This window comes from Amycolatopsis sp. NPDC031561, from assembly GCF_055580625.1.
This window is the reverse complement of record NZ_JBVILA010000007.1, coordinates 103,872-161,542: the sequence shown is the minus strand read 5'-3', so window position 1 is coordinate 161,542 and position 57,671 is coordinate 103,872. Positions and strand designations below refer to the sequence as shown.

Here is a 57,671-nt window from a genome sequence, read left to right as displayed (position 1 = left end):
TGCGCAAGGTGATCGTCGACCAGTCGGTACACCACCTCACGGCCGCGTCGCTCACCCTGTACTACGCCCGCCGTCTTGAGCACCCGGAGGTGCTGGCTGATCAGCGGCTGCGCGACATCGAGCGTGTCCACAAGTTCGTGTACGCACCTGTCCGCGTTACGCAGCTGCAGGACGATGGCGATGCGCACGGGCGCGGCGAGCGCCCTGAGCAGGTCGCCGGCGTCCGCGAGGGCGGCGGCCGAGGCCGACGCCGCGGGCTCGGCGGGGGGACGGGCCGTCGAATGCGGGCCGGGGTCTTCCGTGAAGCCCGGGGCGGCAGAGTCCGGGGTCACCGTAGCCATGGCCGCCTCCAAGTTCATCATGATTTCCGAAGTCATTGCCAGTAACAGTCCAGCCCATCTTAGTGTTCCCGTCCCGCGTGGTCTGTTCGCCGAGCGGAGGACCACTTGGCGGCGTCGTTACTGCTCCGTTCGGGTGACTTCGCGAAGAAATGACCATTCCACTTCGCATGTGGTCGCTAACGGTGCAAGGTTGTCGCGAGGGTCAGAGGAGGCAGTGGGGAGACATGACTCGTTTCGTGACGAAGCTGGCCGCCGCGACGGCGGCCGTCGCCTTGGCGTCGGTTCCGGGGCCGGCCTCGGCACAGACGACGCAGGCCGTCGATGAGAAGACCGGCCCCGTGTCGTTCGCGAACGTGGCGTCAGTGCGCATCGGGAACCCGGGATCGCTGATCACCGAGACCCAGCGCTCGCCGCTGTCGCCCGGACAGTCGAAACTCTCCCCGGACCGCACCGTCGTCCCCCGTGACGATGGAGAGCGGAACACCTTCGGCGACAAATGGGACATCAACCTGGGCCGCTACGGCGCGCAGAGCCCGTACCCGGCCGGTATCGCCAGCCGCGACCACAACGTCCTCGCCGCCTTGCAGCAGACCACCGTCCCGACCGCGAGCGCGGAGAGCAACTACGCGCTGATCGACAACGGGCACGGTGGCGCGACTCCCGCCGAGAACACGGTGCTGGTGCTCGAAGGCGCGAAGAGCGCGGTCAACTGCGCCGCGCCGGGCAAAACGACGTCGTCGACCAGTGTGGGCAAAATCTGGGTACGGAACGAAGTCGGTGTGCTGAAGCAGTCCGGCGCTTCGGGTGTCGACGTCAAGGGACTCAAGCTCGGGCCGCCGTCGTTCGTCAAGAACGAGAACCTCAGCAAGGACAAGACGACCTCCGACCTGACCGTGTCCCGGGTGACCGCCTTCGACCAGCTCATCCGGCAGAGCGGCTGGCGCGACGGCGACGTGACCGCGGTGGCGGGCTGGAAACTGGACATCGTCACGCACGTGCGTGACGCGGCGGGCAAGGACCTGCGCGAGGCCCGTACGTCGATCGTCCTCGGCGGCGTGAGCTGCGCGATCCCGAAGAACTTCGTGGCGAAGCCCGCCGGTGGCACCGGGCCGGGCGCGGCCCCCGAACAGCCCGCGGTGCCGGGGACGGTGCCCGCGGGCGGTATCCCGCCGCAGGCCGACGGCTCGACGCGGACCGTGGTCGGGCTCGGGCTGCTGGGCGGCGGCATCCTGATCGGCGCCGCGGCCATGCTGCTCCACCGCCGTCGCAAGCCCGTCCCGGCGCGGGAGAAGTAGCGGGTCCCGTGCGGACCTGGCTGGCGGGGCTCTCCGCTGTCGTCTCCGCGCTCGCCATTTCGGCGGGCGTCGTCGTGCTGACCTGGATCCCGCCGGAACCGGCGGTCCCGGTCGCGGAACCCGCGGTCATGCCAGGGGAAGACGGCGCCCCCTTGGTGCTGCCCGCCGACACCTCGAAACGCGGGCAGCGGCCCGGCACCATCCGCCTGCCCGAAGGCGGCTCGGCGAAGCTCGTCCGCTCCGAGGTCAACGCCGACGGCGTCCTCCCGATCCCGCGCGGTCTCGGCGACGCGGCGTGGTGGGGCGCCCGGCTCGGCGCCGAAGCCGGTACGGCGCTGATCTCCGGGCACGTCAACTGGAGCGGCGCCAAAGGCCCGTTCGACGAGCTGTGGCGGATGCGGGAAGGCCAGGAAGTGGCCGTCAGCGACGCGGCTGGTGGGATCTGGGTCTATCGCGTGCGCGAAGTCGTCACGGTGCACAAGAACGATCTGCCCGCGCAGGCGGCGAAACTATTCGCCCAGAGCGGGCCGCACCGGCTGGTGCTGGTCACCTGCGGCGGCGACTACCTCGGCGGGACCGACGGCTACCGGGACAACCGGGTCATCGTCGCGACCCCCGTTTCCGGGCCGCCCGCCTGAAGTCGATGCAACCCGCGTCGGCTCGCGTCGCGTGTCTAGCGATACCGGCCGCTCCGGCGGCTTGACGCGAGCAAGGAGTAATACCCGATGGTGGGACAGTTCGACGACGGCGCGGCGGGCGAGGAGCAGCCGAAGAAACGCCCCGGCCTGCGATGGATCCTCGCCGGCGCCGCGGTTTTCGTGGTGGCGGCCGTGATCGCGGTGCTCGTGTTCACTGGGCTCGGGTTCACTGGAAAGAGTGATCCGGTCGTCGCGGCGGCCCAGGACCAGGCGAACACGTCGGCGGTGCAGACGGCCGAGGTCGCCGCGGATACGGGACAGGCACCCGGAACGGTCAAACTGCCCGGTGGCGGCACGGCGAAACTGATCCGCAAGGAACTGACCGCAGACGGGACCCTCCCCATCCCCGAGGGTCTCGACGAAGCCACCTGGTGGGGCTCGAAACTGGGGGCCGAGCAGGGCGCGTCCCTGCTTTCCGGGCACGTGAACTGGAAGGGCAAGAAGGGCCCGTTCGACGAACTGTGGCGGCTCAAGACCGGGCAAGAGGTCAACGTCGTCGACACCGACGGCGGCAAGTGGGTCTACAAGATCGGCGAGGTCGTCACCGTGCACAAGACGAAGCTGGCCGAGCAGTCGGAGAAGTTGTTCGGGCCGGACGGTCCGCACCGGCTGGTGCTGGTCACGTGCGGTGGCGAGTACGTCGGCGGGACCGACGGCTACGAGGACAACCGCATCGTCACCGCCTCGTTGGTCAGCCGGCCCTGAGCCGTTCCAACCTCGCCGGAGGTCGTGCGGGGTCCTGCGGTTAGTCTTGTCGTTCCAAGTCCTAACCGTCCCCGCATGCTTCGGAGCGTGGAGTGCCCGCGAACACCATTGAGACCGTCGTCAGCCTGTGTAAGCGTCGAGGCTTCGTTTTCCCGTGTGGAGAGATCTACGGCGGTACCAAGTCGGCGTGGGACTACGGTCCGCTCGGGGTCGAACTCAAGGACAACATCAAGCGCCAGTGGTGGAAGACCGTCGTGCAGAGCCGGGACGACGTCGTCGGCCTCGACTCCTCGGTGATCCTGCCCCGCCAGGTCTGGAGCGCGTCGGGTCACCTCGACGTCTTCACCGACCCGCTGATCGAATGTCTCTCCTGTCACAAGCGTTTCCGCGCCGACCAGCTGGCGGAGGACTTCTCCGCGCGTACGGGCAAGGAGGTGACCGAGGACGACCTGTCCGAGGTCCCGTGCCCGAACTGCGGAAACCGGGGCGAGTACACCGCGCCGCGTGACTTCAACATGATGCTGAAGACCTACCTCGGCCCGGTCGAGTCCGAGGAGGGCGTGCACTACCTCCGTCCGGAGACCGCGCAGGGCATCTTCATCAACTTCCTCAACGTGCAGACCACCGCGCGGAAGAAGCCGCCGTTCGGCATCGGCCAGATCGGCAAGTCGTTCCGGAACGAGATCACCCCGGGCAACTTCATCTTCCGCACGCGTGAGTTCGAGCAGATGGAGATGGAGTTCTTCGTCGAGCCGGGTGAGGACGAGACCTGGCACCAGTACTGGATCGACGCGCGCACCGACTGGTACAAGGACCTCGGCATCAAGCCGGAGAACCTGCGCCTTTACGAGCACCCGAAGGAAAAGCTCTCCCACTACTCGAAGCGCACCGTCGACATCGAGTACCGGTTCGCGTTCAACGCGGGCCAGGAGTGGGGCGAGCTCGAGGGCATCGCGAACCGCACCGACTACGACCTGACGACGCACTCGAACCACTCCGGTGTCGACCTGTCGTTCTTCGACCAGGCTTCGAAGCAGCGGTTCCGCCCGTTCGTCATCGAACCCGCGGCCGGTGTCGGCCGTTCGATGATGGCTTTCCTGGTCGACGCGTACCACGAGGACGAGGTCCCCAACGCCAAGGGCGGCGTCGACAAGCGCGCCGTGCTGAAGCTGGACTACCGGCTCGCGCCCTACAAGGTCGCCGTGCTTCCGTTGTCCCGCAACGCCGATCTCACGCCCAAGGCGCGCGACGTCGCGGCGATGCTGCGCAAGCACTGGAACGCCGACTTCGACGACGCCGGCTCGATCGGCAAGCGCTACCGGCGCCAGGAAGAGATCGGGACGCCGTTCTGCGTCACCGTCGACTTCGACACGCTCGACGACCTCGCGGTGACCGTGCGGGAGCGCGACACCATGGCGCAGGAGCGGGTCGCGATCGACAAGCTCGAGTCCTACCTGGCGGCCCGGCTGATCGGCTGCTGACGGCCCGGGGTTGGTCGTGTAAGTGTCAGGAAAGGGGCTTTCAGGACGTTTTTCGTCCTGAAAGCCCCTTTCCTGACGTCTGGGATGGTCGTGAGGCGATTCGGGTTAGAGCCAAAGGGTCGTAGGTATCTACTGCTTGTGGCTGGAGTTGGACTACGCGATCGCTCTCCGCAGCCTCAGCGACACCGCCGCCCCAGAAGTTACGGGCGGCGGCGCGTGAAGGGCCCCTTCTTTCGGCTCAGCCGAGGAAACGCGACCTTCACACCTTCCCCGAGTACATGAAGGCCCCCTTCCTGTACTTAGGCGCAAGGAAGGGGGCCTTCATGTACCGCGGGGCCGCGCCGGCCAGCCCGAGTGTCGCGAAAGCCACTTTCGCGACACGTCCGCTGGGCATCGCGAACTTGCGAACACCCGCACGGAGAATCCAGTAGGTACCTCAGGCGCCCTTGGCTAGAACCCGAAACGCCACTCACGACCAACCCGACCCACCACACTCCGGCACCCTTGCCGCCTGAAGTACGTGAAGGCCCCCTTCCCTCGGCTCAGCCGAGGGAAGGGGGCCTTCACGCGCCGCCGCCGCACCTCGCGCGACCAAACGCCAGGAAAGGCCCGTTACTTGCAAAATTTGCAAGTAACGGGCCTTTCCTAGCGTCCCTGGACGGCGCACACAGCGCGCCACCCCTGACAACTGTCACCCCCAGGTCGTGACGCGCGGCCCACGGACGGAACGCCTGAGCGCGACAAGCTCTAGGCATGCGAGAACAAGACATCACCGCGGGGGCGGCGGTACGGCTTTCCGGCCTGCGTAAGCACTATGGCGACGTCCACGCCGTCGACGGCGTGGACCTCACGATCGCGCCGGGCGAGGTGGTCGCGCTCCTCGGCCCCAACGGCGCGGGCAAGTCCACCACGGTCGACATGATCCTGGGCCTCACCGTGCCCGACAGCGGCACCGTGAGCGTCTTCGGGCGCGAGCCGGGTGACGCGGTCGGCGACGGGATGATCGGCGCGATGCTGCAGGGCGGCGCGCTCGTCGAGGATCTGACGGTCGCCGAGACCGTCGGCATGGTCGCCGCGTTGCACCGCAAGCCGATGCCCGTGCGCGAGGCGTTGCGCCGTGCCGGGATCGAGGATATCGCGAACCGGCGGTCCACCAGGCTTTCCGGTGGGCAGAAGCAGCGCGTGCGGTTCGCGGTCGCGCTGGTCAGCGATCCCGACCTGCTGATCCTCGACGAGCCGACCGCCGCGATGGACGTCGGCACGCGCCGCGAGTTCTGGAAGTCCATGTACGAGTACACGAACTCCGGTCGCACGGTCCTGTTCGCGACCCATTATCTCGAAGAGGCCGAAGAGTTCGCCGACCGTGTCGTGCTGATGCGGTCGGGACGGGTCGTCGCGGACGGTTCGGTCGCGCAGGTCCGTGCGCTGGCAGGGGGACGCACGGTCCGCGCGGTGGTCCCCGCGGCAGCGGAGCCGGTGATCGCGGGGCTCCCCGCGATCACCGGTTTCGAGCTCCGCGGTGGCCGCGCCGCCATCTCCACTTCCGATTCCGACGCGACGCTGCGGGCGCTGCTGACCCGCGTGCCCGAAGCGCACGACATCGAGATCAGCGCCATCGGCCTCGAAGGCGCCTTCCTTTCCCTGACGACCGACTCGACCGACTCGACCGACAAGACCGAGGAACCCGTCCGATGAACCCGACCTTTCTCAAGACCGAGATCGTCCGCACCTTCCGGTCGACGCGGTTCGTGCTCTTCGCCGTCGCCTTCCCGGTGCTGATGTTCCTGTTGCAGGCCAACGTCTTCGGCTCCGCCGACGTGAACATCTCCGGGGTGATCATGGTCAACATGATGGCCTTCGGCACCTTCTCCGCCGCGATGACGAGCGGTGCGAAACTGGCCATCGAGCGGTCCACGGGCTGGCAGCGCCAGCTGCGGCTGACCCCGCTGACCGGCACCGGCTACCTCGGCGGCAAGGCGCTGTCGGCGATGCTCGTCGCGCTTCCGTCCTTGCTTCTCGTTCCGCTGGTCGGCGTCCTGGTCCAGGGCGTCCACCTCGACGCCGGCGGCTGGCTGCGGCTGGTGCTGGGCATCTGGCTCGGCGCGATCCCGCTGGTCCTGCTCGGGCTGCTGCTCGGCCAGTTCGGCACGCCGGAGTCGATGCAGCCGATGAACATGATCGTGATGATGGGCATGGGGTTCCTCGGCGGACTGTGGATCCCGATCGACGGGATGCCGTCCTGGATGGCCGACCTCGCCCAGGTGACGCCCACCTACTGGCTGATCCAGCTGGTCCGCCCGGTCGTCACCGACCATCTCACGGTGAGCCCCACGGCGGCGCTCGGTGTGCTGGCGGCGTGGACCTTGGTCCTCGGGGCGCTGGTGATCAGGCGTTACCGTAAGGACAGTGCGCGGGTCTGAGAAAAGGGTGAATCGGTGAGCGACTACCCGGGCAGGGTGAAGACGGGCTTGAACAACCGCGAGAACTGGTGGTCGGACATGCCGCCGAGGACCGGGAGGGGGCCCCGGCCGGGGCGGTGGGCGATCCTCGGCATCGCCTTCATCCTGCCGAGTTTCGTCCCGGCCGCGGTCGAGCTGTGCACCGACGGGGCGACCGGGAAAGAGCTGGTGATCATCGCTCTCCTGCTCGTGTACGGCGCCTGCTACGTGCTGTTCCCGCTCAGCCTGCGGCCTTCCCTGCGGAAGACCACCTACACCTTCTCGGTGCTGATGCTGCTCATCGGCCTGGTCCTGGTCTTCCTGCACGACAACAACCCGTACATCCTGATCTACGCGACGGCGGTGCTGTCCTTCACCTTGCCGCCGGCGTGGGCGGTGATCCTGGACGGTGGCGCCCTGCTGGTGGTGCTGGGCGTCCACCTGGCCATCGGGAAGGACGACTTCGGCGATCTGGTGGCGGTCACCTCGATCACCGCGGCGATGTTCTTCATGGCGAACCTGGTCCGCGCGGTGCGGAAGCTGGAGGCGGCGAACCGGGAGATCGCGACACTCGCGGTGGCGGGCGAACGGGAGCGCCTGGCCCGGGACCTGCACGACATCCTCGGCCACAGCCTCACCACCATCACGGTCAAGGCCGGGCTCGCCCGCCGGATCATGGAGAGCGGCAAGGACGACAGCCGCGCGCTGCAGGAGATCAGCGAGGTCGAGAGCCTGACCCGCAGCGCGCTCTCGGACATCCGCGCCACGGTCTCCGAGTATCGCGAGGTGTCGCTGTCGGCGGAGATCGCCGGGGCGCGGGCGGCGTTGAGGGCGGCCGAGATCGACGCGGATCTGCCGCACGCGGTGGACAACGTCGATCCCGCCCTGCAGCGGACCTTCGGCTACGTGCTGCGGGAGGCGGTCACCAACGTGCTCCGGCATTCCGGGGCGAAGCGGGTGAAGGTCCGCTTCGGCAAGACTTGGCTGGAAGTCGAGGACGACGGCGACGGCGGCGAGGTGACGGCGGGGAACGGCCTGCGCGGGCTCACCGAAAGGCTGGCCGCGGTCGGTGGGACCTTGACCGCGACAGCGCCTTCTGCGGGAGGATGGCTCGTCCGCGCGGAGGTACCGGAATCCGCCGTGCGGAGCGGTGCGCGTGCGCCGCTCACCGAACCCGCTGGAGGCTGCGCGTGATCCGGGTCCTGCTCGCCGACGACCAGGCCATGGTGCGAGGGGCACTGGCCACCGTCCTCGGTCTCGAATCCGACATCGAGGTGGTCGCACAGATCGGCTCGGGGGACGAAGTGCTCGCCAAGGCGAAGGAAACGACGCCGGACGTCGCGCTGCTCGACGTCCAGATGCCGGGAAAGGACGGCCTCGAAGCCGCCTCCGAGCTGCACGGCGCGCTGCCGTCGTGCCGGATCATCATCTGCACCACCTTCGGCAGACCCGGTTACCTCGCGCGGGCGATGGCGGCGGGCGCCGCGGGATTCGTGGTCAAGGACGCCCCGCCGGAGCAGCTCGTCGACGCCGTCCGCAGGGTCCACAGTGGACTCAAAGTGGTCGATCCGGCGCTCGCCGCCGAGTCGCTCGCCACCGGCGCGAGCCCGCTCACCGGACGCGAGCGCGACGTCCTCAAAGCGGCCGAGGACGGCAGCACGGTGGCCGACATCGCCCGGGCGCTGCACCTTTCCGAAGGCACCGTGCGCAACCATCTTTCGGCCGCGATGGGCAAGACCGGGGCGAGGACGAGGGCCGAAGCGGTGCGTCTCGCGGAAGAGCACGGCTGGCTCTGAGATCGTCTCGCCGCTCTGCGAGAATCACCCCCGTGAGTACCGCCGAACGGACCAAGCCCACTCGCGCGAACTGGGTGCGCCGGACCGTGGCGGGGTTCCTGCTGATCGTCGTCGCGGTCATCGGCGGGACCGCGTTCCGGGTCTGGCAGGTCGCGCGGGAGGACGTGCGCGATCAGGCCGACGTCATCGTGGTGCTCGGCGCGGCCCAGTACAACGGCAGGCCGTCGGGGATCTTCGAGTCCCGGCTGGCCAAGGCGAAGACGCTGTACGACCAGGGCGTCGCCAAGACGATCGTCACCGCGGGCGGCAAGAAGGCCGACGACAACTACACCGAGGCACAGGCCGGCGCGCAGTGGCTGCGCAAACGTGGCGTGCCCGTCTCCGCGACGCTGCCGGTCGGTGAGGGCAGCGACACCCTGCGCAGCCTGCGCGCCGTCGCCGAGCAGGTGCAGAAGCGGGGCTGGAAGACCGCGGTGCTGGTCAGCGACCCGTGGCACTCCTTCCGCGCCCGGATCATGGCCGACGACGTCGGCCTGGAGACCTGGACCTCGCCCACCCATCGCGGCCCGGTGGTGCAGACCCGCGAGACGCAGGCGCGCTACATCGTCCGCGAGACGGGTGCGCTCCTCTATTACCGCCTCACGAAGTCCCCGGCGGACACTCTGTTCGGTACCGGCGAGGTCTGACGCGGCGATAAGTGTCGGTGATCACGCCTAAGCTGGACGGGTGAGTGACACCTACACCGAGGCCGACAGGGCGCGCCTGCTGCCCGAGCGGCCCAAGGGCGCGGCGCTGGAGGGCGCCGAGGACGGGCGGAGCGCCTTCGCCCGTGATCGCGCGCGGGTGCTGCACTCGGCGGCCCTGCGGCGGCTGGCAGGCAAGACCCAGGTGGTCGGCCCCGGTGAAGGTGCCGAGGTCAGCGGGGTGCCGCGCACCCGGCTGACGCATTCGCTGGAGGTCGCGCAGATCGGCAGGGGGATCGCGGACGAACTGGGCGCGGACCCGGATCTGGTGGACACCGCCGGGCTCGCGCACGACATCGGGCACCCGCCGTTCGGGCACAACGGCGAGCGCGCGCTGAACGAGGTCTCGCAGCCGTGCGGCGGCTTCGAAGGCAACGCGCAGACGTTGCGGATCCTGACCAGGCTGGAGCCCAAGGTCCTGCTCGAAGGCGGGGCGGTCGGCGGGCTGAACCTCACCCGCGCCTGCCTCGACGCGTCGACGAAGTACCCGTGGCAGCGTGAAGAGGGCAATCCGAAGTACGGCGTCTACGCCGACGACGCCGAGGTCTTCGCATGGGTTCGCGAGGGCGTGCCGGACCGCCGGACCTGTCTGGAAGCGCAGATCATGGACTGGTCCGACGATGTCGCGTACTCCGTGCACGACGTCGAGGACGGCGTGCTGGCAGGCCGGATTTCGTTGCGGGTACTGGCCGACGCCGAGGAACGCGCGGCGGTGGCCGAGGCGGCGCGCCGGTTCTCGCACCAGTCGCAGTCCACTTTGGAGGGTGCGGCGAAGGAACTGCTCGACCTGCCCGTGGTCGCGGAGCTCACCGAGCCGGGCCTCGACGGATCACTGAAGGCACAGGTCGCGCTGAAGCGGCTGACGAGCGAACTGGTCGGCCGGTTCGCGACGGCGGTCGTCGGCGCGACGCGCAAGGTGTACGGCGAGGGGCCGTTGCGCCGCTATGCCGCGCAACTGGTCATCCCGGAGCAGGTCGCGGCCGAGGTCGCGTTGTTCAAGGCGCTCGCGCTGAGGTACGTGATGAGCGACAGGCGGCGCCTCGCGATGCAGGACGGCCAGCGCCAGACGCTCGCCGAACTGGTCGACGCGCTGTGCCGCCGCGCCCCGGACGCGCTGGACGGCCTGTTCCTGCCCGCGTGGGAGGCCGCCGCGGACGACGCGGCCCGCCTGCGGGTGGTCGTCGACCAGGTGGCCTCGCTCACGGACGCGCAGGCCTACGCGTGGCACGCGTGGCACACGGGCCGCCACGGTTGAGGGAATAGGAACTTTCGGACAGGAGACGGACAGGCCCGTGCACGGTACGGTCTGCGGCATGGGCGCTGTCGAAAGCCACCTCCGGTTTGGTCTGGACCTCTATCGGGTACTGGCGAGCCGCGCGGAGAACGCGTGCTTCTCGCCGTACTCGATCGCGAGCGCGCTCGGCCTGGTGACGCAGGCCGCCAAGGGGAAGACCAGAGAAGAACTGATCGCGCTGCTCGGCGACCCGGACGAGCTCGCCGACCTGCTGGGCAAGGCCTCGTCGCTGCTCGACGACGGCCCCGAACTCGCGGTCGCGAACACGCTCTGGGCCTGGGACGGACTCCCGATCGAGGACTCTTTCCGTGCCGAACTGGCCGCCTGGCCGGGCGGCAAGGTGGCGAGCGCCCCGTTCGGCGACGATCCGGAAGCCGCGCGGCGGCTGATCAACGCCGACGTCGCCGAGGCCACCCGCGAGCTGATCCCCGAACTGCTGAAGCCGGGGACCGTCGCGCCGGACACCGTCGCCGCGATCGTCAACGCGCTGTATCTCAAAACCGCTTGGACCAATCCGTTCTCGCGTGACAACACCGCGCCCGCGGACTTCCACGCGCCGTCCGGCACCCGTACGGTGCCGACGATGTGGCTCGAAAAACAGCTCGACCACACCCACGAGGACGGCTGGCAGGTCGTCCGCCTCGGCGCCGAGGGCGGGGTGGAGGCGACCATCCTGCTGCCGGACGGCGATCTCGACGACGCCGAACTCGACGCGGGCAAGCTGGCGCGGCTGCTGGAGAACACGCGGTCCAAGACGCTCGCCCTGTCGTTGCCGAAACTCGACCTCGACGTCGACAGCCCGCTGACGGAGAAGCTGCAGGAACTCGGCGTCCGGACGATGTTCACCGCCCGCGCCGATCTCACCGGGCTCGCCGACGACGACCGGCTCGAAGTGTCGGAGGTCGTCCACCAGTCCGTGCTCCGCATCGACGAACAGGGCCTCGAAGGCGCCGCCGCGACGGCGGTGCTGATGCGGCTTACGTCGATCATGGTCGACGAACCTCTCGAGGTCGCCGTCGATCGTCCCTTCCTTCTGCTCGTGAGGCATGCCTCGACGGGTGTGATCTACTTTCTCGCCCGCGTAGTCGAGCCGTGAGGATGGTCAGTGAGTCTTTTCCAGGCTGAGGCGGCGGCCGTGGAGGCCGAAGAGACTCCCACGAGACCTCGCCGGTTCGCCGCCGTCGACGCCGCCATCATGGGCAGCTTCGTGCTGTTCGCTTTCCTGCTCTACAACGGGCTTTGGCTCGATCTCAAAGAGGGCTACCTCTGGAACAGCGCTTCGGACCAGAACCTGTGGGAGTGGTTCTTCTCCGTCACCGCGGACAACGTGCTGCACCTGAGGAACCCGCTCTCGTCGCACTTCCAGAACCATCCGCTCGGCGTGAACCTGATGGCCAACACGGCCATGCTCGGCATCGGCATCCCGCTTTCGCCGATCACGCTCACCTTCGGGCCGACGGTCACCTGGGCGATCGCGCTCACCGGCGGTCTCGCCGGCACGGCGGCGGCCTGGTACTGGGTCTTCTCACGGCATCTGGTCACTCACCCGGTCGGCGCGGCCATCGGCGGCGCCTTCGTCGGATTCGCCCCGCCGATGATCTCGCACGGCAACGCGCACCCGAACTTCGTCGCGTGGTTCGTCCTGCCGTTCATCGCGCTGATAGTCTTCAAGATCGCCCGCGGTGAACGCCCGGTCCGCAACGGGATCTTCCTCGGCCTCTTGGCGGCGTATCAGATCTTCCTCGGCGAAGAGCCGCTGCTGATCTTCGCGATGGCGTTCGCGATCTTCGCCATCGCCTACTTCGCGACGAACTACCGCGAGTTCCCGCCGATGGCGAAACCGCTCGGGAAAGGCGTCGGCATCGGCGTCCTCGTGGCGCTGGTGCTTTGCGCGTTCCCGTTGTGGTGGCAGTTCTTCGGCCCGCAGAGCTATCAGGCGATCGAGCACGGCGCCGTCGGCAACGACACGGCCGCGTTCACCCGGTTCGCGACGCAGTCGGTCGCCGGGCAGCCGCAGGCCGCAGCGGACGTGTCGATGAACCGGACCGAGGAGAACGCCTTCTTCGGCTGGCCGCTGATCGTGCTGATGGTGGTCATCACCGTCTGGCTGTGGCGTGAGGTGTTCGCGCGGGCGCTGGCGATCTCGATGTTCGTGATGGCCTGGCTCTCGCTCGGCGTGCAACTCGTCGTGGTGCACGAAGAAACCGGTATCCCGGGGCCGTGGAAACTCCTGTCGGAACTGCCGCTGTTCGAATCGCTGCTGGAATCCCGGCTCGCGATGGGCTGCATCCCGCTCATCGGCGCCCTGCTGGCCCTGGCGACCGAGCGTGTCTACGCGGTCGCGTCGAAGCTGCCCGAAGTGCCGGGGGAGCGGCGATTCCCGTTGCGGCTGGTGTGGATCGGCGTCGTGATCGCGGTCCTGCTGCCGGTCGCGCCGACGCAACTGATCGTGAAGGACCGGCCGCCGACACCGAGGTTCCTCGCCGACGGCACCTGGCGGACCTACGTCGCGCCCGGCGGGACCGTGGTGCCCGTGCCGTTGCCGAGTTCCGGCGAATCCGAGCCGCTGCACTGGCAGATCGACGCGGGCCTCGGCTATTCGATGCCCGAGGGCTATTTCGTCGGGCCGAGCGGCCCGGACGACAAACGCGGCCGCTACGGCGCCATCCAGCGGCCGACGTCGATCATCTTCGACCAGATCAAGCAGACCGGCGTGCCCGCGACGATCACCGAATCGCAACGGGTGCAGGCACTGGAAGACCTGCGGTACTGGAACGCCGACGTCCTCGTGCTGATCCCGCGCGAACACCAGGACGCGCTCCGGGCCACCGTGGACCTGCTGCTGCGGAAGCCCGCCGAGTTCATCGACGGCGTCTGGGTCTGGGACGTCCGGACGATCACTCCCTGACGCACTCGCGATCGGTCACGTGCTCGTTGACCCACACCGTCCCACAGTCGAGCCGCGCCGCGATTCCGGCGGCGCGCTCCTCGTCCGGGCCCCACACCGACCCGGACAAGCCCGACGGCGTGGCGTTCGCCAGCCCGACGGCTTCGTCCACTGTGGAGCATCGCACGATCGGCAGCACCGGGCCCGACTGATCCTCGCGCACCACCCGCATCCCGTCGTGCGCCCCGGCGAGGATCGCCGGGGCGAAGAAGTACCCGGGCCCGTCGAGCCGTCCGCCGGTGACGAGCCGTGCTCCGTCGGCTCGCGCTTCCTCGGTGAGTTCGATGACGTGGTCGTACCGCGGGCGGTTGTTCACCGGGCCGAGCTGCGTTCCGGGCGTCCGGCCGTCGCCGACGACGACCGTTTCCGCGAAGGCCGCCAGTGCTTCGACGACGCCGTCGTACGCGGATCCGACGGCGTAGACCCGTTTGACCGCCACGCGGATCTGCCCGCAGTTGGCGAACGCGCTCCAGAACAGCCGTTTCGCGATGATGGCGGGGTCGGTGCCGGGGAGGACGATCGCGGGATCGTTGCCGCCCACTTCCAGCGCCAGCCGTTTCGAACCGGGCGCGGTCGCGGCGGCGACGTGCTTCCCCGTGGGGACGGAGCCGGTGAAGTCGACCTTCCGGATCCCGGGGTGGGCGACCAGGCGCTCGCCCAGCGGATCCTGCCCGGTGAGCACGGTCAGGACGTCCGGCGGCAGCACCTCCGCCAGCATCCGGCCGAGGTGCAGGGTGGTGAGCGGGGTCCGCGGCGACGGCTTGAGCACCACCGTGTTCCCCGCGGCGAACGCGGGCGCCAGCTTCGCGGCGGCCAGTTGCACGGGGAAGTTCCACGGCGTGATCGCGGCGACCGGGCCATCGCCGACGGCCTGCGGTTCGAGCCTCAGCCGGGCGAAGTACCGGAAGCGTGCCGCCGCCCTGGCGAACTCGGCTTTGGCTTCCCGAAGCGGTTTTCCCTGCTCCTCGGTCAGCACGGGCGCCAGTACCGCCGCGGCTTCCTCGACGACGACGGCGCACGAAGCCAGCGCCGCGTGCCGGTCGGTGGCGCGCCAGGCGGGCCAGGCACCGGCCGCGGCCCGTACCGCTTTGTCGACATCGACGGGCCCGGCGTCCGGGACTGTCGTGATCCGCTGTCCGGTCGCGGGATCTTCGACGGCGAGCATCGGTCCTCCTCGCACCGGCTGTGTTCAAGGAATTACCGACTCATCAGCGTACCGTCGTTGATCGAATGGCGGTTCCGGCGAAAAGGCTAAATCGTGGCGCGCGTCACTGTCACGTCCCCGCGGGCCGTCTCGTCCACCTTTCGACCGCAAATCGGACCAAGGAGGACACCATGCCGCGCATTCCCGCCGTCAAGACCACCGAAGCCGGGTTCATGCTGAAGCTGTTCTACAAGTTCGCGGGGAAACGCTTCGGCGCCGTGCCCGAGCCGCTGGCGGTCTCCGCGCACCACCCGGCGCTGCTTCGCGCGAGCGGGCTGCACGAAATGCTGGTCGAGAAGGCCAGCAAGGCACTGCCGCCGAACGTGCGCGAGCTGGCCGTGTACCGGGTCGCGACGCGGCTCGGCTGCGCGTGGTGCATCGACTTCGGGACCATGCTGCAGATGCACGAGGGGCTCGACATCGAACGGCTGAAGAAGATCGACGACTACGCGAAGTCGCCCGCCTTCACCGAGCAGGAACGGCTCGCTCTCGCCTATGCCGACGCGATGACCGCGAGCCCGGTGACCGTCACCGACGAGCAGGTCGCCGGGCTGGAACGCGAGTTCGGCCGCAAGGGTGTCATCGAGCTGACCTACCAGATCGGGCTCGAGAACATGCGTGCCCGGATGAACAGCGCGCTCGACATCACCGCGCAGGGATTCACCTCGGGCGACGCCTGCCGGATCCCGCTTCCCTGATCAGCCGCCGGCGCGGGACCGCGCGGTGGTGAGCTTGTCCGGGTTCGCCATGTCGTAGATCGCGACGATCTTCCCGTCGTGGACGACGAACGCGTTGACGTGCTCGTCCAGCGCCCGGTACCCCGCCGAAGCGGCCTGCGGCGGGATGTAGAGCCCGAGGTCGCCGTTGACCAGCGCGAGCCTCGCCTGCTCGATCCCTGCCGGGTCGTACATCCGCAGGAGTCCCTGGAACAGCCGGGTGACCTTGTCGAACCCGGTGACCGTGTGCACCGCCGTGCGCGCCTTGCCGCCGCCGTCGCCGACCAGGACGACGTCCGGGTGCAGGACCTCGGCCACCGCCTGGATGTCGCCGGTGAGCATCGCGGTCATGAACCGCTCGATGATCCGCTGCTGCTCGGCCAGCACCGTCCGGGGCGGCGGATCGGCGTCGGCGAGCGCCCGGCGGCCGCGGGAACCGTGCTGGCGCGCGGCTTCCGCGGTGCAGCCCAGGATCTCGGCGATCTCGCCGAACGGCACCGAAAACGCGTCGTGCAGCACGAACGCGACGCGCTGCTCCGGGGTCAGCCGGTCGAGGACCACCATCGCCGCCATCCGCATGCCGTCGTCGCGGACGGCGATGGTCAGCGGGTCTTCCGACGGCGGCGTGCCCAGGGGGCCGAGGACCGGCTCGGGCAGCCATTCGCCCACGTACCGCTCGCGGCGGACCACCGCCGACCGCAGCCGGTCCAGGCAGATCCGGCTGACGACGGTGGTCAGCCAGCCCTTGTGGTCCTCGATGGCCGAACGGCGTTGCTCGTCGAGGCCGCTCAGCCGCAGCCAGGACTCTTGGACGGCGTCCTCGGCGTCGGTCAGCGCGCCGGTGAGCCGGTAGGCGACCGACACCAGGTGGGGACGCAGGGTGGCGAACTTCCCGGCGAGTTCGTCCAGCGCGGTGCTCATTCCCCGAGTGTGCCGCACGGCGGTCCGGGAGGAAGAGCAAGTGAGGGGAAGGTCAAAGGTGTTTCGGTCGCGGTGGCCCATCGACCGGCCTTGCCCGGACACGGCCTAGAGTGGAGGCGTGGCAGGACGGATTCGGGATAGCGACATCGCGGAGGTGCGCGAGCGCAACCGGATCGACGAGGTCATCGGCGATTACGTGGCCCTCCGCAGCGCCGGCGGCGGCAGCCTGAAGGGCCTCTGCCCGTTCCACAACGAGAAGACCCCGTCGTTCAACGTGCGCCCCACCCACGGCACCTTCCACTGCTTCGGCTGTGGCGAGGGCGGCGACGTGATCAAGTTCATCCAGAAGATGGACCTGATCTCCTTCGTGGAAGCCGTCGAGCGGCTCGCGGATCGCGCGGGGTTCCGGCTGACCTACGAAGGCGGCGGCGGAAGTGTCCAGCGGGATCGCGGCACCCGCGCCCGGCTGATCGAAGCGCACCGCGCCGCCCAGGAGTTCTACGCCGAGCAGCTGCTCACGCCGGACGCGCGCACGGCGCGGGACTTCCTGTCCGAACGGGGTTTCGACGCGGCCGCCGCGCAGACGTTCGGTTGCGGGTACGCGCCCGCCGGCTGGGACAAGCTCACCAAGCACCTGCTCAACCGCGGGTTCGAGGTCAAGGAACTGCTCACGGCCGGACTGGCCAAGGAAGGGCAGCGCGGGCCGATGGACCGGTTCAACCGGCGGCTGCTCTGGCCCATCCGCGACGTCGGCAACGAGGTGGTCGGGTTCGGCGCGCGGCGCCTGTACGACGACGACCGGGTCTCGGCGAAGTACCTGAACACCGCGGAATCGCCGATCTACAAGAAGTCGCAGGTGATGTTCGGCCTCGACCTGGCCAAACGCGAGATCGCGAAGCGGCACCAGGTCGTCGTGGTCGAGGGCTACACCGACGTGATGGCGATGCACGCCGCCGGGGTTCCGACGGCCGTCGCGTCGTCGGGGACGGCGTTCGGCGAGGACCACATGAAGGTGCTTCGCCGGCTGATGATGGACGACGACGCCTTCCGCGGCGAAGTGATCTTCACCTTCGACGGTGACGAAGCGGGCCAGAAGGCGGCGTTGAAGGCTTTCGAGGGCGACCAGACCTTCGCCGGGCAGACCTACATCGCGGTCGCCCCCGACGGCATGGACCCCTGCGAACTGCGGCTCGCCAAGGGTGACACCGCGGTGCGCGACCTGGTCGCGCGGCGGATCCCGCTGTTCGAGTTCGCGATCAAGAGCATGCTCAAGGCCTTCGACCTCGACTCCGTCGACGGTCAGGTCGCGGCGCTGCAGAAGACCGTCCCGATGGTCGCGGGCATCAAGGACCGGGCCAGCCGCGACGGCTACGCGTCGAAACTCGCCTGGTGGGTCGGCTGGCAGGACGCGGCGCAGGTGGTGAACCGGGTCCGCGGCAGCGCGGGTGCCTCGGCGAAACGCTCCACCGCCGTCGACACCCGCCGGAACGCCCCGGCGGCCACCGCGGCCGCCGCGGAGGAGGACCTGCCGAGGCCCGCTCCCGGCGATCCGCGGTTCATCGCGCAGCGTGAAGCGCTCAAGGCGGCCCTGCAGCAGCCGATGCTCGCCGGGGCGGAGTACGACTCGCTCCCCGAGGAAGCGTTCACCCATCCGGTTTACGTCGCCGTCCACAAGGCACTGCTGGCCGCCGGAGGAGCGGGTTCCGGGCTGACCGGGCCCGCCCTGCTCGACGCGGCCGCCCCGCACTGTCCACAGGGGACGGTGCGGCGGGTGCTCAGCGAGCTTTCGGTGGAACCGTTGCGCGCCAAGGGCGAGGTCGACTCGCGCTACATCTCCGCGCAGTTCGCGGCGGTGCAGGAAAGCCTGATCGGCCGTCAGATCAACGAGATCAAGTCGAAACTCCAGCGGCTTTCCCCGGTCGAGGCACCGGACGACTATCGCGCGTTGTTCGGCGACCTCGTCGCGCTGGAGCAGTACCGGAAGGCGCTGAAGGAACAGGCCATCGGCGGATTGGACTGATCATGGGCTGGCTGCGTCACCTGCTGGGTGACCGTGTCCCCGCGGACTTCGACGGTTCGCTGGACGACGGCGAGCACGTCGTCGGGAGCGCGGCGGTCGAGGGCGGCGGGTACCTGCTCGTCACGGCGCTCGGCCTGTGGGTCCCCGGCCCGCGCCGGGTCGGCTGGCATCTGGTCGGCAAGGCGGCGTGGTCCGACGGCGTGCTCACGCTCACCGAATCCGAGGAGACCGAGACGGCGGGAAAGGCCGTACTGCTGGCCGACAAGGCCCCTGTGCGGTTCAAGCTTGCCCGGCCGGGCAAGGTCCCGATCCTGATCCGGCAGCGTGTCGACGGCTCTGTCCGGGAGCGGCACCGCAAGGACCTCGGGACCGGGGGAGCGTGGTTCGTCGAGCGCAAGATCCCCGGCCAGGACGGCACGGTGCTGCAGGTGCGGCCCGATCCGGGCACCGACGTCGACGTGATCAAGGCGATCGCCGAGGAAGCGGCGGAGAAACTGGCCAAGCCCCGCGGCTAGCAGTACGCTCGTACTGTATCGCTGGGAGGCGCCATGTGGGATCCGGTCAAGTACCTCGACTACGCCGACCTGCGGGCCAGGCCGTTTCACGACCTCATCGCGCGGATACCGGCCGAGAAGCCCCGCCGGGTCGCCGACCTCGGCTGCGGGCCCGGGAATCTGACCGCAGGCCTGGCGGAACGCTGGCCGGACGCGATCATCGAGGCGAGCGACAGTTCCCCCGAAATGGTCGAGGCCGCGCGCTCGCGGGGCGTCGACGCGCGGGTGCTGGACGTCAACGACTGGGTGCCCGAACCGGACACCGACGTGGTCATCTCGAACGCGGTGCTCCAGTGGGTCCCCGAGCACCGCGTCCTGCTCCGGCGCTGGGTGGACCGCCTGCCGTCCGGGGCGACGCTCGCGTTCCAGGTCCCCGGCAACTTCGACGCCCCCTCGCACGCCCTGGTCCGCGCCCTCGCGCGGACCGAGGAGTGGGCTCCGCGTCTCGCCGACGTCGTCCTGAGGGAGAACGAGGCCGTCGACAGCCCGCTCGGCTACGGGAACCTGCTCGCCGACGCGGGGTGCGCCGTCGACGCCTGGAAGACGACGTATCTGCAGCGCCTGACCGGCGAGGACGCCGTGCTCGAATGGATCACGGGCACCTCGCTGCGGCCGGTCAAGGAGGCCCTCCCCGGGGACGACTGGGACCACTTCCGCGCGCAGATCGCCCGCAAGCTGGACGAGGCCTACCCGCCGCGCCCCGACGGGACCACCTGGTTCGAGTTCCGGCGGGTCTTCGTGGTCGCCGTCGTGGGCTGAAGGGCCCTTTCCCCTCGTCAGACGCGGTGAAGGGGCCCTTCGCCGCGTCACATGCGGCGAAGGGCCCCTTCAGTCCGATTTAGCGCTGCGAAGACCGCCCGAACGTCTCACCGACCTTGGCGCGAGCGACCCCGGCGGCGCCCTGCACCATGGGGTGGTCAGCGATCTTGCGGTAGGTCCGCACGATCTGCTCGTACCGTCCCCGGCCGGCCTTCGCGCCCAACACGTAGCCCGCGGCCGCACCCAGCAGGAACATCTTCATCCGAGTCCACGCCTCCCGTTCGATCTTGCTCCGGCTGTCATTGTCCCTCAAAACGCGAGCTTGACGAGTCGCCGCCGAAAGTGGGGGTGGGTGTGCGGCGCCCGGAGGGCATGGGCTAAAGTTCTCTCATCGGTCGGAGCGATCCGGCCGGTGCGGAGCACAATCCCCTGTAGCTCAACTGGCAGAGCATTCGGCTGTTAACCGGAGGGTTCTTGGTTCGAGTCCAAGCGGGGGAGCACAAGCCCAGGCCAGGTGGCCTGGGCTTCTTCGTGTCCGGGGTACGTGAGGCGATTTAGTGTCGTTTTCGACGCTCGTCCAGTGTTTGTTTGTTGCACCGCGCGATGAAGACCACGGGCTGTGGCGGCGCTGCGGGCAGCGGGGTGCGGTTCGTCGCCGGAGAGCGCCGGGCGATGCCAGATCATCCTCCTGGCGCTTCGGTTGGCCAAGGCCATCTGGACCGACGCGGATTTTCCGGTCATGGGCTGGCACGACTGCAGAATCCACGCCGTCAGCGTCACCGAGTACGAGGACGACACGGTGCCACCGGGGAAACATTTCACTTTCTGGATCGCGTCGGACATCACCGGCCAGTTCGGTCCTCTGCACGACCTCTTGGAGATCGATGGCGTGCACCGGCTCGCCTCGCCCGACGACCAGCCCGAACCGTGTGGCACATCGAGGGCCAGAACAACCCTTCGCCTGACCACGAGTCGGGTCACTACCCCGGAGACGCGGCCGCTCTTGTCATTGCATACCTCAGGACGTGGTGATCACCCGGCGGCGGTCAATCGGGGCTGTCGCGGGAAGGCGTTCCGGTAGGCGCCCGGCGAGACCCCGACCTGCTTGAGGAAATGGTGGCGCAGGTTGTTCGCTGTGCCGAGACCGCTGAGTTCCGCGATCTTCTCCACCGGGAAGTCCGTCGATTCCAAAAGGCTCTGTGCCTGGGAAAGCCGCTGGGAGAGCAGCCATTGGAGCGGTGTCGTACCGGTGGCCTGCTGGAGGCGCCGGTAGAAGGTCCGGCGGCTCATCATGGCGCGCCGTGCGAGATCTTCGATCGTGAACGGCCGGTCGAGGTTCGCCCGGGCCCAGTCGAGAACCGGCGCCAGTCCTTGATCGTCGGTGGCGGGGACGGACAGATCGATGAACTGGGCCTGCCCGCCCGGCCGGTGCGCGGGCACGACCATCCGGCGGGCCAGCTGGTTCGCCACATGCGCCCCGAGATCGCGGCGGACCAGGTGCAGGCACAGGTCCAGACCGGCGGTCATCCCGGCGCTGGTGAGCACGTCGCCGTCGTCCACGTAGAGCACGGAGTCGTCGACTTCGACCTCGGGGAAGCGTTCGGCCAGCTGGGCGGTGTGCATCCAGTGCGAGGTCGCGCGGCGGCCGTCGAGCAGTCCGGCCTCGGCGAGCGCGAAGGCGCCGGAGCACAGGGAAACCATCCGGGCGCCCGCGTCGTGGGCGCGGCGTAGTGCGGAGATCAGCTCGGGCGAGACCGGTGCGCCGTCGCTGAGTACGTCGTCCGGTACCGACGACACGATGACCGTTTCGGCACCCACGATGTCGTCCAGCCGGTACGGGGTGCGCAACGCGAAGCCCGGGGCGGCTTCCACCGCCCGGTCCCCGGTTCCGCACAACCGCAGGTCGTACCAGGGGTCGGCCAGATCGGGCTGGGGCATCCCGAAAACGGTGGCGGGGATGCTCACCTCGTACAGGTCCCAGAAGGCGATCCCGATCTCCTCGGGGACGACCAGGGCGACCGAACCAGCGCTCATGACCTCATCCTATGGCACGAATTTGGTGCTTCCGGTCATCTGTGTCACTGGTAGCGGAAAGCCGGCGTCGCGAGGCTGGGCACATGAGCACAACACCTGAACGCGTCACCATCATCGGCCTCGGCAATCTGGGCCGTGCGCTGGCCGAGACCTTCCTTCGCCACGGCCATCCCACGACCGTCTGGAACCGCAGCGCGGACAAGGCGGACGCGCTCGTCGCGGCCGGGGCGAAGTCGGCGGCCACGGCCGCGGAGGCGATCGCGGACGGCGACCTCGTGATCGTCGCGCTGCTGGATTCCACCGTCGCCCGGCAGGTCCTCGCCGATGCGGCCGGCGCTGTCGCCGGACGAGCGCTGGTCAACGTCACCTCCGGCGGGCCGGAGGACGCGCGCGAGCTGGCCGCGTGGGCGGCCGAACACGGGGCCGAGTATCTCCACGGAGCCGTTTACGCGGTGCCTCAAACGATCGGCACCACCGAATCGTCGATCAGCTACAGCGGTTCGGAGGCCGTCCACCGGCGTTGGCAGACCCGGCTGGAGCTGGCGGGGAAGGGCACTTTCCTCGGCGCGGACGCCGGTCTCGCCTCGGGGTACGACGTCGCCATCCTCGCCGGGATGTACGGCATGATCGGCGGTTTCCTGCACGCCACGGCGATGGCCTCGGCCGCCGGGGTGCGTGCCACCGAGCTGACGCCGATGCTGTTGTCCTGGCTGGCGGATTCGTTCCCGGCACTGTCCACTTTCGCCGAGGAGATCGACGGCGGCGGATACACCGGCGGCGAGTCCAGTTTGGCCATGAACCAGGCGGGGCTGGCCACGATCGTCCGCGCCAGCCAGGAACTGGGCGTCCCGGCGGGCACGCTGCTCCCGATCAAGGAACTGATCGACCGGCAAATCGCCGAAGGGCACGGCGCGGCCAGCCTCTCGCGCGCCGTCGAGTCCTTCCGGAGCGCCGCGTGAGCACGACGACCCGCGACTTCGGCGAACTGGAAGCCGAGTTCGACACCTATGTCGGAGCGATCAATTACGCCACGATGGTGACCGTCGACGCCGAGAACCGCCCGCGGACCCGGGTCCTCATCCCGGTGTGGGAGAAGGTCGACGGCCGGCCGCTCGGCTGGCTGGCCACCTACCGGACCCCGGTCAAGGCGGCCCATCTCGAGGGCAACCCGCACACCAATTTCTCTTACTGGGCACCGGGGAACAACTCGGTGGCGGTGGACGCGACCGCAGTCTGGGACAACGAGCTCCCGGTCAAGGAACACGTGTGGGACCTGTACCGCAGGACCAGCCCGCGCGGCGCGGGTTATCCACTCGGCAACTTCTGGACGGCCCCGTCGGATCCGAAGCTGCACGTGCTGCGCCTGACCCCATGGCGGATCCAGGTGATCCGCGGCGCCGATCTCCGCAGCCGGATCTGGCGGGCGGACTGATCCGCCCGTGAGTTGTCCGTTTTCTTGCGTGGTGTGTCACGTCTCGTGACACCGGCGGGTGTCAGCCCGCCGATCCCGTGAAGGCCGGTTACGCTCCCCAGCATCGCTCATGCGGATGATCTACCGCTTGACCTGGTGAAAGGCTCTTCATGGCTCAGAAAGTCGTCGTCCAGATCGTGGACGACCTGGATGGTGGGACCGCGACACAGACCGTTCCCTTCGCACTCGATGGTGTCTCGTACGAGATCGACCTGTCGGACTCGAACGCCGAGGCACTGCGCGGGGAGCTCGCGCAGTACGTCGAGGCGGGCAAACGCGTCGGCGGGCGCCGGGTCAAGGTCGCGGCCGGGCAGACCACGGTTGCGGGTCTCGCCGACGGTGTGAAGAAGCCGGTCGACCGCGAGCGCAACCAGGCCGTGCGGGCCTGGGCAGGCGAGAACGGCTACTCGATCGCCGAGCGTGGCCGGATCCCGAACGAGATCTACGAGGCCTTCGACGCCGCGGAGCCGGAGCTCGTCGAGGACGAGCCGGCCAAGCCCGCGCGCAAGCGTTCGCCCCGGAAGAAGTAAGCCGCTGGTTCGTTTGTGGTGGTCGCGTGAGTGACCACCACAAACGGACAGGTGGTCACTCCGCCTCGGGAGGCCCTCCGTAGCCGGTGATGATCGCGGCGGCGCGATCGCGCAGGGACGTGCGCAACGACTGCGGGGCCAGGGCTTCCGCGTTCGTGGCGAGCTGCCACAGCGCCCACTCGGCATGTCGTGAATCCTGGAAGGTCACTTCCATACGCAGCCAGCCGTCCGCGTCCGTTTCCTCGGACTGGACGGCGAGCGCGGTGCCTACCAGCTCCTCCCGCCGTCTCGGATGCACCCTCAGCCGGACGGCGATCTGATCGCCGCCGGTCCGGAAACGCGTGCTGCGTTCCTGCCAGGCGCGGTCCAGGTTGACCAGTTCCGGTCGTTGCGCGGGTTCGGGGAGTTCCTCGGCCGCCACCAGCCGGGACAGCCGGTACGTGCGGTCTTCACCAGATCTCGTGGCCAGCAGATACCCCTGCTCGCGAACGGTGACCAGGCCGATCGGGTCCACCGTGCGCCACTCGGGCGGCTTGCCCGCCGCCGCGTAGCGGATCCGCAGCTTGTGCCCGGCGAACACCGCGCGCCGGACCTCGGCCACGATGGTGTCGGGAAGTTCTTCGCCCGCCACCCGGCGCGAGAGCAGATCGGTCTCCGGGTCGATGAGCAACCGCTGGGCCGCGCCCGCCGCGGTGTGCCGCTGGCCTTCGGGCAGCGCGTCGACCACCTTGAGCATGGCGGAAGCGAGCGCCGAACCGAGGCCGAACACCTGTGCGCCGCGTCGTGATCCGGCGACCAGCAGCGCGAGCGCCTCGTCGTGGTTCAGCCCGGTGAGTTCTGTCTGGAAACCGGGCAACAGCGCGAAACCGCCGTGCCTGCCGCGTTCGGCGTAGACCGGGACACCGGCCGCGGAGAGTGCCTCGATGTCGCGCAGCACGGTGCGAGTGGATACTTCCAGCTCGCGGGCGAGCGTGGCCGCGGACAACCGGCCGCGGTGGCGCAGCAGCAACACCAGCGAGACCAACCGGTCGGCGCGCATGCGAAAAGCCTAGCGGAATACACGACACAGGATGTCGTGATTCGCTGCGAGGCTCATCCGCATGACAAGCAAGACTGTGGCCACTGAGCCGAACGATCTGGGCAGGTTCTTCATCGAACGCGGCAACGCGGGCGATGTCGATGGGCTGGTGGCGTTGTACGAGCCGGAGGCGGTGCTCGCGTTTCCGCCGGGCAGCGTGGCGACCGGGCACGCGGAGATCCGCAAGGTGTACGAGCAGTTCGTCGCGGCCGCGCCGGTGCTCGAGCCGGGCAGGCAGCATCCGGCGCTGGTGAGCGGCGACCTGGCACTCACGGTGTCGACGCTGACCACCGGGGAGCTCGCCGTCGAGGTCGCCCGTCGTCAGCAGGACGGGTCGTGGCTGTGGGCCGTCGACCAGCCGTTCCTCCTGCCGTAGCGGGATGACAGGCGGAGGTCGGACAGTGAGAAGGATCGTGACGATCGGCGTCTACGGCTTCACGGCCGGCGCCTTCGTCGAGAAACTCACCGGCGAGGGAGTGGTGTCACTGCTCGACCTCCGCCAGCGCCGCGGCGTCCGGGGTCCCGACTACTCGTGGGCGAACTCGGTGCGGCTCCAGCGTGCGCTCGCCGCGGCGGACATCGGCTACCGGCACGTGAAGGAGCTGGCGCCGACGACCGAACTGCGGCGGCTCCAGTACCGCGAGGACGACCGTCTGGGCGTGGGCAAGCGGAACCGTGTCGCGCTGGCGCCCGAGTACACCGAGCGCTACACCCGCGAAATCCTCGACCCGTTCGAGCTCGGTCCGCTCGTGGCCGGGTTGCCGGGCCGCTCGGTGACCGCGCTCCTCTGCGTCGAGCGTGATCCTGAAGCGTGCCACCGTTCTCTTGTGGCAGCGCGTTTGCACGCCGAGAACGACTTGCCGGTCACGGACTTACGCCCTGGCTGAGGGGGTGCCCGTCACCGGCAAGCCGTCGGCTAGGTCAGGTGGAGCAGTTCTTCGGCGAACTCGTGTTCACCTTGGCTCCGGTGAATTCCTCGAGTATCGCGAGGTTTTCCGGGGCGTAGTTCTTGGCGACGATCTTGTCCACGTCCGTGCTGCCGAGTTTGCTCGCGTAAGGCGCGGATTGATCGAGCCAGTACGCCGCGCGGAGAAACTCGACGAGTACCAGTTCACGCAGTTCGGGCTGGGCCTTGGCCTTGGCCCAGTAATCGGGGTATTTGGCTTTGGCGACGCGCAGATAGAGCAGGAGATACCGGATGTTGGTGGCGACGATGTCCCTGGAGTTGCTGGCTCCCACACCCTGGATGTACTCGGCGACCACCGTCGCCGCGGGCAGTCCCATGAGCCCGGCGTTGAGTTCCGCCATGACTCCCTGCATGCGATACGACCCTTGCTGCTGGTCGCGCAGGTAGATGCCGTCCATCGAGTCGGTGAGCTTGTCCGTGATCAGCGGCAGTATTTCGCGCCGGGGGAATCCGCCGTGGAGCGGGACCTTCATCGCCTTGCGGGAATTGTTGATCCACGCGGACATGTACACGTCCCAAGAGGTTCTGGAAGGATCCAGATCCCACATGTGGGTCTCTTCGTGGATCGCCACCATCAGGGATTCGGCGAGCCCGTTGAAGCTGGTTTTGGTGACGAACTGGCTGAAATACTTGTCCTTCGCTTGAGCGATCGCCAGGCCTTCGCCGCTGGGCCATCGTCGTTTGTACACGGCTTGGATCGTTTGCAGCCATTTCGAAGACTGGAAACCGGCTTTGATGTCACTGACGTCGGCCTTCGGCTGTACGGGTTCTTCGTAGCAGAAGGGGGCGCGGACGCCCGCCGTACCGGCTTCTTGGGCCGCGGCGGTCGCCGGAATCGAGGTGAGGGACAGTGCGAGGCATACGGTCAGCACGGGGATGGGATATTTTCGACGCATGAGGACCTCGGTTCACGGTAGGGATTTTCCGTGGGTCGGGAGGGAGTGTCCCCTACGCGTCACCGTCACTTCAATGATCTAGCTCAGACTGCGGCTGGACAGCCCAGGAATTATGGCGGCGAATGGCGGAAGGGTTTTATGTAGAGGTAAGTCAAAGGTGGCGTGTTCGTGGGCGAGGTTGGCGATGGGGTGATGGCGTCCTTCGCCGCGTCTGATGCCGAGTGGCCGTGTCGCGAAAGCCACTTTCGGGACATGTGATGTCGCGAAAGTGGCTTTCGCGGCACCACGGTCCGCACCTTCAGCTCGGCCAGCAAAGGTCACCCAGGACAACGGTGTCGCGACCGACACCGAAACAGCACGAGCACGCCACGTTTGCCCTTCCCCTCAAGATGTTCGCGCCAATCGGGACCTGCGCATGCTGTAGCCGAAGTAGATGAGCAGGCCCAGCGCCATCCAGCCGCCGAAGACGATCCAGGTCGCGCCGTCGAGGCTGAGCATCATGTAGCCGCAGCACAGCACCCCGAGGATGGGCGTGACCGGGGCGAACGGCACGCGGAACGAGCGCGGCGCCTCCGGTTGCCGCCGTCGCAGCAGCACGACGGCGACGTTCACCAGCCCGAAGGCGAAAAGGGTGCCGATACTGGTGGCGTCGGCCAGCTTCCCGAGCGGGATGAACGCGGCCAGCGTCGCGACGAAGCCGGAGACCACCAGCGTGTTGATCCGCGGCGTGCCGGACCTGGGATCCACTTTGGACAGAGCGGCCGGGACCAGTCCGTCCCGGGACATGGAGAACAGGATGCGCGTCTGTCCGTAGAGGACGGTCAGCACGACACTGGAGATCGCCACGATCGCGCCGACCGCGAGCAGCGCGGCCCACAGCGGGTTGCCGGACACGGCGCCGAGCACGTGCGAGAGCGCGGCTTCCTGGCCGTCGAACCGCTGCCACGGCAGTGCGCCGACCGCGGCCACGGCGACGAGGCAGTACAGCACGGTGACGATCGCGAGCGAGAGCAAAATCGCCCGCGGCAGGTCACGCTGCGGGTTCTTCGCCTCTTCGCCCGCCGTCGACGCCGCGTCGAAGCCGATGTAGGAGAAGAACAGTTTGGCGGCCCCGGCGCTCAGTCCGGCCAGGCCGAGCGGCAGGAACGGCGTGAAGTTCGCCGCCCGCACGGCGGAGAACGCGATCGCGCAGAACAGCACCAGCGTGCCGATCTTGATCACGACCATGATCGCGTTGGCCCGCGCGCTCTCCTTCGCGCCGGACAGCAACAGGAACATCGCGAGCAGCACGACGACGATGGCCGGGACGTTGACGATCCCGCCCGAACCCGGGGGCTGGCTGAACGCGTCCGGGATGGCGAACCCGAAGGCCAGCCGCAGCAGTTCGTTGAGGTACTGCCCCCAGCCCACGGCGACCGACGCCACCGAGACGCCGTATTCGAGCACCAGGCACCAGCCGCAGACCCAGGCGACCAGCTCGCCGAGGGTGGCGTAGGCGTAGGAATAGGACGAACCGGACAGAGGGATCATGCCGGCGAGTTCGGCGTAGGAAAGCGCCGAGAACAGCGCGGTGATCCCGGCGAGCACGAACGACAGCACGACCGCGGGACCCGCCACCGGCACGGCCTCGCCGAGCACGACGAAGATGCCGCTGCCCAGCGTCGCGCCGATGCTGAGCATGGTCAGCTGCCCGAGGCCGAGGGAGCGCTTCAGCGTGCCGTGATCACTTTCGGCGATCAGGTCGGCGACAGGTTTCCGCCGCACCACCGCGGCTCGCAGATTCATGCCGACGACCGTATCTCCCGGCTCGCGGGACCGGCACAGGAGATCAACTGAGAGTCCGTGAAGGGTCGTGAGTGGCGTTTCGGGTTAGAACCAGGAGTGCCTATTGGATCTGGGTGTGTCTGGGTCTGCTCGCGACTGGCGGCCGCGTTCGACGTGTGGTCACGGGTCGGTCGGGTGGGCTGTGAGCGAGAGGTGCTTAGTGTCCTGAAGGCCACCTTTGAGACGTTGAGCGTCCTGAAGGTGGCCTTCGGGACACCCGTGACCTCACCCCTTACCAAGTACGTGAAGGACCCCTTCACTGCGCTAGACGCAAGGAAGGGGGCCATCACGTACTTCAGGTGTGCAGGGCAGCGCCGGAACGCGTGGGTCGGGTTGGTCGTGAGTGGCGTTTCGGGTTAGAACACGAATCGCCACTCACGACCCCCTGTACCGACGCCTGACAGCAGCAGGCTTTCACCGCAGCCCAGAAAGGTCTTGCTGTCCAGCCGGAACGCCGATCAAGCGAAACCCTTTGGTACCAAGGCATTCCCTGGAGAAAGCTGCTCGACGGACCAGCGAACAGGCGCGACCGGAAGAACCCCCTGCCGTCACTTCTGCCGGTCCTTCCTCATGGTCGCCGCGCGGGCCGGAAGGTGGAATTGAGCCGAGCAAAAGCCGTCGATCACAGGGAGGTCAGCGTGGCGAGCAACCGTGTCACCCGGGTGACCGCGCTGGCGGACCGGGCACCGTCGCCTGCCGACGGCGACGTCTTCCTCGCGTCCTTGCACACCGAGCACCGGGAGCATCTGCTGCGGTTCACCCGCCGCCTGCTGCCCACCGACCCGCACCGGGCGGAGGACATCGTGCAGGAATGCCTGTTCCGGGCCTGGCGGAACAGCGAGACCCTCGCCGGGAAGGGCGGTTCGGTCCGCGCCTGGCTGTTCACGGTCGCCCGCAACCTCATCGTGGACTGGTCCCGCCGCGACAACGCCCGCCCGGTGGTGTTCGGCGACGACGACTTCGATCTGCTGCCGGGCGGTACCGACTTCGCCGACGAGGTCGTAGAACGCTGCGTCGTCGAAGAAGGGCTGGCCCAGCTGACGCCGATGCAGCGTGAAGCCCTCGAACAGGTCTACCGGCACGACCGCACGCGGCAGCGCGCGGCCGTGAGCATCGGGGTGCCGGTCGGCACGGTCAAATCGCGGGTGCACCACGCGAGGATCGCGATGACGGAGGTGCTGGCCTGCAGCGGTGTCACGGCCGCCGGATGGTGACTCAGACGGCGACGCCGAGCGTGGTGGCCAGTTTCCGGGCCAGGCTCCTGGCGTGGGGAGTCTCGTACCTGGCGCATTCGGCGAGGGCGCGCACCCGGTGACGGCGGGCTTCCTCGGGTTTGGCGCCGGAGTCGGCGAGGTCGGCCAGTTCGACCATGATCTCGATCTTCGTTTCGGAGCGGCGCTCCTCGGCGAGGGCGGCCACCAGCTGTTCTTCGGCTTCCTCCAGCCGCCCGGCCCTGGACAGGACCCGTCCGCGAAGGTGCTGTGTCCGCGCCACCCCGAACATCGCGTCGTGTTTGCGGAACAACGACTCGGCCTCTTCGAGCAGTTCCAGCGCGGTCGCCACGTCGCCGCTCGCCGCCAGGCTGTCGGCGAGCCTGGTCAGCACCATGGACAGCAGTTCGTCGTTGCCCGGCGCGGTGGCCGAACCGCGGTAGTAGGCCTCGCTCCGCCGTTGCACGGCCACGGCTTCGTCGAACTCGCCGAGGGTGTGCAGCATACTGCCGAGCAGGGACAGCGCCAGATTGTGCCCGTTCGGATAGCCTGCCTGCTCGAACAGCTCCACCGCCCGCCTGCCGACCCGCGCGGCCTCGCGGGGCGAGCCGAGCCGCCGGGTGATGGCCGATCCGTAGTACAGCGACCACGCCTCCGTCACGACGTCGCCTGCCTCGCTCGCGGCCGCCACCGCCAGCTTGTGCGCGGCCAGTGCTTCCCGTGATTCCCCGCAAAGCGCGTAGAGCGCCCAGGACACGTAGTTCAGCTGCTCGGCCGCCGATTTGACGTCTCCCAGTGCCCGCGCCGCCGCCGCGCCGCCCCGGAAGACCTCGAGCCACAGCTCGCCGGTCCCGCGCAGATCCGAGTACCAGTGCATCGCTTCGGCCAGATCGAGGACCCGGCGGTGCTCACCCCGTCCGACGGCCGCGCGCAGCGCGCCACGCCAGTGGGTCTGTTCCCGCGCCAGCCATCGCGCCGCGGAATCCCGGTCCCGCACGGGATCGGGACCGTCGACGGTGACCGTCACCTCCGGCCGGTCGTGGTCGAAGAACTGCGCCGCTTTCGTCGCCACCGTGAGCAGCCACTTCCGGACGCGTTCCCCGGCGGCGTGCACGTCCTCGGCCCGCTCTGCGGTTTCGAGCCGTTCCATGGCGTAGACGCGCAGCAGGTCATGGCTGGTGTACCGGCCGGGCGTGCCGCTGAAGCCGAGAAGGCTGGCCTCGGCCAGCTTCTCCAGCGCCGCCTCGACCTCGTCCACCGGCTGCCCGGAGGCCACCGCGGCGAGTTCGACGGAGGTGTCCGAACCCGGCACCAGCGCGAGCAGCCGGAACACCTTGGCGACCTCGGGGGTCAGGTGGCGGTAAGAAAGTTCGAAGGCGGCGCGGACCTGGAGGTCGCCCGCGGTGAGCACGGACAGCCGCCGCCGCTCGTTCTCCAGCTGGTCGGCGAGATGCGCGATCGTCCACTGGAACCGGCTGGCCAGCCTGTTCCCGGCGATGAGCAACGCGAGCGGCACACCGCCGCAGAGCTTCGCCACCCGCCGCGCCGCGTCCGGCTCGCCCGCCAGCCGTCGCGGACCCGCGATCACACCGAGCAGTTCCACCGACTCGTCTTCGGACAGCGAGCCGAGGGAGATCCGGTGCCGCGCGTCCAGCCCCGCCATCGTGTTCCGGCTCGTCACCAGCACCATCGAGCCGGGACTGGTGGCCAGCAACGGCCGCACCTGGGCCTCGTTGGCGGCGTTGTCGAGGATGAGCAGCACGTCGCGGTCGTGCAGCAGGGAACGGTAGAGGGCGAGCTGGTCTTCGGGATCGTTCGGCAGCTGGCGTTCGTCCACGCCGAATCCGCGCAACAGCCGGTGCACGGCCCGCTCCGGGGCGAGCGGTTCGAGATCCATGCCGCGCAGGTCGAGGAACAGGCAGCCGTCACCGAAGTGCCGGGCGAGCCGGTGCCCGGCGTCCACGGCGAGCGCGGTCTTGCCCGCGCCCGGCAGGCCGTGGAGCACCGCGACCTGCAGCCGGGACGAGGATTCGGCGGCCTGCGCGATGTCGTCGAGGATCCGCTGTTCGGCCTCTCGTCCGGTCAGCTCGGTGAGATCGGGTGGGAGGACGGCGATGAAAGCCCTGGGGGTTTCGGGTTCGCTCTCCGGCGCCGCGGTTTCCGGCGGGGGCGGCGACCGGCGCCCGGAGCGGGCCAGATCGCCGAAGTCGGCGGCTTCCTTGCCCGCCAGTCCGAGTCCTTCGACCAGCAGTTCCGCGGTGCGCCGCTGAGGGCTGCGGACGCGTCCACGTTCCATGTCGCTGATGCTGCGCACGCTGATCCCGGTCCGCTCGGCGAGCTCTTCCTGGGTCAGGGGGACGCGCAGCCGGTAGAAGCGCAGGAAGTCACCGAACGCGGTCGTACCCACGCAGTCGAACCCCTCTCAGCGACGCCGTGCCGATGGCGGTCATCCTGCCATGACGCGGCGTCGCCGAAAGGGGGTCAGGGGAGGTCTGCGGGGGACAGCAACCGCAGGTCGGCGACGGTGGGCGCACCCGTGGTGCTGAGCCTGCCCGCCTGACGGGTCATCATGATCTCCATCACTTGGCGGGCATAACGGGCGTTGCCGAACGCTTCGCCGCGGTCCACGTCCGCGAAATGCCGCCGCAGCGCGATGACCGTCTCCGGGGCGCACTCGTAGCCGTTCGTCAGCGCCATCCGGTGCACGATGGTCACCAGATCGTCGGTGCTGTAGTTCTCGAACTCGATGTGCCGGGAGAACCGGGAGGCGAGACCGGTGTTCGAGGCGAGGAACTTCCGCATCTCCGCGGAGTAGCCCGCGACGATCACCACCGTGTCGTCCCGGTGGTCCTCCATCAGCTTGACCAGGGTGTCGACGGCTTCCTGCCCGAAGTCGCCGCCCGTGGCGCCCTCCGGGGTGAGGGCGTACGCCTCGTCGATGAACAGCACGCCGCCGCGCGCGCTTTCGAACGCCTCCCTGGTCAGGTGCGCGGTGTGCCCGACGTAGCGCCCGACCAGATCGGCCCGCGCGACCTCGACCAGATGTCCCTTGCGCAGCACGCCCAGCGCGGCGAGCAGTTCGCCGTAGAGCCTCGCCACGGTGGTCTTGCCGGTACCGGGCGCGCCGGCGAACACCAGGTGGTTGCTGATCGCGGGGACCGGCAGGCCGGCCTGGCGCCGTTGCCGGGCGGTGGCGATCAGGTTGACCAGATCGGTGATCGCGTCCTTCACCCCGGCCAGGCCGATCATCGAGTCGAGCCGCGTCCGCAACGCCGTCAGCGCGTCGTCGTCACCGTGGCCCGCGTTCTCCGCCACGCCCCCGGGTACGTCGGCGGGGAGCAGGAGCGAAAGGCTCTGGTCGTCGGCGTCCGGTTCGCTCGCGAGGCGGAACGCCTGCTGGTCCACCATCTCCTCGAACACCTTGCGCGCGGTGCGCCCGTTGCCGAAGTCGTCACCGCGTTCCATCCGTCCGAAGTGGACGGACAGGGCGTTCCTGGTGTCCTCGGGCACCTGATACTGGTGGGCTGTGCACATCCGCTCGACGATCGTCACCAGTTCGTCGGTGGCGTAGTTCTCGAACTCGATGGTCCTGGTGAACCGGGACGCCAAACCGGGGTTGGACTGCAGGAACGCGGTCATCTCCGGCGAGTAGCCCGCGGCGACCACCACGAGCTCGTCGCGATGGTCTTCCATCAGCTTGACCAGGGTGTCGACGGCTTCCTTGCCGAAGTCCGGTCCGCTGCCCTTGCCCTGCGCCGTCAGGGTGTACGCCTCGTCGATGAACAGCACGCCGCCCAGCGCCTTGGTGAAGGTCTCGGTGGTCTTGATCGCCGTCCCGCCGACGATCTGGGCGACCAGATCGGCCCTGGCGACCTCGACCAGGTGGCCGTCGCGCAGCACGCCGAGCTCGGCGAGGATGCTGCCGTAGAGCCGGGCGACGGTCGTCTTACCGGTACCGGGTGGCCCGGCGAAGATGAGATGCCTGCTGGTCGGCGGCGCGATCATGCCCGCCTGTTCGCGCCTGCGGGCCATCTTGTTAAGGTTCACCAGGGTCTTGACCTGATGCTTGACGCCGCTGAGGCCGACCAGCGCCTCCAGTTTCGCGAGCGGCGCTCCCTCGTCCTCGACGTTCTGCGGCGCCGCGTCCGCCGCTTCGGCCCCGGCGACCTCGACCGTGCTGGCCGTGCTCCCATCGGTGTCCGGGGCGCCGTTGCCGTTGCTGGTCAGGTTTTCCACCGACAGCCGGGCGCTGGGCACGGTGACGCGCAGGCCGCCCCCGGTGTTGTCGGACGCGGTGCAGTCCACCACGCTCACCGCGTCGGACGACTCGATCCGGACGCCGTCACGGCGGTTGCCGCTGAGGTCGTCGGCCGTCAGTTTCGCCCGCGCACCGGCGTCCACCTGCACGCCGTGGCCCCGGGAACGCCGGACCGTGGACCGGGACAGTGTCAGTTCGCCGCCGTCGCGCACCGCCACTCCGTCTTCACCCGCGTCGATGATCTCGCAGTCCCGGAGCGAGCCGACTCCGCCCGGTCCGATCAGGACACCGGACTGTCCCGGCTGGAACACGCGGAGCGTGCTGACGTAAGGACTTCCGCCTTCGGAGACGCTCAGACCGGCCTTCTTGGCGTCGCGGATCTCGCAGTCTTCGAGTCGGCCGCGGCCGTTGCCGGTGACCTCGACGCCGTTGCCGCGGCAGCCGTTCAGCGTCGCCCGGCGGAGAAGCGGATTGGCCGCCGCCTCCACCCGGACGCCGTCGCCCGCGACGTCATGGACCTCCAGCCGGTCGAACTCGGCCGTCGCGCCGTCGGTGAGCAGCAGGCCCGCCGACGAGCCGCCGCGGACGGCCATGCGGTGGAAGGACGGGCCGCTCGCCTCGTCGACGTGGATACCCGCGCCGGTCGCGTCGGCCACCTCGCAGTCCTCGAAGGTGCCACGAGACCGGCCGGTGACGCGCACCCCGGCCCCGCCGGTCTTGGCCGTGCGGCAGCGGCGCAGCAGGGGATCGGCGCCGTCGGCGACGGTGATCCCGTCGCCGGTGGTGTTGGTGATGCGGCATTCTTCGAGCACGGGGGAGGAATGGGTGCTGACGTAGACGCCGCTCGTGCTGTCGCGGACGGTGGTGTCGAGCACCTTCGTCGCGCTGTCCTCTTCGAGCGCGATCCCCGGCCTGTCGGTGGCGGAGATGTCGCAGTGCTGGATGGTGCCCTGCGCCTGTCCGTTGGCGCAGACGCCGTTGCCCTTGGCGTGCCTCAGGGTGCAGTCGCGGACCGTCGGGTTGCCGCGTTCGGCGATCACCACGGCGGAGGTCTGCACGTGTTCGACGACGCAGTCCTCGATCGTGCTGGGCGCGGGCGAGGTGACCACGATCCCCGCGCCGCCGGGATTGGTGACCCGGCAGCCGCGCATCGCCAGCGAGCCCGAATTGCGGGCCAGCACCGCGGTCCAGGCGGCGCCGATGATCTCGCAGTCCTCCACCGCGGCCTGGCCGCGCGCGACGTCGACCGTGGGCAGTTCTTCATGCTGGCCGCGCAGCACCAGCCCGGTGAGTTTCACCGCTTCGGCGGCGAGCTGCACCGCGCTGCCGTTGCGCGCCACGATCTCCACACTGCCGCGCACGTCGCTCGCGGCGATGGTGACCACCTTCGTGACCACCAGCGATTCGTCGTAGCGGCCGGGAAGCACGGAGATCACCGTGCCGTTGCGCGCGTCCTGCAGCGCTGCCGAAATGGTGCGATACCCCTGATCGCGGTCCACTGTGAGCACGTGCCGTGACACGAGCGCTCCCCTCGTCGTTCTGCGGGCTCCACCGGTGACAACGCGGTGGAGGTCCGGCACGGTTCACTCGGCGGGGAAACTGCCGGTCCTTCTTCGTGTTCGGCCGCGGCCGCGCGTGCTGGACTGGGACGATGAGGCGACACCTGACCGTGGCGTGCGCGACGCTCACCCTGCTGGCGAACGGTGGCCTCGCGGCCGCGCAGGACACGGAGCTCCCGCAGATCCCGCAGACGCTGCGGGCCGGGCAGCCGTGCACCGCCCCGTCGGGCAAGAAGATCCCGTCGGCGCCGTGGCAGCTCCCGTATCTCGGCGCGGACCGTCTGTGGTCGCTCTCCACCGGTGCGGGCGTGACCGTGGCCGTGGTGGACACCGGCGTCGACACATCGGTGCTGCCCGCCGACGCGGCCGGTGAGGCCGGGACGGACTGCGTCGGGCACGGCACCGTCGTCGCGAGCCTGATCGCCGCGCCCTCGTCGTCCGGGATGTCCGGGCTCGCGCCCGGCGCGCGGGTGCTGGCGCTGCGGGGTACGGACAAGTTCGGTGTCGCGACCGCGTCGAGCATCGCCACCGCCCTCGACGCGGCCGTCTCCGCGGGGGTGCGGATCATCTGCGTCGCCGCGGCCGTCACGGAGGCGGACCCTGGTCTGCGCCAAGCCGTCGACCGGGCGATCGCCGCGGGCGCGCTGGTCGTCGCGGCGGCCGGACGGGACCTCACCACGGCACGCGACGTCCCTCCGGGCCCGTACTACCCCGCGGCGTTCCCCGGAGTGCTCGCGGTGACCGCCCTCGGCCCGGACGGGAAGGTCACGCCGGTCCCGGGAGCCCTTGCCGCACCGGGAAACCTGGTGGTGGGCAAGGGACCCGGCGGTGGCCAGGTCGTCGGCGCGGGCCCCGCGTTCGCCGCCGCGCACGTGGCCGCCGCGGCGGCGCTGATCCGGTCCTACCGGGGAGAAGTGACGGCTGCCGACCTCGCCCGGCGGCTGCGCGACACCGCCTCGCCGCAAGCCGGTGGCCCCGTGCTCGACCCGCTCGCCGCCCTGACGTCGGCTGGGACGACCGACGGGGCCGCGACCGTGCATCGTGAGCCGGTCGCCGTGCTGCCGCTGCCCGACGTCGAGCCGGTCCGGCAGAGCGCTTTCGCTGTGGTGGGCGGGGTTTTGGTGGCGGTGTGCCTGCTGGGGGCGGCGGCCGTGGTGGTGCCGCGGGGGCGGCGGCGCGGGTGGCGAGCCGGCCGGTAGCGGCGACATCGACCTCGAAGCAGTAGCGCGAGAACCGGGCGCGCGATCTTGCGCGTGAAGGCCCCCTTCCCTCGGCTCAGCCGAGGGAAGGGGGCCTTCACGCGCCACCAGGGATCACTGCCGGGCCAGGTGCGCGCCTTTCCTGCCCCCAATGCCACATTGGGGGCACCGACCGCGAAGCAGCCGTGCGAAGCAGCCGGACAGAGCGCTCGAGAAAGGGGCGGAGCCCCGGGGCAGGACCGGTCCCGGGGCTCCGCGTCGGCGGCTGGGGTAGCCGCCGGGGTGGCCCTCCGCCGCCACCGGGGGTCGCGGCGGGGGAGGGCGAGCCGGTCATTTCGCGACGAGCTCCGATTCGTGCGCGGAAAGCGCGGTCTGCACCACGGTCGTCCCGCGCCGCGTGACGTATTGCGCCCGTCCCGGAGTCAGCACGCGCGGCCGGACTTCGCCGAACACCATGCCTTCCGACAGCGGGCACGACAGCAGCATCACCGGGGTGTTGACCTCGGTGAGCCGCCGCAGCAGCGGATCGTTGGCGCCGCGGCCGATGCCGTTGGCGCCCCGGGCCACGATCAGGTGCAGGCCGAGCGCGTTCCCTTGCGCCAGCGGGTCGAACAGTTGCTGGAACAGCGCGTTCGACGACGACGCGACCATGTCGTAGTCGTCGATCACCACGAACACCTGCGGTCCGGTCCACCAGTCGCGCAGCCGCAGGCGGGCCGGGGTGATGTCCGGGCCCGGGATCCGGGTCTGCACCGCGCGGGCGACGCCGTCGATCATTTCCCGCACCGAGTCGCCGGACACCGCGTAGCCCAGTTTGTACTCCTGGGGCACCGCGTCGTACAGGCCGCGGCGGTAGTCCACGGTGATGATCCGCGCCTCCTGCGGGCCGTATCGCCGGGTGATGCCGTCGATCACCAGCCGCAGCAGGTTCGTCTTCCCGGATTCCACGTCCCCGACGACCATCAGGTGCGGGTTGTCCTCGAAGTCGTGCCACAGCGGTTCGAGACGCTGGTCGTCGAGGCCGAGGGCGAGCCGCACGTCCGCGTCCGGCTCGGGCAGTTCGGCCCGGTCCAGGACCACCGGCAGCATCCGGACGCCGGGAGCGGACGGGCCCGGCCACGCCGCCGCGATCCGGCTCACCAGGGTCTCGACGTGCTCGGAGACGTCGCCCGCCACCCCGTCGATCGACGGCAGGGCGGTGAGGAAGTGCAGTTCCTTGTCGGTGAGGCCGCGGCCGGGGATCTTCGGGACGGTCGCCGCGGCGCGCATGTTGATCACCGAGTCGACCGGGTCGCCGAGCCGCAGTTCGAGCTGGGTGCCGACCAGGTCCCGGACGGCGCTGATGATCTCGCTCCACCGGCTCGACGCCAGCATCAGGTGGATGCCGTAGTTGAGGCCGCGCGAGGCCAGTTCGACGAACGTCGGCAGCAGGTCCATGAAGTCCTGCCGGATGGTGGACCAGCCGTCCACCACCAGGAACACGTCCCCGTGGCGTTCCCCGGCGAACTCGCCCGCCGCCCGTTTGCGCCGGTAGGTGGTCATCGAGTCGACGTCGTGGTCGGTGAAGAACCGCTCCCGGCGCGTCAGCAGCGCGGTGACCTCGCCGATGGTGCGGTGGATGCGTTCGACGTCCAGCCGCCCGGTCACCCCGCCGACGTGCGGCAGTTTCCGCAGGCTCGACAGCGTTCCTCCGCCGAAGTCGAGGCAGTAGAACTGGACCTCGGCGGGGGTGTGCGTCAGCGCGAGCGAGGTGATCAGGGTCCGCAGGGCCGTGCTCTTGCCGCTCTGCGGACCGCCGACGATGGCGACGTGGCCGTCACTGCCGGCCAGATCGACCAGCAGCGGATCCCTCGTCTGCTCGAACGGCCGGTCCACCAGGCCGATCGGCACGGTCAGCGCGCCGCGGCCGGACCAGGCTTCCGCGCTGAGGCCGCGTTCGGCGGTCTCCACCAGCGACGGCAGCAGTTCGTCCAGCGAGCCGGGCGCGTCCAGCGGCGGCAGCCAGACCTGGTGTGCCGGGGGACCGCTGTCGCGGAGCCTGTCGACGGCCAGTTCCAGCAGGCTTTGCACCGCGCCTTCCGGCTCGGCTTCGGGCACCGGGACCGGTTCGGGCTCGGGGTCGCGGCGGGCGGTGAACTTCGACGTGAACGGCACGATCTGCTGGGCCACCACGGCTTGTTCCACGTTCCGGCGCACCACCCGGTGCGGACCGGAGACGTAGGCCGCCTTGAACCGGTCCAGCGCCGCGGTGCCGCTCTTGAGGAAGCCGTTGCCCGGATCGGACGGCAGCTGGTACGCGTCCGGCACGCCCAGCACGCCCCGGCTCTCCATCGCGGAGAACGTCCGCAGGCCGATCCGGTAGGACAGATGCGATTCCAGCTGGTGGATCCGGCTTTCGTCGAGTCGCTGGGAGGCGAGCAGCAGATGCACGCCCAGCGACCGGCCGAGCCTGCCGATCATGATGAACAGGTCCATGAAATCGCGGTGCGCCGAGAGCAGCTCGCTGAATTCGTCCACCACCAGGAAAAGCGTGGGCAGCGGATCGAGCGGGGTCCCGTTGGCCCGCGCGCGTTCGTAGTCCAGCGCGGAGCTGTAGTTGCCCGCCTTGCGCAGGAGTTCCTGCCGCCGCACCAGTTCGCCGTTGAGCGCCTCGCGCATCCGGCCGACCAGCGCGGCCTCGTCGGCGAGGTTGGTGATCACCGCGGAGGTGTGCGGCAGGCCGTCCAGGCCGAGGAAGGTCGCGCCACCCTTGAAGTCCACCAGGACGAAGTTCAGGATCTCCGAGGAATGCGTGAGGGCGAGGGCCAGCACCAGGGTCCGCAGCAGCTCCGACTTCCCGGACCCGGTCGCGCCGATCAGCATGCCGTGCGGGCCCATGCCCGACTGGGCGGATTCCTTGATGTCGAGATCGACGGGCGCGCCGGTCGGGCCGACGCCCAGCGGTACGCGGAGCCTGCCACCGGGCCGTTTCGCGGCCCACCCCGCGGCGACGTCGTAGGTCTGGATGTCGGCGATGCCCAGCATGGCGGTCAGGTCGAAGTTGGCGGTCATCGGTTCGGCCGACCGCTGCCGCGCGCCGACCCGGTACGGCGCCAGCCGCATCGCCAGCGCCGTCGCGGTGTTGAGGCCGATCCCGTCCGGCCGTCCGAGATCGCCCGCGACCTCCTTGTTGTGCTGGTCCACCGTGATCAGCTTGAGCATCCCGCCTTCGAGCCGGAGCCGCAGCGTCTGCTGATCGTCCTTTTCGGACAGTGCGGACGAGAGGTCGACGAGCGTCGTGTTGCGGTAGCCGTCACCGGCCAGCCTCGACGTGGGTGGCACGGTGGCGCCGTCCACGAACAGCATCACGCACGGTTCGTGGCCGTCCGGCAGCGCGTCGGGATCGAACCCCGGCCTGGTCGCGAACTCGTCGCTGAGCGCGTTTTCCAGCTCCGCGGTCGATTCCAGCACGAGCCGGGCCTCGCCCGCGCCGTCGGTCTCGCTGGGGTGGAGGTTGTGCGGCAGCCATTTCACCCATTCCCACGCCGCCCGCCGTTCCGGCGAGGTGAGCACGACGATCCGCAGTTCGGCGGGGGAGTGGAAGACGGCGAGGTGGGCGATCATCGACCGCGCCAGCGCCCGGACCGGTTCGGGGTCTTCGCCTTCCGCCCGCACGAGGATCCGCGCGAACGACGGCAGGAACACGGCGACCGGCTGGCCGTCCACGGTGCCGTAGGCGTGGATGAACCGGCGCAGCGCGTGCGCCGAAAGCGGCTCCAGATCGTCGACGGGCTTGGTGGACAACGGGTTCAGCCGCCAGGCGAGGCGCTGCGGGCCCCGCGCGATCCGGATCTCCCCGAAGTCCTCGTCCTGCGCGTCGCGTTCCCACATCCGCGACGTGCCGGGCAGCGACCACAGCGACGTCGGATCGGGGTGGCGCCAGGCGAGGGCTTCCCGCTGGCTCGCGACCACTTCACGGACCTTGCGCCGGGACTGCGCCAGGTAGCGGAGGTAGTCGCGCCGGGCGTCGTTGAGTTTCTGTTTGCGTTCGCCCGCGCTGCGGCCGAGCTGGCCGACCAGCATGGCCATCGACGACACCGTCATCAGCCCGGCGGCCAGATAGCTGAACGCGCCGTTCTCGCCCGGCCGGACGAACAGCAGCACGGTCGCCGTCGACGACAGCGCCATCGGCAGGTACATCATGACCGCGCCGGCGCTGCGCTGGACTTCTGGCAGCGTCGGCGGTTCCTGGATGCTCAGCTCGCCCTCGGGCATTTCCGGTCCTGGCCGTCGCGGCCCCTTGCGGAATGTGATTACACTCAAGCCCGGATTCCTTCCCTCTCGGACGCGCTGTGGTGGCGGCTCCACAAGAGGTGACGAAATCCGACCACGCGACGGTTCACTCGTGATCCGCGCGTCGGTCGCCGAAACGAAGGCGTATGTCATGGCGACCACTTCAGGGCTGTGCAAACTCCGGGTCCGTGCCCCGTCCGCCTGCTTCGAGCTGGCGGTTCCGGTGGACATCCCCCTGATCGACCTGATGCCGACGATCCTCGGTCACGCGGGCAGCGAGCTGGCGGAGGAGGGGGTGGACCACGACGGCTGGACGCTGCAGCGACTCGGTGATCCACCGCTGGACCAGGAATCCACCGTCGACTCGCTGAACCTGCGCGACGGCGAGACCGTGCATCTGCGGCCCCGCCGCGAGCAACTCCCGACCGTCCACTTCGACGACATCATCGACGGACTGTCCACCGAGGCCCGCGACCGCCCCGATTCGTGGAGCCCGCGGGCGACGCGCTGGACGATGCTCGGCTGCGTCCTGGCGTTCGTCGCGTTCGCGTTCGGACTGCTGGTGTCGGCCCCGGCGTCGTGGCCGACGCTGGTGGCGGCCGGTGCCGCGGCGGTCTTCCTGCTGGTCTGCTCGGCCACCGCGGCCCGTGCGCTCGGCGACTCGACGGCGGCGCTCGCGCTGGCACTGGCCGCGGTCCCGTTCGTCGGGCTCGCGGGCTCGATCGTCCCCAGTGGACCGGAGGGGACGGTGCTCGCCGGCGCGCGGCTGCTCGCGGCCTGTGTGGCGGGCGCGGGAGCGGCCGCGCTCGGGCTCGCCGCGGTGGCGGGCGCCGCACCGGTGTTCATCTCTGTCGCCACACTCGGGCTGCTGTGCGCCTCCGGTGGCCTGGTGCTGATGCTCGGCGGCGCGAGTGCCGCCGCGTCGGCGACGATCATCGCGGTGGTCGCCGTGCTGCTCGGCGCGTTCGTGCCGCGGCTCGCCTTCCGGCTGGCCGGGCTGCGGCTGCCGGGGCTGCCCACCAGCGCCCGCGAACTGCAGGAGGAACTCGAACCGCACGCCGGTGACGAGGTCGTCGGCAAGGGCAGGATCGCGGACTCGTTCGTGACCGCCCTGTTCACCGCGATCGGGGTCTCCTGCGTCGTCGCGATCGAATTCGTGGTGCGGGACGGCTCGTGGCAGGCCACCACGTTCACCGCCGTGCTCAGCACCCTGCTGCTGGTGCACGGCCGCGCGCTGGGCAGTGTGTGGCAGCGCCTCTCGGTGATCGTCCCCGGGGTCTACGGCGTGCTGCGGCTGCTGCTCGCCACGCAGCTGGACGCGGCGACCCCGCTGCCGATGGTGGCGGGCGTGTTCCTGCTGGCGGCCGTGCTGATCGTGGCGAGGTGGACGCTGCCCGGCCGGAGGCTGCTGCCGCAGTGGGGCAGGCTCGCGGACCTCGCGGAAACCCTCGCGGCGGTCTCGTTGCTGCCGCTGGCCTTGTGGCTGCTCGGGGTCTTCGCCTTCATGCGCGGTCTCGGGGGCTGATCGTGAACTCGAAGACCGATCAGGTCCAGGCGCACAAGTTCATGCAGGGCAGGCTCTCGTCGGCTCTGCTGCGGGTCGATCCGGACGCGCCGGAGAGCCCGCTCCAGCGGACGTACCGGGGCAGTGTCATCGGCGTGCTGATCGCCGTCCTCGCCTGCCTCGGCATGCTGGTGTTCGGCCTCGTCTCACCGGGCGGCAACAAGTCGTGGCGCGTGGAAGGCGCGCTGGTCGTCGCGGACTCGTCCGGGGCACGTTTCCTCTACGCGGGCGGCAAACTTCTGCCGGTCCTCAACTACGCCTCGGCCAAACTGGTCGCGGGCAGGCAACTCGTCGTGAAGCACGTCGCCGAGGCGTCGCTGAAGGACGTGCCCCGCGGTGATCCGCTGGGCATCATCGGCGCGCCCGACTCGCTGCCGTCACTCGCGGCCGACCCGTGGGAGGTGTGCGCCGCGGCGGGCCGCGACCAGTCCGGGCCCGCCACCTTGCGGGTGGGCGGGGGCACCGCGAACCCCCTCGGTGACGACGCCGCTGTCGTGGTCGTCACCGAAGACGGGGCGAACTTCCTGCTGTGGCGCGGCAAACGTCATCGCGTGACGACGGCGCGGGGAGCGCTCGACGCGCTGGACGGCGTCCTGCAGCCGGTGAAGGCGTCTTCGGCGCTGCTCGACGCGCTGCCCGCCGGGCCGGACTTCGGGCCGCCCGCGATCGACGGGCTCGGTACCGAGGTGCCCGGCCTCGGCGCGGTCGGCAGGCTGTACACGGTGGCGGGCGAGCCGGCCCAGCCCTACGTGCTCACGCGGCCGGGGCTCCGGCCGATCTCGGAACTCGACGCGCGGCTGCTGACGGTCGACCCGGAGGTCCGCCGTCTCGCCTACGGTGGCGGGGAGGTCGCGGTGGCGTCGCTGCCCGGCAGGGTGGTCAGCGAGCATCTGTCCCCGTCCGAACCACCGCCACCGCTGAAACCGCCGAAGGCGACCACCCTCCACAGTGGACAAGCCCTGTGCGCGCTCGTCACCCCGGACGGCGACTCGCCGCGCACGCAGGTCGCGGTCGCCGACCGGCTCTCCGGTGCCGGGCAGCCGCCGTTCAGCCAGCCCGGTGTCGCCGCGCCTTGTGTGCGGGTCGACCGGATAGCGGTGCGGCCCGGTTCCGGCGCGCTCGTGAAGGCGACGGCCGCGTCGGGGAGGCCCGGTGACGCGCTGTTCCTCGTGACCGACACCGGTGTGAAGTATCCCGTGCCTCCCGAAGGAGCCAAGGCGCTCGCCCTCGAACCCGCCGGTGCCAAGGGCTTGCCGACGACCCTGCTGAACCTGCTGCCGACCGGGGCCGCGCTGGACCCGTCGGTGCTGCGTGACGGGGGTGCGGTCCTGCCCGCGGCCACCGCCTGCGGTTCTTGACCAGAGGAACCCGCGACGCGACTTCTGCCGGTGGTTCCGCATGGTCTCCCGCGCCCGGTGTTGGTGAGCTTGTCCTGGAGCGTCAGCGACACCACGGGAAGGACGACAACCGATGAGCATGCCGCATTTCCAAAAGACCGACTCGGGCATGAAGGGTGGCCTCACGGCCATCGAGGAATGCGAAAGCGAGTGCAAGAGGATCCACGGAGGCGTGACGGGTGTCCGGGCCGACTTGAAGAACGACTGGCAGGGCGCGGCGTCCCAGACCTTCCTCACCCAGCTCGAGGGGTGGGAAGCGGATTACGTCCAGGTTCTCGCGCTGCTCACGGAGATCAAGGAAATGGTCAACGCGAGCGACCAGCAGATGAACACCGCCGAGGACGAGATCAACCTGTACGCGTTGTCGTCGTTCGGCGGCGAAAGCGACCGCGTCCTCAAAGAACTGTCCTGACCGGCGTAATCCCCCGTACCGAGAGGAAACGATCATGACCACCCCTTACGACGGTTTCGCGGTCAGCGGCAACCTTCCGCACCTTGCCGAGCGGATGGTCGGGCTGAGCAAGGCGATCGACAACGCGCTGATCGATCTGGAGAAGTCCATCAAGCCGATGACCGACACCTGGCTCGGTCAGGGTGCGACGTCCTACACGGAACTGCAGCGCAAGTGGCACGCCACGACCAGCGCCATGGAAGGCCGTTTCAAGAAGGGCCACCAGACGCTGGCGATGTCCTTCGAGAACTACACGCGCACCGACCAGAACATCGGGGCGAAGTTCCAGGGAATCTAGGTTCCGGCCGGTCGCGGGGAAAGGAGTAGGGCGTGGCGGACAAGCCGGACAGTGGCGACATCAAGATCACCCCGAGTTTTCTGAAGGACTTCCAGGACAAGGTCCTGCAGAAGATGGTCGACGATCTGGTGAAGGATCCGAACGTCGCGGAGCTGGCCCAGACCTTGACCAGCGGCCCCGGGAAACGGCGGCTGCTGGCGGGTTCCGAGACGTGGGAGCCCGCCAGGCTGCTGATCGAGAAGTACGAAGCCCCCACCGGGACGGCGCCGACGTTGTACAACCAGGTCGAGGCGATCCGGAAGCAGCTGATCACGTTGAACGAGAACATCTCGTACGTGGTGGCCATCGCGGAGAAGGGCGAGGACGAGAACCTCAAACTGTCGACCGAGCTGAACATGAGCCAGCTCGGCGAGATCTTCACGACCACTCCCGCCCCGCCGCCCGCGGGGAGCTGAGCCGCGATGACTTCCGGACTTCCAGGAGGAACGAAGACGCCGTGGGAGGACGTCCTCAACAACTTCACCGGCACCAGCCCGTCGGGTGAGCTCAAGAAGATGCCCCTTCGCGAGACCATCATGGGCGTGCAGTGGCTCAAGTGGGATGTCTGGTCGTCCACCCGGCACTACCACGGCTATCGGCCGAGCGGCTGGGACTACACCGTCAACAGCTACTCGAGCACGAGAGAGTTCTGGGCGGTGGCCAGCGCGAATTACGAGGCTTTCGGGCCGGTGATGACCGCCTACTACGGCGGTCTGAACGACATCCTCGACTCCATGAACGGCTACTACAACACCAATCCGGTGGCGCAGCCGTCGACGTTCACCAAGGCCTTCAATGCCTTGAGCGGCACGAAGACCCTGCTCAGCGGGATGTCCACCGGGTTGGGCGGCTGGCGGGACAAGGTCGGGAAGAAGGGCGACGACTTCCAGGGAACCGGCGCAGGAGCGTTCCGCGAAGTCCTGGACGGCGTGATCTTCCGGTGCGACAACCTCGTGAGCCAGCTGGGAACGCGTCCTGACCAGCTGAAGACGAAAAGCCCGGAGGACAATCCCGAGACCAAGGGTGCGAACGAAGCCTCCGCCGGCCTTCGCTGGGCTTTCGACAAGCTCCACGAGGGTTATGGCAAGTGGATGTCGGACGCTCCGGTTTCCTGTAACACCGCCAAGTTCGGGACATTCGACGTGAAGGGCAGCCAGCTGGCCTGGCCGGGTGGCTGTCTGACGGCGATCTGGAACTGTGACGCCTTCACCGCTGATCTGAAGCGGAACAGGACCACCGACAGTTATTGGGGTTTCGAAGACCGCTACCCGAAGAGCGACATCATCGGCGCGGACGCCAGGAGCCCCGAATTCTGGAACGCGCTCATCGACGCGGCGAAGGCCCTGTGGACCGACCACATGACGGCCACGCTGGACGTCGCCGCCCAGGCGGTGCTGAAGGACCTTCCCCCGAACTACAGCGAACTGGCGCTTCTCCTGCCCCAGATCAGGGAACCGAGGCGGCTCAACCTCCACAAGCCGCCATCGACCGCCCCGCCGCCTCCGCCGGGGTCGCAGACCCCACCCCCGCCCCCGCCTCCCGGATCGAAGGACGGGCCGCCGAAGCCGCCGCCCGGGTCCAAGGACGGGCCACCGAAGGTGCCGGATCCCACCAAGGACGACAAGGGGAACAAGGACACCAAGGGACCCAAGGCGCCGGCCCCGCCGCCACCGACCGACAAGAACAACCCGACGTTCCCGAACAATCCGAACAAGCCACCACCCGTCGGCCCGAAACCGGACGACAACCTGAAGGTGCCGACGGGTTCGACGATCGGGCCGGACGGCGTCGTCCTCGGCCCGGACAAGAAGCCGCTGCTCGACCCGTTCGGACGGCAGATCGTCGTGCCGCCGGGTTCCCGGATCGGCCCGAACGGCGACATCCTCGGCCCGAAAGGCGACAAGCTCACCGAGAAGGACCGGCTGGCGAGGCCTGACCCGGTCAAGAAGGACGGCCCCGCCCAGAACGAGCTCGACCAGTACTTGAAGTCGTTACGCGGCAGCAACGCCCCGTCGATGCCGACGTTGCTGTCGGGGGCGCCTTCGTCGGTCTCGATGTCGTCCGGCGGGCCGCTGGGTGTCCACAGTGGATCTTCGGGCTCGGTGCCGCACGGGGGGTCGATCGGCTCGAACGGCGACGGCAAGTCCGCGCCCACCGTGTCGCCGCCCGAGAAACCGGTGACGACCGAGGGCGGTCCGTCGCTGATCAAGGACCAGCAAGGCACCGGCGCGCCACAGAACGGGATGGGCGGCGTGCCGTTCTATCCGCCCACCGCCGGCGGTGGCGGGGCCGGGGCGGGCGCGGACCAGAACAAGGGCGAACGCGACCGGACGACCTGGCTCGCCGAGGACGAGGAGACCTGGGGCACCGACCCGAAGCTCCCGCCGTCGGTGCTCGGTGCCCGCAGACGCGGCAGGCGGCTCGCGGGACGCGGGACCGGCGGCCCGAACAACTACGGACAGGGAGGAAACGATGGCCGACTGGCTGGAGGATCAACTTCACCAGGCTATGGCCACGCTGAAGGATCAGCGTGACCGGATCGAGTCGGCGAAGGCCGAACTCGCGTCGCGGACGACTTCCGCGACCTCCGCGGATCACCTGGTCACCGTGACCGTGGACGCGCAGAACACCGTGGTGGGCATGAAGTTCCACACCACCAGGTACCGCTCCATGGCGCCCGAGCAACTGGCCAGGACCCTGGTCGACGTCCTCAGCCGCGCCCGGCGGGAGATGGAGGACACGGTGGTCGAGGTCTTCGGCCCGCTCATGGACCAGCGTGACGACCTCCGCGCGGCGATGACGGGCAACACCGAGGTCGACAAGGCGTTCGCGGGGCTCTGGAACGAGGCGCCGTCGGACGTCTTCGGCGGGCGAAGGGACTGATCCGGTGATCCTGGGCGGTCCGGACTCGCGGACGTGGGTGTGGGAGCAGGCGCTCAACATCTTCTCCTCGGAACCCAACTTTCCCGTCGTACCCTCGCGTGAGGACATCATCAAGAAGACCTGGCTGTCCTGGGGCACCCACACGCATATCCGCGGCCCGAGCAACAAGGTGCCGACGAACCTGATCCACGCCGAGATCATGACGGCGTACACGTCGTACTACGCCACCGCCGACGCCACCCCGGAAATGACCGAACTGGCGGCGACGTACTCGGCGAACATCGACAAGATCGTGGACTCCTTGCGCGACGATTCGAACGACATCGGCAAGCGGTCCACCTTCGAACGGGCGGCGAACACGCTCGGCGGGACGGCGAACCTGCTGTTCGAGCAGCTGTATCCGTTGCAGACCTGGCGGGACAAGACCGGGCATCGCGGTGACGACTTCCAGGGCACCGGGGCGGAAGCGTTCTGGACGGTGCTGGACAAGCTCACCCACCGCTGCGTCAACCTGATCGAGCAACTGAGCCGGGAACGCGCGTCCTGGGTCGCGCTGCGGGACGCGAAGCAACTGATGGAACATTTCGCCGGATATCTCAACGACGGGCGCGAAATGTGGGAGGGGGACAACTCCTTCACCTACGACACCGGTCTGGGTTTCCCGGTCACGGCGACCGGACGGGACCTGTCCACCCCGGTCGGGGTGATCCGCGCGATCTGGCAGGCACCCGCGCTGGTCAAGGACATCAACAGCCACGAGGCGTACAGCTATTACGCGGACGCGGTGGGGGACAACACGCCGGCGAGCACGATCCTCGGCGGCAAGTTCAGCGAGACCGGGCCGCGGGAGAAGCTGGAGCTGGCGGCGAAGAGGGTCTGGGGCGAGCATCTCGTCCTGGCGGACAGCTGGGGCGCCAGCGCGGTCGGCCTGCTGGAGGCGACGTACTGGACGGCGAGGCAATACCTGCCGGAGATCCGGACACCGGTCTACCTGAACCTTTCCGGCGGTTCCGGCGGTGGCGGTGGCACCGGCGACGGTGGCCCGGGTGACAGCGGGCCCGGCCCCGGCGGGGGAGACGGCCCGGCCAAGGACGAAGGGCCGGTCGTCACCGAGAAGTCCACGGCACCGCCGCCGCCTCCGCCGCCGTTCATCAAGACCGGTCCTCCGCCGCCTCCCGTTCCCGGCGAGCCGAACCCGTTCCTGAAGGTGCCGACCGGTTCGTACGTCGGTCCGGACGGCGTCGTCATCGGCCCCGACGGCAAACCCGTGCCGGGCCCCGACGGCAGGCCGATCATCGTCCCGCCGGGCTCGCGGGTGAGCGGCAACGGCGAGATCATCGGCCCCAGGGGTTCCGGGAATCTCGAACAGAAAGACAGGCTGCGCAAGCCTTATCCGCCGCCGGAGGGCGTCCGGAAGACCTACAACGGTGAGTCGGCGCTGGAACGGCACCTCAAGTCGTTGCGGCGCACACCTCCTCCGCAGCTGCCGCCGCTGCGCGCGCCGGACTCCCTGCCGATCACGATGTCGAGGTACGACCCGCAGTCGAACTTCCACAGTGGACCCGGGTCGCTCGGCGGTGGCCGGATCGGTGTTTCGCCGGAAGTGCCTTCGCCAGGCGGGAAAACGGTGACTCCGCCCGCCACGGGGCAAGGGCCGCTCGGTGGTCCCAAGGGCACTTCGGGCAACGGCGTGCCGTTCTACCCGCCGACGGCCGGTGGCCCCGGCGGTGCGGGTCAAGGAAAAGGCGAACGCGACCGGACGACCTGGCTCGCCGAGGACGAGGAAACCTGGGGCACCGATCCGACGGTCGCCCCCGGCGTCCTGGGCAGACGACGACGCCGGTCGCGGGCGGGCGTCCAGCAGAGCACGAACCCGGAACGCGACTACACGTTCGGGCTCGGCCAGAAACCCGCTGCCGGTCACGGCACGGGCACCACCACCGGATGAGGACGGGAGACCATGGCGAACTTCAGCGCGGACCCGAGGGCCATGGAGGTCATCGCCGAGGGATACAGCTCGATCGCGGCCAAGATGTACCAGATCTGCGAACTCGGCCAGGACCGTGTCGATCTGCTGCTCGAAGCCTGCGGCGACGACGAGATGGGTGAGGAGATCAAAGGCAATCTCCACGCCCCGGCGGCGAAGATCGAGGGCGCCTTCACCTCGATCAGCACGGTCGTCGAGAACCAGACCAACGTGACCAAGGGCATGGCCGCCCAGCTCGCCGCGGCCGAGAGCGCGAACATCGTGAACGTCCACAAAGGTCTCAAGCGTTAGCGAACGAGCAAGGAAGCGGGAACACCATGCCCACGGAGGCAGAGCAGTCCACGGGTGTCGCGGTCGCCGCGGCGGAACCGGCACCCGCCGTCACGGAAGCGAAGGCGGACAACAAAACCACGTCGTCCGCCACCGAGACCGTCGCCGCGGGCGCGGTCCCCCCGGTCGTCGACGCGAGCACCGCGACCGAAGGATCGGCGCCGGGCCGGATGCCCAAACCGGTGATCGTCGCGGCGGCTGTCGCCGGTGTCGTGCTGGTCGCCCTGCCGATGGCCTTCGGCGGGCTGCTGGGCGACGACAACCCCGGTGACGGAACGAAAGACGCCGGGTACGCGCAGGATCTCCCGCCGGGCGGCGGATTCGTGCCGGGTGTCGCGGCCCCGCCCGCGGACAATTCCGGTGGCCTGCCCGGGATCCAGCCGGGTGCCCAGCCCGGTCAAGCACTCCCCGGTCAGACGGCCGACGGCGTCCCCGCCGGCCAAGCGGGCGCGCCCGCCCAAGCGGGAACCCCGGGCGGCCCCGCCGCTCCCGGTGCCCCGGCCGCGGGTGGCGGTCCGGGACCGGCGCAGCAGCAGCCCCAGCGCCAAGGCCCGCCCGCCCCGCCCGCGGCGGCCAAGACGGTGTCCTACGAGGGCACGGCGGGCAAGGGATGCGGTGGGGGCACCGGTTTCACCGGCGTCGGGGCGTACAGCGACGGCAAGGCGGGCTGGGTGAACCACGGGAACGGCGGCTGCGGCACGTCGTTCGCGTCCATCCCCATGTCCGGCGACGCGAACAAAGACGACCCCAGCGCGTACGGGCTGTGGACGTTCAACACCGGCCCTGTGACCACTGGAACCTGCACGGTCTCGGTGTTCATCCCGAACGGCGACCTCACCGCCGTCGGCGGCAGCCCGTCGGTTTACCGCGTCTACGACCGGTTCGCGGTGGAGAAGGGCACTCCGGTCGGGACGTTCCAGGTCGACCAGATCGCGAACCGCGGCCGGTGGGTGAGCGTCGGCACCTTCCGGATCAACGGCGCGAAGCTGGCCGTCCAGCTGCTGAACCGGGGGCGGGACTGGTCGGGCTCGAACAAGACCTACGCGCACCACGCGGCGGCGACGGTGAAGGCCAAGTGCCAGGCGTGACCCACCTTTCGTAAGTGTCCCCCATGCGACATTGGAGACGCTCAGCGTCTCCAATGTCGCATGGGGGACACCTGTCACCCCGTACCGACAAAGGCCGAAGGGGGCCTTCACGGACTTGGCCTCACCGCGAGAGGCGCGGAGTGAACCGTCTGCCTGGCGGCGTGCGTTGTCTCCGGTGAAACCGTTCGGAGGTAAGCGTGCCCATCAAGGTCGACCGCAGCGACTTCGGCGATGTGCCGGAGTGGGCGCGCACCCTCCTCGAGGTACTCGGCGTCTCGTGGCCCGCCGCCAACCAGCACAAGTTCCGGCGGGTGGCCCAGGAGTACGACCTGGTGACCGAACAGCTCGCCAAGCTGCCGGACGACATCGCCAAGGTCAAACGCGGCATCGACCAGAAGCTGTCGATGCCCCAAGCGGGCGAGTCGTTCGACAAGAGCATGAAGCCGCTCACCGGCGGGACGCCGAACCTGCTGGGCGAGCTGGCTGAGGGCACGAAGGGGATCGCCGACGGCTGCCGCAAGGTCGCGTTGGACGTCGAGTACACGAAGTTCTCCGCGATCGGCCAGCTTTTCCTGCTCGCCTACGAGATCGCGATGGAGTACGCCCTCGCCTCCGTCACCGCCGGCGCGTCGCTCGCGAACCTCACCTGGCACTACGCCCTCACCCGCGGGTATCTGCTCGTGTTGTTCAAGATGCTCGTGCGGGCGATCGTGTTCGAGATGTTCATCGGGATCACCGGCGGGCTGATCATCGACGCCGCCGTGCAGCGCCTCCAGCGTGAGCGCACCGAATGGGACCACGAAACCACCAAGCAGACGGTGATCTCGGGCGCGATCGGTGGGCTGCTCGGCGGCGCCGTCGGTGAGCTCGGGGAGAAGCTGGGCCGCAAGATCGGCAGCCTGCTCGGCAAGGACTTCGGCAAGATCGCCACCGACGATCTGCTGAAGCTGGTCAAGGACATCAAGCTGCCGGGCGGGGACGAGCTCGCCGACAACTGGTTGCGTGACATCGGCCGTACCCTGACCGATCGGGCCGGTAGACAGCTCAGCGATCCGGCGAGCGCGTTCACGAAGCGGGCGATCGACGGTTTCGGCGACGAGGTGGCCGACAGGTTCGGCACCGCGTTCGGCAAGACCCTCGGCGACGACGCGGCCCGGCAGCTCGGCCGGGACTACGCACGCACGTTCGTGGACAACTGGAGCAAACACGGCCTGGACGGCACCGGTGCGTTCAACGACAGTTTGCGCCGGGTGCTCGACCCGCACGGCGACAAGCTCGGCAAGGACGCCGTCGGCCTGCTCACCGACCACGTGCCGGACGTGCTGTCCCGCAACGTGAGTGACCGTCTCGGCGGCAACCTCGCGGCCAGGGCCGCCGAATTCAGCACCGTTTTCCTGTTCGAAGGCGTTTCCGGCGTGATGAGCCAGGCGACGATGGCCGCCCTCAACGGCGAGTCCGTGTCGGCGGCGGAATACGGAATGGGCTTCGCGGGCGGAGTGGTCGGCGGCGCCGTGAGCCACAAGCTCGAAGGGATCGGCGAACGGGGGCTCGACGCGGCGATCACCTCGATGAAGGAGAAGTTCGGGTCGCTCGGCGACCTTTCGGCGAACACGACGCTCGACACCAAGGCCGGGACGGATCCGGTGGCGGTGACCGCGCCCGCCACGACTTCACCGACTTCACCAACTACGACCACCGCGAGTACACCGTCCACTTCGGACACACGAACCATGAACGAAACCAAAACGGCGCCGGAGGTGAAGTCCACTTCGGACACCAAGACCACCAAACCGGCGTCGGACGTCAAGACGAGTTCGCCCGGCAAGACGACGGCCGAGGTCAAGCAGCCGGAACCGAAGGCTGTCCGTACCTCTTCCGAAGCCACGACACCGACGGACGAAGAGCGTCCGCGTACCCGCCCCGCTCCCTTGCGCACCGCTTCCGCCGAAAGCTCCGCCGCACCCGTCCAGACCGAAGTCACCACAACGACCACCACCGAACCCGCGACGACCGAGCCCCAAACCGTCGAGACCCAGATCGTCGAGCCCCAGACGACCGAGACCACCGAGACCCAGGCCGAAATCGAGCCCGAACCCGAACCCGAGCCCGTGGTCACCGAAGCCCCGCAGGATGAACAGGCGCTCGCGCTCGCCGACCTGCCACCGTTCCTCGCCGACGGCCAGGCACTCGGTTCCGTCCCGGTGCTCGCCGTCGAAGGCGTCCAGGACCTGCGAGACGAACTCGGCAGGCTGCTTCCCGGAGTCACCCCGGCGCGGCTCGACGCGATCGGCAACGCTGTCCGCGACGATTTCGAATCCGCCTTGAGCGGCCTGCATTTCCCGCTTCGCACGGCGGAAGGCTGGCGCGAGGTCCGGATCCAGGCCGCCTTCCGCGGCGACGTGGTGAGCGAGCCGCGGGAGAAGACCAAGGCGGATCTCACCGTCCAGGCCGGTGTCACGAACTCGGAGAACTCGACCGTCTCACATGCCGGTGACGTCGGGATGGCCGCCACGGTGCAGGCGCCGGTCGGTCCGTACGCCACCGTGGGCGGCAAGGCGGCGCTGGCGGCGCCCACCGTGGCGCAGACCGTCACCGTGTCCACCGCGGACCAGCGCGCGATCCGTTCCGGCGAAGGTTCCCGTCGCGTGGTCAGGGGCGTGGAGTTCACGATCAGCGTCCACGACCAGGCCGGTGCCGAGGTCGGCACCCGCCCGACGCCGGTTCCGGGCAGCGTCACGCTGCGCCTGCCGGAAGACCTGAGGCGGATCACCCCGCAGACCGCGCAAGCAGCGGCGAACCTGGAGCCCACCGTCGGGCGCGGACTGCAGAACCCGGTGCCCGAGGCCGTCACCGGACTCGACGGCCTGTTCACCGGCGCCACCGGTCTGCTGCACGGTTCCGTGACCGCGCTGGGCGCTTCCGGACGGGACACGGTGCGCGCGTTCCTCGGCACCGCGAGCGTCAGGGAGAATTTCGGCGCCATGCTGGAAGGCTGGGTGAACTCGCCCGCCCTCCTCAGCGCCGACGGCGGCAAGGTCGGCGCGGTGCGGATGAAGGCCGTACTGACCAGCGCCGAACTCGTCGGCCCGACGAGCGGCACCCAGCTGCGGTTGCACGAGTCGGTGACCACCGGCTCGGCCGTTTCGGCCGCCACCAAACGCGGTTTCGACGTCGCGGGTGCGGCAGGCGGTGGTGGCAGCATCGCCGGAGTGCGCCTCGCGGCCGGGCTCGGCGGTGGTTTCACCTCGCGAGCGGGGGACACCACCGCGTCCGGCCGGTCGTCGACGGCGAAGTCGGGCGTCCAGCTCAAGGGTGACATCGGTCTTTACCGGTTCCAGGCCGAAATCGTGGTGCAGACCCTGGACGGCCGGGAAGCGCCACCCGTCACGGCGACGGTCTACGCCAGGGTCGGGATGGCGGAGGCGGCCGCGCAGGGACTCCCGGTGCCGCCGGGCACCGGGACCGGGATCACCCCGCCTGCCAAGCGGAAGTTCCAGCCCGCGCACCTCGCCGCGGGACTCGCGGCGGGCAACGTACGGGTGGGCCGGTTCGAAGGCGCAGACGGCGTGCTCGCCGAGGTTCGCGCCAGGCTCGGCGAAGTCTCCCGGTACGCGGATCTCCTGCCGGGCTGGGCCGGGCACAAGGCGAACGCGGCGCGGACGCTGGAGATGCTCGCCAACGAACATCGGCTGCAGGCCGCGCTTTCGCCGCTGGCGTTGCGCAACCGGATGGACGCGCTGCTGGGAGCCGGTGTCTCGGTGACCCTCAAGCGGCAGGGCAATTTCCGGCAGGACCACGTCACGGTCACCGTCCGGCTGGAACAGAAGTCGGCCGAGCATCGCGGGCAGGCCACGGAACGCGTGGTCCGCAACGCCACGACGACCAGCCCGGCGCTCGGCGCGTCGTCCTCGTCCACCCAGGGCTGGTCGGTCGGCCCGGAGGTCAAGGTGACCGTCGGCGCCGGGACCGGTGCCGCCACGCTGGGCATCGTGCCGACGGCGTCGGCGAAGTACGGCCGCTCCACCACCACCAAGACCGGCGGAGGGCCGACGGTCGACGCGACCTCCCTGAACATCGGCAGCCCCGACTCGCAGGTCTTCGAGCACACGGGCCGGTTCGTCGTGTCCATCACCGGGTATTCCCGTGCCCGCGCGGTGGTCCGGCAGACGCTCCCCGGGCTGCCGGGGACGCAGGCACCCCAGGTCCGGCCGATCTACACGACCTCCGACGAGTCCGACGAAGGCCCGTACCGGCTTCCGGCGACGTACACGCTGCTGACGGCGGACAGTGTCACGCTGACGGCCGATCCCGCGCGGTTCGCCCCCGGCCCGCCGCGGGTGCGCGCGTTCGACCCGCCGACGTCGATCATCGGGCACCTCCAGGCCCTCGCGCCGCCGCACGTCGGCGAGTGGGTCGGCGTCGAGGCCATCGTGCACACCGGCCGCGTCAGCGAAGCGGCCATGGCGGCCTTGGTCGAAGCGTCGGACGGCGACCGCGCGCTCACCCTTCCCGGCAGTGACGCGTGGGCCGGCGTCCAGGCGATGTTGAGCACCGAGAACATCAAGGCGGCCCTGCGCTCGTTCACCCGCGGGGTGTTGAGCACCGAACTCGTCTATCCCCGGCGCGTGGCCGACAGGGTGGGCAGGCTCGGTGTCGTCGCCCGGTTGAGCAACCCCGTTTTCGTCCGGGTGGCCGACGACGCGGGCGCGGAACGCTCGACCGCGGGCGGATTCCGGTTCGAGAGCGGCAAGAGCGAGAGCAGCGGGTGGACGGTCACCGCCGGGGCCACGGTCACCGGCGCGGCGAACGACGATCCCGCGAGTTCCGGTACCGGTGGGGTGTCCGGGAAACCGTGGGCGAAGACGACCACCAAGGCCGACGGCCTCGACATTTCCGCGAGCGTGGACCGCAACGTCACCACGGCGGCCGGAACGCCGAGGGTGCTGGCACGGTTCGACATCGCCTTCACGGTGCTCGCCGAGTCGCGGCAGCAGACCACCGTGGTGCGCCCCGAATCCCGCGGTGCCGCCCGTTTCGTCGATCTTCCCGGCGCCGCCTACGTCTGGCTCACCGAGGAGCAGGCCCGCGAATACCGTCTCCTGCCCGAGGCGCCGGCGACACGGCAGCGGATCGAGCGGGTGCCCCGGCCTGCGACGCTGCCGCTGCGGCGGCCTGGTGCACTGGGGCTGGGCGCGATCGAGCGGCTGCCTGATCTGTCCGACCTGGCCCCGGCGCTGACCAAGCGGCTTTCCCGGCTCGGCGTGCCGTTGCTGCCCGGCTCGTTCCTGGACGACGCGATGAACAACTGGTCGCGGCTGACCGACCTCCTCTCCCCGGACGGCGTGCAAGCGCTGGTGGACAGCGCCCTCGACGGCGGCATCCCCCTCCAGGCGCATCTGCCGAAACTGTTCACCGACCGCGGCTATCAGGTCCTGCTGACCGCGAACGTCGTGGGCGAACCGAAGTTCCGCGAGGTCGTCAACGACGGCCGGACCATCGAGCACAGCACCGCGCGCGCGATCAAGGAAACCCGCACGGACGGCAAAGCCGGCTCGTGGGCGGTCGCGCTGCGGTTGGGCGGGCAGGAGAAGTTCTCCGGTGGAGCGACGGTGACTTCGGTCGGCGGCGCCGTCACCGGAGGCGTCGGCGTCACCAAGACGACCAGCACGAACGAGGTCACCGGCAAGCAGGAAACCCACCTGCGGACCGGAACCGGGCCCGCCGCGCGGTTCGACGTCCCGATCGAGTTCACGCTCGAGGTCCGGCACGACGGCCGGTCCGTCGCCTTCGTGAGCACCGGGGAACGGAACCTCGGCATCCGGCTGCTGGCCGACAACCTGACGCCGGGCGCGGACACCGTCGAGAAGTCGGGCCCCGCCAGGCTTTCGCGACGGGACGCGTTCCCTGGCGAGTTGCAGGCCTGGCGTCAGGGCGGGGTGGCGAAACTGCCGGAAGCGGCGTCGGTGGAATCCGTGCGCGCCGCCGCGCGGCTGCGCGAGGTCGTGCGGGACACGCTCACCCTCGCCGGTGCGGACAGCGGGATCACCGGTTACGGCACCGGCACGGTCAACGCGCTGTGGTCCACGCTGAGCCCTCAAGTGCTGCAAGCGTTCCTGCCCTCGATGACGAAGGAAAGCCTTCCCGTGCTGGCCCTCCGTGAGGCGGCGGTGCTGCGGGGCAAACGCGCGGACGTCGAAGTGCACGCCCGCCTCACCACACCCCGCCTGGTCGCGCTGAGCGACGGCGTCAACCTGGAGAACCCGAAGAACGCGACGGTGACACGGACCGCGGAACGCAAGACGGCCGAGGTCGGCGAAGTGACCATCGGCGGGCCTTCGGTCGCGCCGGTCAAGGACTCGGCCAACATCGGGGGCCTGATCACCGGCGTCGAGGGCCGCTGGGCCGACGAGCCCGCCGCCGCCA

At 69.4% G+C, this 57,671-nt stretch carries 45 protein-coding genes and 1 tRNA gene (2 of these 46 cut by a window edge); 35 read left to right on the top strand and 11 right to left on the bottom strand.

The annotated features are described in order from the left end of the window. Positions 1-341, bottom strand: partial view of an ArsR/SmtB family transcription factor gene (locus ACZ5IK_RS17555; RefSeq protein WP_101613013.1) — the 5' portion only. The gene continues 43 nt to the left of window position 1, outside the view; the window shows 341 of its 384 coding nt (coding positions 1-341); its start codon is at positions 339-341; its stop codon lies off the left edge, out of view. Positions 342-565: 224 nt separating this feature from the next. Here ACZ5IK_RS17555 and ACZ5IK_RS17550 point away from each other — a divergent pair, with 224 nt between their 5' ends. The 12 genes from ACZ5IK_RS17550 (at position 566) to ACZ5IK_RS17495 (ending at position 13,699) form a co-directional block, all read left to right on the top strand. Continuing rightward, a complete protein-coding gene (locus ACZ5IK_RS17550; protein WP_465488626.1) occupies positions 566-1,636 on the top strand; it encodes a hypothetical protein in 1,071 nt (356 codons plus the stop codon). Positions 1,637-1,644: 8 nt separating this feature from the next. Then, positions 1,645-2,274, top strand: a complete 630-nt coding sequence (locus tag ACZ5IK_RS17545; RefSeq protein WP_465488625.1) for a class F sortase — start codon at positions 1,645-1,647, stop codon at positions 2,272-2,274. A gap of 87 nt (positions 2,275-2,361) precedes the next feature. Continuing rightward, the gene (locus ACZ5IK_RS17540) at positions 2,362-3,039 is read left to right on the top strand and encodes a class F sortase (RefSeq protein WP_465488624.1); all 678 of its coding nucleotides are present in this window, start codon (positions 2,362-2,364) and stop codon (positions 3,037-3,039) included. A gap of 92 nt (positions 3,040-3,131) precedes the next feature. Then, a complete protein-coding gene (locus ACZ5IK_RS17535; protein WP_465488623.1) occupies positions 3,132-4,520 on the top strand; it encodes a glycine--tRNA ligase in 1,389 nt (462 codons plus the stop codon). A 753-nt stretch (positions 4,521-5,273) separates the two neighbouring features. Continuing rightward, positions 5,274-6,215, top strand: coding sequence for an ABC transporter ATP-binding protein (locus ACZ5IK_RS17530; RefSeq protein ID WP_465488622.1), 942 nt, complete (start codon positions 5,274-5,276; stop codon positions 6,213-6,215). Beyond that, on the top strand, positions 6,212-6,940 hold the full coding sequence (locus ACZ5IK_RS17525; protein ID WP_465488621.1) for an ABC transporter permease: 729 nt from the start codon (positions 6,212-6,214) through the stop codon (positions 6,938-6,940). The genes ACZ5IK_RS17530 and ACZ5IK_RS17525 overlap by 4 nt, the downstream gene beginning before the upstream one ends. A 15-nt stretch (positions 6,941-6,955) precedes the next feature. Further along, complete coding sequence (locus ACZ5IK_RS17520) at positions 6,956-8,152, top strand: sensor histidine kinase (protein WP_465488620.1); 1,197 nt, start codon at positions 6,956-6,958, stop codon at positions 8,150-8,152. Continuing rightward, positions 8,149-8,754 (top strand): response regulator transcription factor, encoded by a 606-nt coding sequence (locus tag ACZ5IK_RS17515; RefSeq protein ID WP_465488619.1) that lies wholly within the window; start codon positions 8,149-8,151, stop codon positions 8,752-8,754. Before ACZ5IK_RS17520 ends, ACZ5IK_RS17515 begins: the two co-directional genes overlap by 4 nt. A gap of 32 nt (positions 8,755-8,786) precedes the next feature. Continuing rightward, the gene (locus tag ACZ5IK_RS17510; protein WP_101606100.1) at positions 8,787-9,440 is read left to right on the top strand and encodes a YdcF family protein; all 654 of its coding nucleotides are present in this window, start codon (positions 8,787-8,789) and stop codon (positions 9,438-9,440) included. A gap of 40 nt (positions 9,441-9,480) precedes the next feature. Beyond that, positions 9,481-10,752, top strand: a complete 1,272-nt coding sequence (locus ACZ5IK_RS17505) for a deoxyguanosinetriphosphate triphosphohydrolase (protein WP_465488618.1) — start codon at positions 9,481-9,483, stop codon at positions 10,750-10,752. A gap of 58 nt (positions 10,753-10,810) precedes the next feature. Next, on the top strand, positions 10,811-11,887 hold the full coding sequence (locus ACZ5IK_RS17500; protein ID WP_465488617.1) for a serpin family protein: 1,077 nt from the start codon (positions 10,811-10,813) through the stop codon (positions 11,885-11,887). Positions 11,888-11,896: 9 nt separating this feature from the next. After that, positions 11,897-13,699, top strand: a complete 1,803-nt coding sequence (locus tag ACZ5IK_RS17495; RefSeq protein ID WP_465488616.1) for a glycosyl transferase — start codon at positions 11,897-11,899, stop codon at positions 13,697-13,699. On the opposite strand, the gene ACZ5IK_RS17490 is transcribed toward ACZ5IK_RS17495, so the two are convergent. Continuing rightward, positions 13,689-14,903 (bottom strand): aldehyde dehydrogenase family protein, encoded by a 1,215-nt coding sequence (locus ACZ5IK_RS17490; RefSeq protein ID WP_465488615.1) that lies wholly within the window; start codon positions 14,901-14,903, stop codon positions 13,689-13,691. The two genes, ACZ5IK_RS17495 and ACZ5IK_RS17490, sit on opposite strands and share 11 nt — an antisense overlap. A gap of 170 nt (positions 14,904-15,073) precedes the next feature. Between ACZ5IK_RS17490 and ACZ5IK_RS17485 the strand changes: the two genes are divergently transcribed. After that, positions 15,074-15,640, top strand: coding sequence for a carboxymuconolactone decarboxylase family protein (locus ACZ5IK_RS17485; RefSeq protein WP_465488614.1), 567 nt, complete (start codon positions 15,074-15,076; stop codon positions 15,638-15,640). Here ACZ5IK_RS17485 and ACZ5IK_RS17480 read toward each other — a convergent pair whose 3' ends face one another. Beyond that, positions 15,641-16,579 carry a sigma-70 family RNA polymerase sigma factor gene (locus tag ACZ5IK_RS17480; protein WP_465488613.1) on the bottom strand — a complete coding sequence of 313 codons (939 nt, stop codon included), beginning with the start codon at positions 16,577-16,579 and terminating at the stop codon, positions 15,641-15,643. A 118-nt stretch (positions 16,580-16,697) separates the two neighbouring features. On the opposite strand from ACZ5IK_RS17480, the gene dnaG reads away from it, so the two are divergent. Genes dnaG through ACZ5IK_RS17465 form a run of 3 tightly spaced genes read left to right on the top strand, consistent with a single transcriptional unit; the run spans position 16,698 to position 19,912 of the window. After that, positions 16,698-18,599: a DNA primase gene (gene dnaG / locus ACZ5IK_RS17475; protein ID WP_101606107.1), complete on the top strand. Its 1,902-nt coding sequence runs from the start codon at positions 16,698-16,700 to the stop codon at positions 18,597-18,599. Positions 18,600-18,601: 2 nt separating this feature from the next. Beyond that, positions 18,602-19,114 carry a hypothetical protein gene (locus tag ACZ5IK_RS17470; RefSeq protein WP_465488612.1) on the top strand — a complete coding sequence of 171 codons (513 nt, stop codon included), beginning with the start codon at positions 18,602-18,604 and terminating at the stop codon, positions 19,112-19,114. 33 nt (positions 19,115-19,147) lie between these two features. After that, positions 19,148-19,912, top strand: a complete 765-nt coding sequence (locus ACZ5IK_RS17465; RefSeq protein WP_465488611.1) for a trans-aconitate 2-methyltransferase — start codon at positions 19,148-19,150, stop codon at positions 19,910-19,912. A gap of 79 nt (positions 19,913-19,991) precedes the next feature. Here ACZ5IK_RS17465 and ACZ5IK_RS17460 read toward each other — a convergent pair whose 3' ends face one another. After that, positions 19,992-20,225 (bottom strand): hypothetical protein, encoded by a 234-nt coding sequence (locus ACZ5IK_RS17460; protein ID WP_233224131.1) that lies wholly within the window; start codon positions 20,223-20,225, stop codon positions 19,992-19,994. A 112-nt stretch (positions 20,226-20,337) separates the two neighbouring features. On the opposite strand from ACZ5IK_RS17460, the gene ACZ5IK_RS17455 reads away from it, so the two are divergent. Next, a tRNA-Asn gene (locus ACZ5IK_RS17455) sits at positions 20,338-20,410 on the top strand. A 534-nt stretch (positions 20,411-20,944) separates the two neighbouring features. On the opposite strand, the gene ACZ5IK_RS17450 is transcribed toward ACZ5IK_RS17455, so the two are convergent. Further along, the gene (locus ACZ5IK_RS17450) at positions 20,945-21,946 is read right to left on the bottom strand and encodes a GlxA family transcriptional regulator (RefSeq protein WP_410604271.1); all 1,002 of its coding nucleotides are present in this window, start codon (positions 21,944-21,946) and stop codon (positions 20,945-20,947) included. Positions 21,947-22,029: 83 nt separating this feature from the next. On the opposite strand from ACZ5IK_RS17450, the gene ACZ5IK_RS17445 reads away from it, so the two are divergent. The 3 genes from ACZ5IK_RS17445 to ACZ5IK_RS17435 all read left to right on the top strand — a co-directional run bounded on the left by ACZ5IK_RS17445 (position 22,030) and on the right by ACZ5IK_RS17435 (position 23,947). Next, positions 22,030-22,905 carry an NAD(P)-dependent oxidoreductase gene (locus tag ACZ5IK_RS17445; protein WP_465488610.1) on the top strand — a complete coding sequence of 292 codons (876 nt, stop codon included), beginning with the start codon at positions 22,030-22,032 and terminating at the stop codon, positions 22,903-22,905. Further along, entirely contained in the window at positions 22,902-23,378 is a 477-nt protein-coding gene (locus ACZ5IK_RS17440) for a pyridoxamine 5'-phosphate oxidase family protein (RefSeq protein WP_465488609.1), read from the top strand. Before ACZ5IK_RS17445 ends, ACZ5IK_RS17440 begins: the two co-directional genes overlap by 4 nt. 149 nt (positions 23,379-23,527) lie before the next feature. Continuing rightward, positions 23,528-23,947, top strand: coding sequence for a histone-like nucleoid-structuring protein Lsr2 (locus ACZ5IK_RS17435; protein WP_465488608.1), 420 nt, complete (start codon positions 23,528-23,530; stop codon positions 23,945-23,947). A 55-nt stretch (positions 23,948-24,002) separates the two neighbouring features. Here the strand turns inward: ACZ5IK_RS17435 and ACZ5IK_RS17430 are convergent, their stop codons facing one another. Next, the gene (locus tag ACZ5IK_RS17430; protein WP_465488607.1) at positions 24,003-24,986 is read right to left on the bottom strand and encodes a helix-turn-helix transcriptional regulator; all 984 of its coding nucleotides are present in this window, start codon (positions 24,984-24,986) and stop codon (positions 24,003-24,005) included. 76 nt (positions 24,987-25,062) lie between these two features. Here ACZ5IK_RS17430 and ACZ5IK_RS17425 point away from each other — a divergent pair, with 76 nt between their 5' ends. Together ACZ5IK_RS17425 and ACZ5IK_RS17420 are read left to right on the top strand one after the other, a co-directional pair. After that, complete coding sequence (locus ACZ5IK_RS17425; protein WP_465488745.1) at positions 25,063-25,401, top strand: YybH family protein; 339 nt, start codon at positions 25,063-25,065, stop codon at positions 25,399-25,401. Between the two features lie 25 nt (positions 25,402-25,426). Then, the gene (locus ACZ5IK_RS17420; RefSeq protein WP_465488606.1) at positions 25,427-25,912 is read left to right on the top strand and encodes a DUF488 family protein, N3 subclade; all 486 of its coding nucleotides are present in this window, start codon (positions 25,427-25,429) and stop codon (positions 25,910-25,912) included. A 34-nt stretch (positions 25,913-25,946) separates the two neighbouring features. Here the strand turns inward: ACZ5IK_RS17420 and ACZ5IK_RS17415 are convergent, their stop codons facing one another. Continuing rightward, on the bottom strand, positions 25,947-26,864 hold the full coding sequence (locus ACZ5IK_RS17415) for a hypothetical protein (protein WP_465488605.1): 918 nt from the start codon (positions 26,862-26,864) through the stop codon (positions 25,947-25,949). A gap of 408 nt (positions 26,865-27,272) precedes the next feature. Next, complete coding sequence (locus ACZ5IK_RS17410) at positions 27,273-28,673, bottom strand: amino acid permease (protein WP_465488604.1); 1,401 nt, start codon at positions 28,671-28,673, stop codon at positions 27,273-27,275. Between the two features lie 677 nt (positions 28,674-29,350). Between ACZ5IK_RS17410 and ACZ5IK_RS17405 the strand changes: the two genes are divergently transcribed. Continuing rightward, positions 29,351-29,926 (top strand): sigma-70 family RNA polymerase sigma factor, encoded by a 576-nt coding sequence (locus ACZ5IK_RS17405; protein WP_465488603.1) that lies wholly within the window; start codon positions 29,351-29,353, stop codon positions 29,924-29,926. Position 29,927: 1 nt separating this feature from the next. On the opposite strand, the gene ACZ5IK_RS17400 is transcribed toward ACZ5IK_RS17405, so the two are convergent. Then, positions 29,928-32,330: an ATP-binding protein gene (locus ACZ5IK_RS17400; protein WP_465488602.1), complete on the bottom strand. Its 2,403-nt coding sequence runs from the start codon at positions 32,328-32,330 to the stop codon at positions 29,928-29,930. A gap of 74 nt (positions 32,331-32,404) precedes the next feature. Beyond that, positions 32,405-35,701, bottom strand: coding sequence for a right-handed parallel beta-helix repeat-containing protein (locus tag ACZ5IK_RS17395; protein ID WP_465488601.1), 3,297 nt, complete (start codon positions 35,699-35,701; stop codon positions 32,405-32,407). Between the two features lie 131 nt (positions 35,702-35,832). Here ACZ5IK_RS17395 and ACZ5IK_RS17390 point away from each other — a divergent pair, with 131 nt between their 5' ends. Then, positions 35,833-36,939 carry a S8 family serine peptidase gene (locus ACZ5IK_RS17390; RefSeq protein WP_465488600.1) on the top strand — a complete coding sequence of 369 codons (1,107 nt, stop codon included), beginning with the start codon at positions 35,833-35,835 and terminating at the stop codon, positions 36,937-36,939. A 330-nt stretch (positions 36,940-37,269) separates the two neighbouring features. On the opposite strand, the gene eccCa is transcribed toward ACZ5IK_RS17390, so the two are convergent. Beyond that, a complete protein-coding gene (gene eccCa / locus ACZ5IK_RS17385; protein ID WP_465488599.1) occupies positions 37,270-41,241 on the bottom strand; it encodes a type VII secretion protein EccCa in 3,972 nt (1,323 codons plus the stop codon). Positions 41,242-41,362: 121 nt separating this feature from the next. Here eccCa and eccD point away from each other — a divergent pair, with 121 nt between their 5' ends. The 11 genes from eccD to ACZ5IK_RS17330 form a co-directional block, all read left to right on the top strand. Next, positions 41,363-42,736 carry a type VII secretion integral membrane protein EccD gene (eccD, locus tag ACZ5IK_RS17380; protein ID WP_465488598.1) on the top strand — a complete coding sequence of 458 codons (1,374 nt, stop codon included), beginning with the start codon at positions 41,363-41,365 and terminating at the stop codon, positions 42,734-42,736. Between the two features lie 2 nt (positions 42,737-42,738). After that, positions 42,739-44,133, top strand: coding sequence for a type VII secretion protein EccB (gene eccB, locus ACZ5IK_RS17375; RefSeq protein ID WP_465488597.1), 1,395 nt, complete (start codon positions 42,739-42,741; stop codon positions 44,131-44,133). A gap of 112 nt (positions 44,134-44,245) precedes the next feature. Beyond that, entirely contained in the window at positions 44,246-44,584 is a 339-nt protein-coding gene (locus ACZ5IK_RS17370) for a WXG100 family type VII secretion target (protein ID WP_465488596.1), read from the top strand. Positions 44,585-44,618: 34 nt separating this feature from the next. Continuing rightward, positions 44,619-44,921 (top strand): WXG100 family type VII secretion target, encoded by a 303-nt coding sequence (locus ACZ5IK_RS17365; protein WP_465488595.1) that lies wholly within the window; start codon positions 44,619-44,621, stop codon positions 44,919-44,921. Between the two features lie 32 nt (positions 44,922-44,953). Beyond that, positions 44,954-45,376, top strand: coding sequence for a hypothetical protein (locus ACZ5IK_RS17360; protein ID WP_465488594.1), 423 nt, complete (start codon positions 44,954-44,956; stop codon positions 45,374-45,376). Between the two features lie 6 nt (positions 45,377-45,382). Continuing rightward, entirely contained in the window at positions 45,383-47,494 is a 2,112-nt protein-coding gene (locus ACZ5IK_RS17355) for a hypothetical protein (RefSeq protein WP_465488593.1), read from the top strand. Beyond that, positions 47,469-47,843 (top strand): YbaB/EbfC family nucleoid-associated protein, encoded by a 375-nt coding sequence (locus ACZ5IK_RS17350; protein WP_465488592.1) that lies wholly within the window; start codon positions 47,469-47,471, stop codon positions 47,841-47,843. The genes ACZ5IK_RS17355 and ACZ5IK_RS17350 overlap by 26 nt, the downstream gene beginning before the upstream one ends. A gap of 4 nt (positions 47,844-47,847) precedes the next feature. After that, positions 47,848-49,791 carry a hypothetical protein gene (locus tag ACZ5IK_RS17345; protein WP_465488591.1) on the top strand — a complete coding sequence of 648 codons (1,944 nt, stop codon included), beginning with the start codon at positions 47,848-47,850 and terminating at the stop codon, positions 49,789-49,791. A gap of 12 nt (positions 49,792-49,803) precedes the next feature. After that, positions 49,804-50,121, top strand: a complete 318-nt coding sequence (locus ACZ5IK_RS17340; protein ID WP_465488590.1) for a hypothetical protein — start codon at positions 49,804-49,806, stop codon at positions 50,119-50,121. A 26-nt stretch (positions 50,122-50,147) separates the two neighbouring features. After that, a complete protein-coding gene (locus tag ACZ5IK_RS17335) occupies positions 50,148-51,248 on the top strand; it encodes a hypothetical protein (RefSeq protein ID WP_465488589.1) in 1,101 nt (366 codons plus the stop codon). A 197-nt stretch (positions 51,249-51,445) separates the two neighbouring features. Then, positions 51,446-57,671, top strand: partial view of a WXG100-like domain-containing protein gene (locus tag ACZ5IK_RS17330; RefSeq protein ID WP_465488588.1) — the start only. The gene runs 8,279 nt beyond the window's last position; only the first 6,226 of its 14,505 coding nucleotides appear in the window; the start codon lies at positions 51,446-51,448; its stop codon lies beyond the right edge, outside the window.

Excerpts from the sequence above, each read along its gene's own strand:
- ACZ5IK_RS17550 (WP_465488626.1), top strand. The coding sequence starts at position 566 with ATGACTCGTTTCGTGACGAAGCTGGCCGCCGCGACGGCGGCCGTCGCC.
- ACZ5IK_RS17540 (WP_465488624.1), top strand. The coding sequence starts at position 2,362 with ATGGTGGGACAGTTCGACGACGGCGCGGCGGGCGAGGAGCAGCCGAAG.
- ACZ5IK_RS17530 (WP_465488622.1), top strand. The coding sequence starts at position 5,274 with ATGCGAGAACAAGACATCACCGCGGGGGCGGCGGTACGGCTTTCCGGC.
- ACZ5IK_RS17525 (WP_465488621.1), top strand. The coding sequence starts at position 6,212 with ATGAACCCGACCTTTCTCAAGACCGAGATCGTCCGCACCTTCCGGTCG.
- ACZ5IK_RS17500 (WP_465488617.1), top strand. The coding sequence starts at position 10,811 with ATGGGCGCTGTCGAAAGCCACCTCCGGTTTGGTCTGGACCTCTATCGG.
- ACZ5IK_RS17490 (WP_465488615.1), bottom strand. The coding sequence starts at position 14,903 with ATGCTCGCCGTCGAAGATCCCGCGACCGGACAGCGGATCACGACAGTC.
- ACZ5IK_RS17485 (WP_465488614.1), top strand. The coding sequence starts at position 15,074 with ATGCCGCGCATTCCCGCCGTCAAGACCACCGAAGCCGGGTTCATGCTG.
- ACZ5IK_RS17480 (WP_465488613.1), bottom strand. The coding sequence starts at position 16,579 with ATGAGCACCGCGCTGGACGAACTCGCCGGGAAGTTCGCCACCCTGCGT.
- ACZ5IK_RS17470 (WP_465488612.1), top strand. The coding sequence starts at position 18,602 with ATGGGCTGGCTGCGTCACCTGCTGGGTGACCGTGTCCCCGCGGACTTC.
- ACZ5IK_RS17465 (WP_465488611.1), top strand. The coding sequence starts at position 19,148 with ATGTGGGATCCGGTCAAGTACCTCGACTACGCCGACCTGCGGGCCAGG.
- ACZ5IK_RS17450 (WP_410604271.1), bottom strand. The coding sequence starts at position 21,946 with ATGAGCGCTGGTTCGGTCGCCCTGGTCGTCCCCGAGGAGATCGGGATC.
- ACZ5IK_RS17445 (WP_465488610.1), top strand. The coding sequence starts at position 22,030 with ATGAGCACAACACCTGAACGCGTCACCATCATCGGCCTCGGCAATCTG.
- ACZ5IK_RS17435 (WP_465488608.1), top strand. The coding sequence starts at position 23,528 with ATGGCTCAGAAAGTCGTCGTCCAGATCGTGGACGACCTGGATGGTGGG.
- ACZ5IK_RS17430 (WP_465488607.1), bottom strand. The coding sequence starts at position 24,986 with ATGCGCGCCGACCGGTTGGTCTCGCTGGTGTTGCTGCTGCGCCACCGC.
- ACZ5IK_RS17410 (WP_465488604.1), bottom strand. The coding sequence starts at position 28,673 with ATGAATCTGCGAGCCGCGGTGGTGCGGCGGAAACCTGTCGCCGACCTG.
- ACZ5IK_RS17390 (WP_465488600.1), top strand. The coding sequence starts at position 35,833 with ATGAGGCGACACCTGACCGTGGCGTGCGCGACGCTCACCCTGCTGGCG.
- eccD (WP_465488598.1), top strand. The coding sequence starts at position 41,363 with ATGGCGACCACTTCAGGGCTGTGCAAACTCCGGGTCCGTGCCCCGTCC.
- ACZ5IK_RS17370 (WP_465488596.1), top strand. The coding sequence starts at position 44,246 with ATGAGCATGCCGCATTTCCAAAAGACCGACTCGGGCATGAAGGGTGGC.
- ACZ5IK_RS17365 (WP_465488595.1), top strand. The coding sequence starts at position 44,619 with ATGACCACCCCTTACGACGGTTTCGCGGTCAGCGGCAACCTTCCGCAC.
- ACZ5IK_RS17355 (WP_465488593.1), top strand. The coding sequence starts at position 45,383 with ATGACTTCCGGACTTCCAGGAGGAACGAAGACGCCGTGGGAGGACGTC.
- ACZ5IK_RS17350 (WP_465488592.1), top strand. The coding sequence starts at position 47,469 with ATGGCCACGCTGAAGGATCAGCGTGACCGGATCGAGTCGGCGAAGGCC.
- ACZ5IK_RS17340 (WP_465488590.1), top strand. The coding sequence starts at position 49,804 with ATGGCGAACTTCAGCGCGGACCCGAGGGCCATGGAGGTCATCGCCGAG.
- ACZ5IK_RS17335 (WP_465488589.1), top strand. The coding sequence starts at position 50,148 with ATGCCCACGGAGGCAGAGCAGTCCACGGGTGTCGCGGTCGCCGCGGCG.